This window comes from Variovorax stachyos (assembly GCF_051400855.1).
In the GTDB taxonomy this organism is placed as follows: domain Bacteria; phylum Pseudomonadota; class Gammaproteobacteria; order Burkholderiales; family Burkholderiaceae_C; genus Variovorax.
Genome location: NZ_JBLFFN010000012.1, coordinates 1 through 54,915 on the forward strand (window position 1 = coordinate 1; position 54,915 = coordinate 54,915).

The 54,915-nt window shown below is 68.2% G+C and carries 51 protein-coding genes and 1 pseudogene (1 of these 52 only partly in view); 16 read left to right on the top strand and 36 right to left on the bottom strand.

The annotated features are described in order from the left end of the window. Positions 1 to 220 precede the first annotated feature (220 nt). From ACMGEZ_RS20275 to ACMGEZ_RS20385, 23 genes are all read right to left on the bottom strand, one after another. Positions 221 to 1,411, bottom strand: a complete 1,191-nt coding sequence (locus tag ACMGEZ_RS20275) for a trans-sulfuration enzyme family protein (RefSeq protein WP_436824077.1) — start codon at positions 1,409 to 1,411, stop codon at positions 221 to 223. Continuing rightward, on the bottom strand, positions 1,408 to 2,781 hold the full coding sequence (locus ACMGEZ_RS20280) for a pyridoxal-phosphate dependent enzyme (protein WP_436824078.1): 1,374 nt from the start codon (positions 2,779 to 2,781) through the stop codon (positions 1,408 to 1,410). The genes ACMGEZ_RS20275 and ACMGEZ_RS20280 overlap by 4 nt, the downstream gene beginning before the upstream one ends. A gap of 36 nt (positions 2,782 to 2,817) precedes the next feature. Continuing rightward, entirely contained in the window at positions 2,818 to 5,337 is a 2,520-nt protein-coding gene (locus tag ACMGEZ_RS20285; RefSeq protein ID WP_436824079.1) for an ABC transporter permease, read from the bottom strand. Between the two features lie 130 nt (positions 5,338 to 5,467). Then, the gene (locus tag ACMGEZ_RS20290) at positions 5,468 to 5,980 is read right to left on the bottom strand and encodes a hypothetical protein (protein ID WP_436824080.1); all 513 of its coding nucleotides are present in this window, start codon (positions 5,978 to 5,980) and stop codon (positions 5,468 to 5,470) included. 58 nt (positions 5,981 to 6,038) lie between these two features. After that, a complete protein-coding gene (locus tag ACMGEZ_RS20295; RefSeq protein ID WP_436824081.1) occupies positions 6,039 to 6,896 on the bottom strand; it encodes a formate dehydrogenase accessory sulfurtransferase FdhD in 858 nt (285 codons plus the stop codon). Beyond that, on the bottom strand, positions 6,893 to 7,282 hold the full coding sequence (locus tag ACMGEZ_RS20300; RefSeq protein ID WP_436824082.1) for a hypothetical protein: 390 nt from the start codon (positions 7,280 to 7,282) through the stop codon (positions 6,893 to 6,895). Before ACMGEZ_RS20300 ends, ACMGEZ_RS20295 begins: the two co-directional genes overlap by 4 nt. Next, positions 7,279 to 8,517 (bottom strand): formate dehydrogenase subunit gamma, encoded by a 1,239-nt coding sequence (locus tag ACMGEZ_RS20305; RefSeq protein ID WP_436824083.1) that lies wholly within the window; start codon positions 8,515 to 8,517, stop codon positions 7,279 to 7,281. The genes ACMGEZ_RS20300 and ACMGEZ_RS20305 overlap by 4 nt, the downstream gene beginning before the upstream one ends. 22 nt (positions 8,518 to 8,539) lie before the next feature. Then, a complete protein-coding gene (locus ACMGEZ_RS20310) occupies positions 8,540 to 8,812 on the bottom strand; it encodes a hypothetical protein (RefSeq protein WP_436824084.1) in 273 nt (90 codons plus the stop codon). Then, positions 8,809 to 9,429, bottom strand: a complete 621-nt coding sequence (fdh3B, locus tag ACMGEZ_RS20315) for a formate dehydrogenase FDH3 subunit beta (RefSeq protein ID WP_436824085.1) — start codon at positions 9,427 to 9,429, stop codon at positions 8,809 to 8,811. The genes ACMGEZ_RS20310 and fdh3B overlap by 4 nt, the downstream gene beginning before the upstream one ends. Before the next feature lie 9 nt (positions 9,430 to 9,438). After that, positions 9,439 to 12,432: a formate dehydrogenase subunit alpha gene (locus ACMGEZ_RS20320; protein ID WP_436824086.1), complete on the bottom strand. Its 2,994-nt coding sequence runs from the start codon at positions 12,430 to 12,432 to the stop codon at positions 9,439 to 9,441. A 13-nt stretch (positions 12,433 to 12,445) separates the two neighbouring features. Continuing rightward, positions 12,446 to 12,670 (bottom strand): formate dehydrogenase, encoded by a 225-nt coding sequence (locus ACMGEZ_RS20325; protein ID WP_436824087.1) that lies wholly within the window; start codon positions 12,668 to 12,670, stop codon positions 12,446 to 12,448. Between the two features lie 115 nt (positions 12,671 to 12,785). Beyond that, complete coding sequence (locus ACMGEZ_RS20330; RefSeq protein WP_436824088.1) at positions 12,786 to 13,403, bottom strand: TorD/DmsD family molecular chaperone; 618 nt, start codon at positions 13,401 to 13,403, stop codon at positions 12,786 to 12,788. 115 nt (positions 13,404 to 13,518) lie between these two features. Next, positions 13,519 to 15,597, bottom strand: coding sequence for a 4Fe-4S dicluster domain-containing protein (locus ACMGEZ_RS20335; RefSeq protein WP_436824236.1), 2,079 nt, complete (start codon positions 15,595 to 15,597; stop codon positions 13,519 to 13,521). After that, a complete protein-coding gene (locus tag ACMGEZ_RS20340) occupies positions 15,557 to 16,171 on the bottom strand; it encodes a DUF3306 domain-containing protein (protein ID WP_436824089.1) in 615 nt (204 codons plus the stop codon). Before ACMGEZ_RS20340 ends, ACMGEZ_RS20335 begins: the two co-directional genes overlap by 41 nt. Beyond that, complete coding sequence (locus ACMGEZ_RS20345; protein ID WP_436824090.1) at positions 16,164 to 16,751, bottom strand: DUF3305 domain-containing protein; 588 nt, start codon at positions 16,749 to 16,751, stop codon at positions 16,164 to 16,166. Before ACMGEZ_RS20345 ends, ACMGEZ_RS20340 begins: the two co-directional genes overlap by 8 nt. A 59-nt stretch (positions 16,752 to 16,810) precedes the next feature. Next, positions 16,811 to 19,078 (bottom strand): LamG-like jellyroll fold domain-containing protein, encoded by a 2,268-nt coding sequence (locus ACMGEZ_RS20350; RefSeq protein ID WP_436824091.1) that lies wholly within the window; start codon positions 19,076 to 19,078, stop codon positions 16,811 to 16,813. Positions 19,079 to 19,289: 211 nt separating this feature from the next. After that, a complete protein-coding gene (fdhF, locus tag ACMGEZ_RS20355) occupies positions 19,290 to 22,184 on the bottom strand; it encodes a formate dehydrogenase subunit alpha (protein ID WP_436824092.1) in 2,895 nt (964 codons plus the stop codon). Next, positions 22,181 to 23,989 carry an NADH-ubiquinone oxidoreductase-F iron-sulfur binding region domain-containing protein gene (locus ACMGEZ_RS20360; protein WP_436824093.1) on the bottom strand — a complete coding sequence of 603 codons (1,809 nt, stop codon included), beginning with the start codon at positions 23,987 to 23,989 and terminating at the stop codon, positions 22,181 to 22,183. The genes fdhF and ACMGEZ_RS20360 overlap by 4 nt, the downstream gene beginning before the upstream one ends. 225 nt (positions 23,990 to 24,214) lie before the next feature. Further along, positions 24,215 to 25,180, bottom strand: coding sequence for a hypothetical protein (locus ACMGEZ_RS20365; protein WP_436824094.1), 966 nt, complete (start codon positions 25,178 to 25,180; stop codon positions 24,215 to 24,217). A 117-nt stretch (positions 25,181 to 25,297) separates the two neighbouring features. Next, on the bottom strand, positions 25,298 to 26,266 hold the full coding sequence (locus ACMGEZ_RS20370) for a LysR family transcriptional regulator (protein WP_436824095.1): 969 nt from the start codon (positions 26,264 to 26,266) through the stop codon (positions 25,298 to 25,300). A gap of 25 nt (positions 26,267 to 26,291) precedes the next feature. Continuing rightward, entirely contained in the window at positions 26,292 to 27,383 is a 1,092-nt protein-coding gene (gene apbC / locus ACMGEZ_RS20375; protein ID WP_436824096.1) for an iron-sulfur cluster carrier protein ApbC, read from the bottom strand. 66 nt (positions 27,384 to 27,449) lie between these two features. Then, a complete protein-coding gene (locus tag ACMGEZ_RS20380; RefSeq protein ID WP_436824097.1) occupies positions 27,450 to 27,938 on the bottom strand; it encodes an RES family NAD+ phosphorylase in 489 nt (162 codons plus the stop codon). Then, positions 27,935 to 28,510, bottom strand: coding sequence for an Xre family toxin-antitoxin system antitoxin (locus ACMGEZ_RS20385; protein WP_436824098.1), 576 nt, complete (start codon positions 28,508 to 28,510; stop codon positions 27,935 to 27,937). Before ACMGEZ_RS20385 ends, ACMGEZ_RS20380 begins: the two co-directional genes overlap by 4 nt. A 143-nt stretch (positions 28,511 to 28,653) precedes the next feature. On the opposite strand from ACMGEZ_RS20385, the pseudogene ACMGEZ_RS20390 reads away from it, so the two are divergent. Together ACMGEZ_RS20390 and ACMGEZ_RS20395 are read left to right on the top strand one after the other, a co-directional pair. Further along, positions 28,654 to 29,266 (top strand): annotated as a pseudogene (locus tag ACMGEZ_RS20390) (LysR substrate-binding domain-containing protein); the annotation flags it as partial. A 135-nt stretch (positions 29,267 to 29,401) separates the two neighbouring features. Beyond that, positions 29,402 to 30,613 carry a patatin-like phospholipase family protein gene (locus ACMGEZ_RS20395; RefSeq protein ID WP_436824099.1) on the top strand — a complete coding sequence of 404 codons (1,212 nt, stop codon included), beginning with the start codon at positions 29,402 to 29,404 and terminating at the stop codon, positions 30,611 to 30,613. A gap of 9 nt (positions 30,614 to 30,622) precedes the next feature. Here the strand turns inward: ACMGEZ_RS20395 and ACMGEZ_RS20400 are convergent, their stop codons facing one another. Next, entirely contained in the window at positions 30,623 to 31,162 is a 540-nt protein-coding gene (locus ACMGEZ_RS20400; RefSeq protein ID WP_436824100.1) for a DUF1697 domain-containing protein, read from the bottom strand. A 10-nt stretch (positions 31,163 to 31,172) separates the two neighbouring features. After that, positions 31,173 to 31,847 carry a YceH family protein gene (locus tag ACMGEZ_RS20405; protein ID WP_436824101.1) on the bottom strand — a complete coding sequence of 225 codons (675 nt, stop codon included), beginning with the start codon at positions 31,845 to 31,847 and terminating at the stop codon, positions 31,173 to 31,175. A gap of 115 nt (positions 31,848 to 31,962) precedes the next feature. Between ACMGEZ_RS20405 and metG the strand changes: the two genes are divergently transcribed. Genes metG through ACMGEZ_RS20420 form a run of 3 tightly spaced genes read left to right on the top strand, consistent with a single transcriptional unit; the run spans position 31,963 to position 35,989 of the window. Continuing rightward, on the top strand, positions 31,963 to 34,041 hold the full coding sequence (gene metG, locus ACMGEZ_RS20410) for a methionine--tRNA ligase (RefSeq protein WP_436824102.1): 2,079 nt from the start codon (positions 31,963 to 31,965) through the stop codon (positions 34,039 to 34,041). Positions 34,042 to 34,068: 27 nt separating this feature from the next. Then, positions 34,069 to 34,281 carry a hypothetical protein gene (locus ACMGEZ_RS20415; RefSeq protein ID WP_436824103.1) on the top strand — a complete coding sequence of 71 codons (213 nt, stop codon included), beginning with the start codon at positions 34,069 to 34,071 and terminating at the stop codon, positions 34,279 to 34,281. Positions 34,282 to 34,315: 34 nt separating this feature from the next. After that, positions 34,316 to 35,989, top strand: coding sequence for a SulP family inorganic anion transporter (locus tag ACMGEZ_RS20420; protein WP_436824104.1), 1,674 nt, complete (start codon positions 34,316 to 34,318; stop codon positions 35,987 to 35,989). Here the strand turns inward: ACMGEZ_RS20420 and ACMGEZ_RS20425 are convergent. Together ACMGEZ_RS20425 and ACMGEZ_RS20430 are read right to left on the bottom strand one after the other, a co-directional pair. Further along, on the bottom strand, positions 35,986 to 36,495 hold the full coding sequence (locus ACMGEZ_RS20425; protein ID WP_436824105.1) for an outer membrane protein assembly factor BamE: 510 nt from the start codon (positions 36,493 to 36,495) through the stop codon (positions 35,986 to 35,988). The two genes, ACMGEZ_RS20420 and ACMGEZ_RS20425, sit on opposite strands and share 4 nt — an antisense overlap. A 49-nt stretch (positions 36,496 to 36,544) precedes the next feature. Further along, on the bottom strand, positions 36,545 to 37,216 hold the full coding sequence (locus tag ACMGEZ_RS20430; RefSeq protein WP_436824106.1) for a hypothetical protein: 672 nt from the start codon (positions 37,214 to 37,216) through the stop codon (positions 36,545 to 36,547). A 130-nt stretch (positions 37,217 to 37,346) separates the two neighbouring features. On the opposite strand from ACMGEZ_RS20430, the gene ACMGEZ_RS20435 reads away from it, so the two are divergent. The 6 genes from ACMGEZ_RS20435 (at position 37,347) to panC (ending at position 42,519) form a co-directional block, all read left to right on the top strand. Next, entirely contained in the window at positions 37,347 to 37,553 is a 207-nt protein-coding gene (locus tag ACMGEZ_RS20435; RefSeq protein ID WP_436824107.1) for a DUF3460 family protein, read from the top strand. A gap of 111 nt (positions 37,554 to 37,664) precedes the next feature. Beyond that, positions 37,665 to 38,462: a segregation and condensation protein A gene (locus tag ACMGEZ_RS20440; protein WP_436824237.1), complete on the top strand. Its 798-nt coding sequence runs from the start codon at positions 37,665 to 37,667 to the stop codon at positions 38,460 to 38,462. A gap of 144 nt (positions 38,463 to 38,606) precedes the next feature. Continuing rightward, complete coding sequence (gene nadB, locus ACMGEZ_RS20445; protein WP_436824108.1) at positions 38,607 to 40,187, top strand: L-aspartate oxidase; 1,581 nt, start codon at positions 38,607 to 38,609, stop codon at positions 40,185 to 40,187. A 134-nt stretch (positions 40,188 to 40,321) separates the two neighbouring features. Further along, positions 40,322 to 40,723 carry an aspartate 1-decarboxylase gene (gene panD / locus ACMGEZ_RS20450; protein ID WP_436824109.1) on the top strand — a complete coding sequence of 134 codons (402 nt, stop codon included), beginning with the start codon at positions 40,322 to 40,324 and terminating at the stop codon, positions 40,721 to 40,723. Positions 40,724 to 40,794: 71 nt separating this feature from the next. Beyond that, positions 40,795 to 41,679 carry a 3-methyl-2-oxobutanoate hydroxymethyltransferase gene (gene panB / locus ACMGEZ_RS20455; RefSeq protein ID WP_436824110.1) on the top strand — a complete coding sequence of 295 codons (885 nt, stop codon included), beginning with the start codon at positions 40,795 to 40,797 and terminating at the stop codon, positions 41,677 to 41,679. A 9-nt stretch (positions 41,680 to 41,688) separates the two neighbouring features. Continuing rightward, complete coding sequence (gene panC / locus ACMGEZ_RS20460; RefSeq protein WP_436824111.1) at positions 41,689 to 42,519, top strand: pantoate--beta-alanine ligase; 831 nt, start codon at positions 41,689 to 41,691, stop codon at positions 42,517 to 42,519. A gap of 43 nt (positions 42,520 to 42,562) precedes the next feature. Here panC and nadA read toward each other — a convergent pair whose 3' ends face one another. The 6 genes from nadA to ACMGEZ_RS20490 all read right to left on the bottom strand — a co-directional run bounded on the left by nadA (position 42,563) and on the right by ACMGEZ_RS20490 (position 46,887). Beyond that, positions 42,563 to 43,675 carry a quinolinate synthase NadA gene (gene nadA / locus ACMGEZ_RS20465; RefSeq protein ID WP_436824112.1) on the bottom strand — a complete coding sequence of 371 codons (1,113 nt, stop codon included), beginning with the start codon at positions 43,673 to 43,675 and terminating at the stop codon, positions 42,563 to 42,565. A 3-nt stretch (positions 43,676 to 43,678) separates the two neighbouring features. After that, on the bottom strand, positions 43,679 to 44,557 hold the full coding sequence (gene nadC / locus ACMGEZ_RS20470) for a carboxylating nicotinate-nucleotide diphosphorylase (protein WP_436824113.1): 879 nt from the start codon (positions 44,555 to 44,557) through the stop codon (positions 43,679 to 43,681). A gap of 40 nt (positions 44,558 to 44,597) precedes the next feature. Further along, positions 44,598 to 45,593 (bottom strand): NAD(P)H-dependent glycerol-3-phosphate dehydrogenase, encoded by a 996-nt coding sequence (locus tag ACMGEZ_RS20475; RefSeq protein WP_436824114.1) that lies wholly within the window; start codon positions 45,591 to 45,593, stop codon positions 44,598 to 44,600. Between the two features lie 28 nt (positions 45,594 to 45,621). Continuing rightward, entirely contained in the window at positions 45,622 to 46,086 is a 465-nt protein-coding gene (gene secB / locus ACMGEZ_RS20480; protein WP_436824115.1) for a protein-export chaperone SecB, read from the bottom strand. Positions 46,087 to 46,195: 109 nt separating this feature from the next. Further along, positions 46,196 to 46,456, bottom strand: a complete 261-nt coding sequence (gene grxC, locus ACMGEZ_RS20485; protein WP_436824116.1) for a glutaredoxin 3 — start codon at positions 46,454 to 46,456, stop codon at positions 46,196 to 46,198. 23 nt (positions 46,457 to 46,479) lie between these two features. Further along, positions 46,480 to 46,887: a rhodanese-like domain-containing protein gene (locus ACMGEZ_RS20490; RefSeq protein ID WP_436824117.1), complete on the bottom strand. Its 408-nt coding sequence runs from the start codon at positions 46,885 to 46,887 to the stop codon at positions 46,480 to 46,482. 73 nt (positions 46,888 to 46,960) lie between these two features. Here ACMGEZ_RS20490 and gpmA point away from each other — a divergent pair, with 73 nt between their 5' ends. The 3 genes from gpmA (at position 46,961) to ACMGEZ_RS20505 (ending at position 50,061) form a co-directional block, all read left to right on the top strand. Next, positions 46,961 to 47,704 (top strand): 2,3-diphosphoglycerate-dependent phosphoglycerate mutase, encoded by a 744-nt coding sequence (gene gpmA, locus ACMGEZ_RS20495; RefSeq protein WP_436824118.1) that lies wholly within the window; start codon positions 46,961 to 46,963, stop codon positions 47,702 to 47,704. 100 nt (positions 47,705 to 47,804) lie between these two features. Beyond that, positions 47,805 to 49,247: a S41 family peptidase gene (locus tag ACMGEZ_RS20500; protein ID WP_436824119.1), complete on the top strand. Its 1,443-nt coding sequence runs from the start codon at positions 47,805 to 47,807 to the stop codon at positions 49,245 to 49,247. Between the two features lie 52 nt (positions 49,248 to 49,299). Beyond that, positions 49,300 to 50,061, top strand: a complete 762-nt coding sequence (locus ACMGEZ_RS20505) for a HesA/MoeB/ThiF family protein (protein ID WP_436824120.1) — start codon at positions 49,300 to 49,302, stop codon at positions 50,059 to 50,061. A 30-nt stretch (positions 50,062 to 50,091) separates the two neighbouring features. On the opposite strand, the gene ACMGEZ_RS20510 is transcribed toward ACMGEZ_RS20505, so the two are convergent. Then, positions 50,092 to 52,068 carry an AsmA family protein gene (locus ACMGEZ_RS20510; RefSeq protein ID WP_436824238.1) on the bottom strand — a complete coding sequence of 659 codons (1,977 nt, stop codon included), beginning with the start codon at positions 52,066 to 52,068 and terminating at the stop codon, positions 50,092 to 50,094. Positions 52,069 to 52,106: 38 nt separating this feature from the next. Then, positions 52,107 to 52,313 carry a hypothetical protein gene (locus tag ACMGEZ_RS20515; RefSeq protein WP_436824121.1) on the bottom strand — a complete coding sequence of 69 codons (207 nt, stop codon included), beginning with the start codon at positions 52,311 to 52,313 and terminating at the stop codon, positions 52,107 to 52,109. A gap of 293 nt (positions 52,314 to 52,606) precedes the next feature. Here ACMGEZ_RS20515 and ACMGEZ_RS20520 point away from each other — a divergent pair, with 293 nt between their 5' ends. Continuing rightward, the gene (locus ACMGEZ_RS20520; protein ID WP_436824122.1) at positions 52,607 to 53,011 is read left to right on the top strand and encodes a response regulator; all 405 of its coding nucleotides are present in this window, start codon (positions 52,607 to 52,609) and stop codon (positions 53,009 to 53,011) included. A gap of 74 nt (positions 53,012 to 53,085) precedes the next feature. Here the strand turns inward: ACMGEZ_RS20520 and ACMGEZ_RS20525 are convergent, their stop codons facing one another. Then, on the bottom strand, positions 53,086 to 53,718 hold the full coding sequence (locus tag ACMGEZ_RS20525; RefSeq protein WP_068680104.1) for a response regulator: 633 nt from the start codon (positions 53,716 to 53,718) through the stop codon (positions 53,086 to 53,088). Between the two features lie 107 nt (positions 53,719 to 53,825). Between ACMGEZ_RS20525 and ACMGEZ_RS20530 the strand changes: the two genes are divergently transcribed. Then, a protein-coding gene (locus tag ACMGEZ_RS20530) for a CHASE3 domain-containing protein (protein WP_436824123.1) crosses the window boundary here: on the top strand, positions 53,826 to 54,915 show its 5' portion. 281 nt of this gene lie beyond the right edge of the window; 1,090 of the gene's 1,371 nt are visible here — the first part of the coding sequence; the start codon lies at positions 53,826 to 53,828; its stop codon lies off the right edge, out of view.

Genomic DNA, 54,915 nt, shown 5'->3' on the forward strand with positions numbered 1-54,915 from the left:
TGCTTCGTGAACTGACTTGCCGCGGCTGTTTGAGCAGAGTGAACGAAGTGAACGTCGCGAGTTCCGCGGCAGGCCGGCTGCGCGAGCATCGCAGGGGAGTCGGCGCAAAGCGCCGACCGCCACAGTGGCACGCCGCACCGCACACCCGCAGGCGCCTTTGCAGCGCGCGACGCTTCCCCAGCCCCGGGGCCCACCCACCCTGCAAAACCGAGACCTGGTGTCAGATCGCAGCCAGCGCCTGCCCCAAATCCGCACGCAGATCTTCCAGGTCCTCTACTCCCACCGACAGCCGCACCAACCCATCGCCAATACCCAGCCGCGCCCGCGTCTCGGCCGGAATGGTGGCGTGCGTCATGATGGCCGGGTGCTCGATCAGGCTCTCCACGCCGCCCAGGCTCTCGGCCAGCGAGAAGATGCGCACCGCCTCCAGGAAGCGCCGCGTACCGGCGAGATCGGTCTTCAAATCGATCGAGATCATCCCGCCGAAGCCTTGCGGCATCTGCTGCTTCGCCAACTCGTGCTGCGGGTGCGAAGCCAGTCCCGGGTAGTGCACGCGCGCCACTTGCGGTTGCGCCTCGAGCCATTGCGCGAGCGCCAGCGCGCTGCTGCAATGCCGCTCCATGCGCAGCGCCAGGGTCTTCACGCCGCGCAGCGTGAGGAAGCTGTCGAAAGGCCCGGCGATCGCACCCACCGAGTTCTGCAGGAAGCCCAGGCGCTCCCGCAGGGGCGCATGTCGCGCCTCGCTGCCGACCACGGCCACGCCGCCGATCACGTCCGAATGGCCGTTGAGGTACTTGGTGGTCGAGTGCACCACGATGTCGAAGCCGAGTTCCAGCGGCCGCTGCACCCAGGGGCTGGCGAAGGTGTTGTCGGCCACGCAGAGGATGTCGCGCTCGCGGCAGATCGCGGCGATGGCGCGCAGGTCGGCCAGCCGCAGCAGGGGATTGGTGGGCGTTTCGACCCACACCATGCGCGTCTCGGGCGTCAGCGCCTCCAGCAGCCGCGCCGGATCGGTCAGGTCGACGAAGCTGAAGCGGTGGCCCGCGCTGCGCGCGCGCACGCGCTCGAACAGGCGGAAGGTGCCGCCATAGACGTCGTCGCCCGAGACCACGTGGGCATTGGCATCCAGCAGCTCCAGCGTGGTCGAGATCGCGGCGAGGCCGGAGGCGAATGCAAAAGCTGCCGAGCCGCCTTCGAGGTCTGCCACGCAGCGCTCCAGCGCCCAGCGCGTGGGGTTGTGCGAGCGGCCGTAGTCCAGGCCCTTGTGCACACCGGGGCTCTGCTGCACATAGGTGGAGGTGGCGTAGATGGGCGGCATGATCGCGCCGGTGGAAGGGTCGGGCGACTGGCCGGCGTGGATCACGCGGGTGGCGAATGCGAGGCCGTCGTGGGAGTTCTCGTCTTGGCTCACTTCAGCTTTCTCCGCAGATGGTTGAGCAGGTCGGTACGGGTGATGAGGCCGTGGAAGCCGGCCTCGTCCGCGATCATCGCGACCAGGCCGCGGTCGAGCACGGCTTCGAGCTCGGCCAGGCTGGCGCTGGCAGGCAAGGTCTCGGGCAGGTCGGTCATCGCGCTCTTCACGCTCGAGCGGAAGCGGTCGGCGTCCGTGTGCACGCTCATCAGCAGGTCGGACTCGTCGATCACGCCGACGAGCTGCGTGCCCTCCAGCACCGGCAGCTGCGACACGTCGGCCAGGCGCATGCGCTGGAAGGCGGTGAGCAGCGTGTCGTCTGGGCCGACGCTGATCACGCTACCCTCTTCGAAGCGGCGCGACACCACGTCGCGCAGGTCGCCGAAGCGCTCGCGCGCGAGCAGGCCCTGGTCGAGCATCCACTGGTCGTTGTAGACCTTGGAGAGGTAGCGGGTGCCCGTGTCGCACACGAAGCTCACCACCCGCAGCGGCTTCGTCTGCTCGCGGCAGAAGCGCAGCGCCGCCGCCAGCAACGTGCCGGTGGAGGAGCCGCCGAGAATGCCTTCGGTCCGCAGCAGCTCGCGCGCGGAGCCGAAGCTCTCCTCGTCGCTGATCGAATAGGCCTTCTTCACGCCGGAGAGATCGGCGATGCCCGGGATGAAGTCCTCGCCGATGCCTTCCACTGCCCACGACCCGGCCTCGCCCACGGTGCCGCTGCGCGTGTACTCGGCGACCACCGATCCTTCCGGGTCGGCCAGCACGAAGAAGAGCGCTGGCTGCACTTCGCGGAAGTAACGCGTGAGCCCGGTGACGGTGCCGCCCGAGCCGACGCCGACGACGATGGCGTCCACGTCGTGTCCGCACTGCTGCCAGATCTCGGGGCCGGTGCTGGCGGCATGCGCGAGCGGGTTGTCGGGGTTGTTGAACTGGTCGGCGAAAAAGGCGCCGGGAATTTCCCGGGCGAGGCGCGCCGCGTAGTCCTGGTAGTACTCGGGATGGCCCTTGCCCACGTCCGAGCGCGTGGTGTGGACCTCCGCGCCCAGCGCCTTGAGATGCAGGACCTTTTCGGTCGACATCTTGTCGGGCACCACCAGCACCACGCGGTAGCCCTTGGCACGCGCCACCAGCGCCAGGCCCAGGCCGGTGTTGCCGGCCGTGGCCTCGACCACCGTGCCGCCGGGTCGCAGGCGCCCGTCGCGCTCGGCGCCATCGATCATCGCGACGCCCACGCGGTCCTTGATCGAGCCGCCAGGGTTCTGCGACTCGAGCTTGAGGAACAGGGTGCAGGGCCCGGTGTCCAGGCGCGTGACGCGCACCAGGGGCGTGTTGCCGATCAGGTCCAGGACAGCGGGGCGGGTCTCGGTCGTCATGCGGTCACCTCTCGCACGATCGTAGCCGCGCCGCGCCTATTCCGCTGCGCGCCTGAGCGTCTCCACCACCGGCCTGCGCAGCACCTCGCGCAGGCCCCACCAGCCGGCTGCCAGCGCCAGCACGGCGCCGGCCAGCGAGCCGGCGATCGGCACCAGCGGCGAGGCGGTCCAGCTGAAGTCGAACACGTAGCGTGCCAGGCCCCAGCCGATGAGCGAAGCCACGATGCTCGCCAGAAAGCCCGCCAGCAGGCCCACGCCCACGAGCTCCGCACGCTGCACCTGCCGCAGCAGGCTGCCGCGCGCGCCCACCGCGCGCATCACCGCGAACTCGCGGGCCCGCTCCTCGCGCGTGGCGGTGACCGCCGCGAACAGCACCACCAGGCCCGCCGCGAGGGTGAAGCTGAACAGGAACTCGACCGCGCGGATCACCTGGTCGAGCACGCGCTGCACCTGGCCGATGGTGGCGCTCATGTCCACGTTGGTGACATTGGGGAAGGTGCGCACCAGGGCGTTGTCGAAGCCCGGGCGGTCGGGCGCGCGGAAGGCGCTCATGTAGGTGACGGGGACATCGCCGCCGAGCGAGCTCACGGTGTACATCACGAAGAAGTTGGCGTGCATCGAGCCCCAGTCGACCTTTCGCACGGAGGTGATGCGGGCCTCGTTCTGCTGGCCACCGATGTCGAAGCGCAGCCGGTCGCCGAGCTTGAGGCCCAGCGTCTCCATCAGGCCCTGCTCCACGCTGACCTCGCCCTGCTTCCCGGGTTCCCAGGTGCCGGCCACCACCTCGTTGTGCGGCGGGCGCTCGGCCGCGTTGCTGAGGTTGAACTCGCGGTCGACCAGGCGCTTGGCGCGGTCGTCCGCATAGTCGTCGGGCGAGACCGGCTTGTCGTTGATGGCGACCAGCCGGCCGCGGATCATCGGATACCAGTCGTACTTCTGGACGCCGCCGGCCTGGAGCGTCTGGCGGAAGGCCTCGCTCTGGTCGGGCATCACGTTGATCACGAAGCGGTTGGGCGCATCGGGCGGCGAGGCGCGGCGCCAGCTCGCGACGAGGTCGGTACGCAGCAGCACCAGCAGCACCAGCGCGAGCAGGCCCACGGCCAAGGCACTGACCTGCACCACCGTGTAGGCGGGGCGGGCCGAGATCTGGCGCGTGGCCAGCACCAGCCAGCGCGGCGCGGTGGTCTCGTTGACGCTGCGGCGCAGCAGCAGCACCGCCAGCCAGCTCAGCAGGGCGAAGACCGCTACCGCAGCCGCGAAGCCGCCCACGGCGATCAGGCCCAGTTTGAGATCACTGCTGGCCGCCACCAGGAGCGCCGCGAAGCCGGCCACGCCGAGCCCGAGTACGGCAATGGAGGCCGGCTTGAGGTTGCCCACGTCTCGGCGGATCACGCGCAGCGGCGGCACCTGGGCAAGCTGCAGTACCGGCGGCAGGCCGAAGGCGAAGAGCAGCGTCAGCCCCATGCCGAGCCCGAACGCCACCGGCCACGGACCGGGCGCGGGCAGCGAGGTCTCGACCAGGCCGGCGAGCAGCACCACGAAGACGTAGTGCACGGCGAAGCCGATCGCGACGCCGAGTGCGCTGGCCGCGAGGCCGATGGCGGCGAACTCGAAGGCATAGGCCTGCGCGATGGTGCGCTGGCTCTGGCCCAGCACACGCAGCATGGCGCAGTCGTCGAGATGGTTGGCCGCGAAGCCGCGCGCCGCCAGCGCCACCGCAACTGCCGACAACAGGGCCGCGAGCAGCGCGACCAGGTTGAGGAATTTCTCGGCGCGGTCCAGTGTCTGGCGCATTTCGGGCCGGCCGCTCTCGAAGGAGTCGAGGCGGATGCCGCGCACCTCGCCCTTCTTGAGGGTCGCGTCGGCCCAGTCGCTGAATCGCTTGACCGCGAGGGTGTCCCCGGCGACCGCGAAGCGATAGCTGACACGGCTGGCCGGCTGCACGAGCCCGGTGCGCGGCACATCGGCCTTGTTGAGCATCACGCGCGGCGCGAAGCTCATGAAGCCGGCGCCGCGGTCGGGCTCCAGCGTGATCACGCGTGCGATGCGCAGGCCGGCGTCGCCCAGCAGCAGCGTGTCGCCCATCTTGAGGCCCAGCGCCTCCAGCAGCGAGGCATCGACCCAGACTTCGCCGGGCGCGGGCACCTCGCGCGTGGGCTGCCCCGGCGCGCCGGGCGCGGTGCTGACCTGCAGGCTGCCGCGCAGCGGATAGCCGCCTTCCACTGCCTTCAGGGCCACCAGCTTGGCCGCGCCGCCCTGCTCTTCGCTGGCGCGCGCCATGGTCGGGAAGCCGAAGGTGCTGGCGGTCTGCAGGCCGAGCGAGCGAGCGCGCTCGATGAAGGGGGCGGGCGTGGGGTTGTCGCTCGCCAGCACGGCGTCGCCGCCGATCAGCTGGCGCGCATCGCGCTGCAGGCCGCCCTTGAGCCGGTCGGCGAAGAAACCTACCGCCGTCAGCGCCGCGACGGCGAGCAGCACGGCGACGATGAGAAGGCGCAGCTCACCGGCACGCAGATCGCGCCAGAGCGTGCGCCAGCCGAGACGAATGGAGGCATTCATGGGCTGCACGATAGCCGATGCAGCCGCGCCATCATGCTGCGGGCCCATCCCGCAAGGGGATTCGTGTGCGAGCGGCGCCGAGCGTGGAGCGGATCACCACGTCACAACCCGGCCGGCCGCGCGCGGCAATTCACGGGGCCTTGGGCGGTTCCCGGGGAGCCTGCTGCTGCGATTCCGCGGGCGGCTGGCGCGATTCCTCGGGCCCTTTCTGGGGCACCTGCACCCAGTCCCGCCTGCAATCGCGGACCTCGGGGAAATAGCCCTCGGGATCCTGGCAATAGAGCCTCATGACAGGCGATGGGGCGACGGGCGCCACGTGGTAGACCGGAGGCGCGTAGTAGGCCGGGTAGTACACGGGCCCGTAGTGCACGGGGTAGTGGTAGCGCGGATAGTAATAGGCCGGGAAACCGATCCCGGCGCCGATGAAAACGGCGGAACGGCGATGGTGGTGGTGCCTGGGGAAGAACCCGCGGTGAACCGGAAATGCGGCAACGCCGCGAAACTGCGCCGGATGCGCGTGGCGATGACCGTGGAAAGCCCCACCATGGAAACCACGGCCGCCCAGGCCGCCCTTGTGCGCGAAAGTGGGCATGGCGGCGCCCGCCGCGGCGGCGAACAGGGCGGCCAGGACAAGCTTGTTCATGGCGACCTCCTCGAAAGAAGATCGTTGGACCACCGGACCGGAACCGAGTTCGCGCGTTTTACCGAAGCGCGAGTGCGGGCTGCAGTTCCAGCCGGTCGGCGCCCGCATAGCAAACGAAGCGCCTGTTCGTCGCGCGGCCGATCGCGCAGAGACCGACCCGGGTTGCGACCTCGTGGCCCATCTGCGTGATGCCGCTGCGCGAGACCACGATGGCCACGCCCATCTGGGCCGACTTGATCACCATCTCGCTGGTGAGGCGCCCGGTGGTGTAGAACACGCGCCCGCCTTCGAGCCGCCCGGGCGGCTGCATCGCGATCCAGCCTGCGATGGTGTCGATGGCGTTGTGGCGGCCCACGTCCTCGACGAAGCACTGCATGTGCGCATCGTCGTCGCCATCGCCGAGCGTGAACAGCGCGCAGCCGTGCACCGAGCCGGCCGACTTGTAGGTGCTCTCCTGGAGCCGGATCGCGTTGACCAGCGCGTAGAGCTGCGACTGGCGCATGCGCGTCGCAGGCAGCTCCAGGCGATCGATGCCGGCCATCAGCTCGCCGAACACGCTGCCCTGGCCGCAGCCGGTGGTGACTACCTTCCTGGCAGTGCGCTCTTCGATGCGATCGATGCCGGCGTGGGTCTTCACGGCCGCGGCGCCCACTTCCCAGTCGACCGTGATCGATTCGACGTCCGCCGCGGACTCGATGAGCCGCTGGTTCAGCAGATAGCCGAGCACCAGCAGCTCCGGCTGGGCGCCGAGTGTCATCAGGGTCACGAGCTCGCGCCGGTCGACGTAGACCGTCAGGTCGCGTTCGGCCGGAATCGAGACCCGGCCGCGCTCGCCATGCTCGTCGACGACTTCCACTTCGCGCGTGAGCTCGGCGCGGGCCGAGGTCAGGCGCGGAAGCGGCGGGGCATGCGTCACTGTTTCGGCGTGGGATTGGCGGCCGCGGCGGGCTGGTTGGTGCTCGGCGGGGAGGAGGCGTTGCCGGGCGGCGAGTGGGCGCCCGCTGCCTCGATCGGTTTCTGCTCAGGAGGCGTGAACGCGAAGGGCCCGGGGTCGGCGCAGGCCGGCAGGGGAATCGGCGGCGGCAGCTGCTTGCCGGCCGCTGCCGCATCCGCGCGGTACTTGGCCGCCACCTTGTCCTGCGACATGCACAACTGGTAAGCGTCGACCTTTGCGGTCCATGCGGTCCTGGCGGCGGTCTCGGCGGCCTTGGCCTTGGCTTCGGGCGTGTCGGGCGGTGGGGGCAGCTTGGCGAATGCGGTGCCGGCGAGCGCCAGGCCGCAGGCGATCACGATCTTCTTCATGAGGGGTTTCCTTCGACGCGGGCGGTGTTCACCGGCATGGCCGGGGCAGGCTCGGCGCTGCGCTTTGCCGGGATCTTGCCGGCGGCGATGTCGTCGTACCAGTACTCGTGGTGCTCGCGCGCCCAGGTCTCGTCCACGTAGCCGTGGCGCATGGCAGCGTAGGCGCCCGTCATGCCCAGCGTGCCGATGAAGATGTGGCCGAGGATCATCGCCATCATCAGCATCGTCGCGACCCCATGGATCATGTGCGCCACCTGCATCTCGCCGCGCGTGTAGACGAAGCCGGGCAGCAGCTTGTCGAGGAACAGGCCCGATCCGGCGACGATGGTGCCCAGCACCAGCACGCCGCCCCAGAAGACGAGCTTCTCGCCGGCATTGAAGCGGTGCGATGGCACCTCCTTGCCGCCGAACAGGCCCCCGAACTTGGCCAGCCATTTCAGGTCGGCCATGCGCGGCACGTTGTCTCGCACGAAGGTAATGAACATCAGCACCAGCGTGACCACGAACAGCGGCCCGACGAAGTTGTGGATGGTCTTGAGCGCGTAGGTCAAGCCGCCGAAGAGCGTCGCGCCGATGATCGGCAGCAGGAAGAACTGGCCGAAAGCCATCACCAGCCCAGAGACGGCCAGCACCACGAAGGCGATCGCGTTGGACCAGTGGGTGGCGCGCTCGAAGGGCGTGAAGCGCTCGATCTTGCGACCCGTCGGCGCACCGTGCAGACGGATCGGTCCGTGGGTGAAGTAGTAGATGGCGAGTGCCAGCACGACCACGAAGAGCAGCGCCGCACCGTAGGGAATGATCCAGTCGTTGCGCACCTGGCGCCAGGCCTCGCCTGCGTTGGTCAGGCGCGACCCGGGGTACTTCACGAAAGGCTGGATCAGGTTGCCGGCCTCGGGCGCCTGCGAAGCGGGCAGGCTGCTGTAGCCGGTCACGCCCTGCCCCACCTGCCGCCACATCGGCGCGTTGTTGCCGGGCTGCACCTTCATGCGCTCGGCGTTGCTCTGTTGAAAGTAGTTCGGATCGGCGCTGGCTTCCGGCTTGACCTCGAAGATGTTCTGGCTGCGGATGCCACCGGGCTGCTGCGCCGCGGGTGCTTCGACAGAAGGCGCCTGTGGCGCGGGTGCGCCGCCGACCGCACCGCCTGCAGCGGGGTTCGGCGTCTGCGCCACGGCCAGGCCACAGGCCAGCGCGGCGGTGAGCGCCAGGGCGTTCAACAGCTTGTTGATGCAACTCATGCAGCAGCCTCCTTGCGCTTCTTCAGTTGTCGCGGGTGTAGTCGTTCTGGCCGTTCTGCGTGCGGACCTTGAGCTGCTGCTGCCAGGCGTTCTTGTCGCCCACTGTCCAGCCCGAGGCGGTGAACGCGGTGCCGGCGTTCGCCTGCGTGCCGGAGTTCGTGCCGGTGCTGGTGCCGGTCCAGGGCGCGGTGTCGTACTTCACGCCCTGGGCGTTGGTCTGCGGCTTCTCGCCGCAGGCCGCGAGCAGCGAGACGGCCGCAATCGCCGCAACCGCGATGAGGCCCGCGCGGCTCATTTCGTGCTCCCGTTGTTCGGCGTGCCGGCCTGCTGCGAGCCGTAGGCCGTGCCCCAGCCCCAGACCTCGGCGCCTTTGCCGCGATGCAGGACGCGGGTGCGGAAGATGTCGGCCACCACGTCACCGTCGCCGGCCAGCAGCGCCTTGGTCGAGCACATCTCGGCGCAGGCCGGCAACTTGCCCTCGGCCAGGCGGTTGCGCCCGTACTTCTCGAACTCGGCTTGCGAGCCGTTGGCCTCGGGGCCGCCGGCGCAGAAGGTGCACTTGTCCATCTTGCCGCGCGCGCCGAAGGTGCCCTGGGCCGGAAACTGCGGGGCGCCGAAGGGGCAGGCGTAGGAACAGTAGCCGCAGCCGATGCACACGTCCTTGTCGTGCAGCACCACGCCTTCTTCCGTGCGGTAGAAGCATTGCACCGGGCACACCGCCATGCAGGGCGCGTCGGAGCAATGCATGCAGGCCACCGAGATCGACTTCTCGCCCGGCACCCCGTCGTTGAGCGTGACGACCCGGCGGCGGTTCACGCCCCAGGGCACCTCGTTCTCGTTCTTGCAGGCAGTGACGCAGCCGTTGCATTCGATGCAGCGCTCGGCGTCGCAGACAAACTTCATTCGTGCCATTGCGCTTCCTTAGGCTTTCTCGATGTTGCAGATGGTGGTCTTGGTCTCTTGCATCATGGTCACGCTGTCGTAGCCATAGGTGGTCGAGGTGTTGATCGCCTCGCCGCGCACCACCGGCGCCGCGCCGGCCGGGTAGTACGCCAGCATGTCCGCCCCCTGCCAGCGGCCAGAGAAGTGGAAGGGCATGAACACGGTGTCGGGCGCCACACGCTCGGTGACCAGCGCCTGCACGTTGAGCCTGGCGCCGGTGGGCGTGTGGACCCAGGCGCGTTCGCCGTTGCGGATGTTCTTCTCGGCCGCGACCTTGGGGTTGATCTCCACGAACATCTCCTGCTGCAGCTCGGCGAGCCAGGGGTTGGAGCGGGTTTCCTCGCCGCCGCCCTCGTACTCGACCAGGCGGCCGGAGGTCATGATGTAGGGGAACTTCTCGGCCACCTTGTCCGCGATGTTCTTCTGCTGCACGCTCTTGTAGAGCGTGGGCAGCCGCCAGAAGGCCATCTTGTCGTCGTGCGTCGGGTACTTGGCCATCAGGTCCGGCCGGGTGCCGTAGAGCGGCTCGCGGTGCTGCGGGATCGCGTCGGGGAAGTTCCAGACCAGCGCGCGCGCCTTGGCATTGCCGAAGGGGTGGCAGCCGTGGTTCTTCATGGTCACGCGGATGATGCCGCCCGAGGAATCGGTCTTCCAGTTCTTGCCCTCGGCCTTGGCCTTCTCGGCGTCGGTGAGCTCGCCCCACCACCCGAGCTTCTTGAGCAGCAGGTGGTCGAATTCCGGATAACCGGTGGTGATCTCGGCGCCCACCGAATGCGAGCCGTCCTCGGCCAGCAGGTTCTTGCCGTTGCGCTCCACCCCGAAATTGGCGCGGAAGTTGCCGCCCCCGTCCATCACGTGACGGGTGGTGTCGTACAGATTGGCGCTGCCCGGGTGCTTGAGTTCGGGCGTGCCGTAGCAGGGCCAGGGCAGGCCGAAGTAGTCGCCCGTGAGGTCGTAGCCGTTGACCTTGTCCTTGCCGGTCTTGGCGCGCAGCGTGCGCACGTCGAAAGCGCCCATGTTGCGCATGTGCGCCTGCAGGCGCTCCGGACTCTGGCCGGTGTAGCCGATGGTCCAGCAGCTCTTGTTGATCTCGCGCAGGATGTCGTCGGGAATGGGCTCGTCCATGCCCTTGACCTTCTGCATGCGGTAGTTCTTGCTGAGCTCCTTGCCGAAGCCGAGCCGATCGGCGAACTGCTGCATGATCATGTGGTCGCTGCGGCTCTCCCACAGCGGCTCGATGACCTTCTCGCGCCATTGCAGCGATCGGTTCGAGGCGGTGACCGAGCCGCTGGTCTCGAACTGGGTGCAGGCCGGCAGCAGGTAGACCGCGCGCTTGGGGTTCTGGTCCTCGGGCCGGCCCGGCATGGCGGCCATGGCAGCGGTTGCCGAGGGGTACGGGTCGACCACCACCAGCAGATCGAGCTTGTCCATGGCCCGCTTCATCTCGAGGCCGCGGGTCTGCGAGTTGGGCGCGTGGCCCCAGTAGACGACGCCGCGCAGGTTGGAGTCCTGGTCGATCAGCTCGTTTTTCTCGAGCACGCCGTCGATCCACCGCGAGACCGTGATGCCCGGTTTGCTCATCATCGTGGGCGACGCGAACTGCTTCTTGATCCACTCGTAGTCCACGCCCCAGACCGCGGCGAAGTGCCTCCAGGCGCCCTCGGCGATACCGTAGTAGCCGGGCAGCGAGTCGGGGTTGGGGCCGACGTCGGTGGCGCCCTGCACGTTGTCGTGGCCACGGAAGATGTTGGTGCCGCCGCCCGACTTGCCCACGTTGCCCAGCGCCAGCTGCAGGATGCAGGAGGCGCGCACCATGGCGTTGCCGATGCTGTGCTGGGTCTGGCCCATGCACCAGACGATGGTGCCGGGGCGGTTCTCGTTGAGCCAGGTCGCGATCTTCACCATCTGCGCCTCTTTGACGCCGCAGGCCTCCTCGACCTTGTCCGGTGTCCACTTGGCCATCACGTCGGCGCGCACCTCTTCCATGCCGAAGACGCGGTCGTTGATGTACTTCTTGTCTTCCCAGCCGTTCTTGAAGATGTGGTGCAGCAGGCCGAACAGGAAGGGGATGTCGGAGCCGGAGCGGATGCGCACGTACTCGTCGGCCTTCGCGGCGGTGCGGGTGAATCGCGGGTCGACCACGATCATCTTGCAGCCGTTTTCCTTGGCATGCAGCATGTGCAGCATGCTCACCGGGTGCGCCTCGGCGGCGTTCGAGCCGATGTACAGCGCCACCTTGGAATTGCGCATGTCGTTGTACGAATTCGTCATGGCGCCGTAGCCCCATGTATTCGCGACGCCCGCGACGGTGGTCGAGTGGCAGATGCGCGCCTGGTGGTCGCAGTTGTTGCTGCCGAAGAAGCTCACGAACTTGCGCATCAGGTACGCCTGCTCGTTGTTGTGCTTGCTGGAGCCGATCCAGTAGACCGAGTCGGGCCCGCTGGCCTGGCGCAGTTCCTTGAGCTTGGCGGTGATCTCGTCGAGCGCCTGGTCCCAGCCGATGCGCTGGTACTTGCCGTCGACCAGTTTCATCGGGTAGCGCAGCCGGTACTCGCCGTGGCCGTGCTCGCGCAGAGCGGCACCCTTGGCGCAGTGGGCACCGAGGTTGAGCGGCGAGTCGAACACCGGCTCCTGCCGGACCCAGACGCCGTTCTCGACGATGGCGTCGGACGCGCAGCCGACCGAGCAGTGGGAGCAGACGGTGCGCCGGACCTCGATCTTGCCGGCGCCGACGGCTGCCGGCTTGCCCTCGGCCGCCTGCGCCTTGCGCATCAGCGTGAGCTGGCCGGCGGCCAGGCCGACACCGACCCCGAGGCCCGAGCGCCGCAGGAAGGCGCGCCGGTCCATGGTCGGCAAGGCGTTGGAGAGGCCGCGCCGCAGGCTGTGGACGAAGGGCGAGGCGGACGAAGACGAAGAGGCGTGAATCGATGCGCCGTCACGCGAGGTGACGGTCGACTTGCGGGTCAGCAGCATGGTGTGTCGTTCCTCAGGCCGAAGTGGACTGGTAGTAGCGCTTGACGTGTTCGCTCAGGCTGTAGCCGCCGCCCTTCTCGGGTGCCGGCTTGGGGGCGGGAGTGGCGGCGGAGGCTGGCGCCTCTACGACCTTGGGCAGCACCGTGACGGCTGCTGCGGCTGCGCCGACCGAGGCGGCGCCCAGAAAAAAACTCCGGCGGGACGCCGGCTTGGTGCCGGCGGCTTGGCTGTCCTGCATATCTTCTCCAGGAGTGGCTCGTCAAAACTGGATATGAAACCAGTTACATATGTTTGGATACTAGTCGAGACCCTAATACTTCGGCAATGGAAAGCTTCTCGCCGTTGCGTTGGCCTCACTCCAGCATGTCGAAGCCCTGCGCCTCGACCTCGGCAAAGGCCCGCGTCAACACCGCCAGCGCGGCGTAGAAATGCGCCTTCGGATGTTGCGCCACCGCATCGCACATGGCGGGCATCCAGGGCTGCACATGGGTGGCGAAGAAGGCCTGCTGCTGCGTCAGGTTGGCCACGGCGACGTCCTCGCCCGCGATCAGGTAGCGCATCACCTCGAACAGGCAGGCCACGTGGTCCTCGGTCTCGGACACCGTCTGCTCGCGCGCCAGGCCAAGCCGGCCCAGGTCGCCGCGCAGGCGCGCGAGCGGCTTGTCGTTGAGGAAGCCGCTCAGGTAGTGCGAGCCGAACAGGTAGACCTCGGGCTTGCCGATGCCCCCGAAGAGCGCGTCGTACTCGTCGCTTACCGCCGCCGCATCGAGGCCGCGCGCCACGCCCACCAGCTGGCGCCAGGGCTCCTCGAGGAAAGCGCCGGCGGCCGGCGCCTCGGTCGGCGCAACCTGGAAGGCGGCCAGCAGCTCGGCGTCGGGAGCCGCATACCAGAGCCGCGCGAGCAGCCCGTAGAGCTCGGCGCGCGCGAGCTCCTCGTCGAGCGCGGAAGTGGCGGGGAAGCTCTCGCTCATCAAAAAACCTCCGCGCAAAGCGCTGCGGTATTCGCCTTGGGAACGGCCCTGCGGCTCATTGGAGTACCTTCGCCTGCGGCTGCGGTGCCATTCGCCTTCGGAGCGGCCGTGCGGCTCATAGCTGCGTGATCTTGAGTTCGTTGGAGGCGCTGTACAGGTCGATCACCCGACAGTCGCTGCACATCTTGAGGCGCTCCAGCGCCTCGCCCTGGAACATCGCGTGGCCGGCCAGCTTGCCGAGCATGGCCTCGATGGCCTTCTGCGTGCCGAAGGGCTTCTCGCAACGGATGCAGCGCCAGGGCTTCGCTTCGTTGAGGACCACCGGCTGGCTGCGCTCGGGCGCCACGAGCAGCCGCGGCACGAGCGAAATCGCATCCTCGGGGCAGGTGCTCGCGCACAGGCCGCACTGCACGCAGTTCTTCTCGACGAAGCGCAACTGCGGCGCGTTGGGGTTGTCCTGCAGGGCGCTCGCCGGGCAGGCGCTCACGCAGGCCAGGCACATCGTGCATTTGTTCTTGTCGACGTCGATGGCGCCGTAGGGCGAGGCCGCCGGCAGCGCGATGGCAAGCGGCACGTCGCGGCCGGTCTTCATGGCCGGCGCGGCATCGACGAGGTGGTCGAGCGCGAGTTCGAGGGTGCTGCGCTTCTCGGCGCCGACCGCGAAGCGCGCCGACGCGGCGGGGCGTTGCGGATGCGCCTCGCACAGTTGCGCCAGCGCCTGGTCCAGCGCCGCCGGCCGGCTCGCCTCGATCAGCCGGAAATGCGTGCCGGCGTAGCCCAGGCCCGCGAGCACGGCCTGCGCGATGTTCATCTGCGCGCGCAGCGCATCGATGTACGCAGGCGCCTCCTCGCCGGTCGTCAGCACCGCCACCTGCGAGGCGCCGAAGGCAATGGCGCTCAGCCACAGGTCGATGCCGGTGCTCGCCGCATGCCAGAGGCCGATCGGGATGACCTGCGCCGGGACGCCCTGCGCGCGGCCGAGCCGCGCCTCGCGGCCCAGTTGCTCGATCAGGGCCTGGCCGGCTTCGCGGCCGTGCAGCAGCAGCACCGCATCGCGTCCGCCCGCCACCGCATAGGTGGAAAGCAGCGTGCGCAGCCGGGTCCCCTGGTCGGGCGCATGCGGATAGGCGTAGGCCAGCGCGCCGGTCGGGCACACGGTGGTGCAGGCGCCGCAGCCGACGCAGAGGTTCGGGTTGACGACGATGCGCTGGCGCCCCTTGTCGCTGCTCACCGCATGGGCCGAGCACACCTCGATGCAGGCGTTGCAGCCCACCTGCTCGTTGCGGCTGTGGGCACAGAGCTTCTGGCGGTAGTCGAAGAACTTGGGCTTCTCGAACTCGCCCACCATCTCGCGCAGCTGCAGCAGGGTCGAAGGGGCGTGCGCGTTCGCCAGGCCGCCGCGCAGGTGGAAGTAGCCCTGCGGCGGCGCGTGCCAGTCGATGAGCGGCGCATCGCCCAGGTCGAGCACCAGGTCGAAGCCGGCTTCGAGGGCCTCGGCCGGGCGGCCGAAGTCGATGGCGCCGGCCACGGTGCAGGCGCGCTCGCAGTCGCGGTGCGACCGGCACTTGGCGTTGTCGATCTGGTAGTCCAGCCCGATCGCCTGCTCGGGGCAGGCCACCAGGCAGGCATTGCAGCGGGTGCAGAGGTCGAGGTCGATGGCGTTGTCGCGCGTCCAGCGCAGCTGGAAGGCGCCGAGCCAGCCGGCGAGCGCGTCGATGCGGCCGGCGATCACGGGCCAGCGGCGCTCCTGTGCACCGCCTGCGCTGCCGGGGCCGCGCGAGAAGATCGTGACCTCCAGCGTGTCGGCCAGCAGCGCGGCCACGCGCTCTGCTTCGTCGAGCTCGCCGACCACCAGCACCCGGCCCTGGCTCTTGTAGCTGACGACGCCGACCGGCTCCGGCTCCGGCAGCCGGGCCTGCGCGAGCAGCGCCGCGATCTTGGGGCTGGCGCCCGCCGCATCGCGGCTCCAGCCGCCGGTCTCGCGGATGTTGACGAAGCGGATCGGCGACTCGGCCCCGGGCGTCTGCTGCGCGAGCTCGCCGAACAGGCGCTTCTCCTGCGTACAGGCCACCACCACCTCGTCGCCCGACTGGATCGCGCGCTGGAAGGCCGGCGCCTCGCGGCGGCACAGCGCGGAATGGAGGGGCAGTGTTTCAGCCAGCGCCGCGCCGAGGGTCTTCGGCTCGAGCGGCATCGTCTTGTTGCAGTCGCAGATCAGCGTGGTGGTCATCGGCTTCTTGGCGTGTCGGCTGCGCATCGGCGGCAACCGGCTGGCTGGGAACGGGCTCCGTGGGGCTCGACTGTGCCACGTCCGGCATTGCGTCGCCCTCAGGGTTTTTGTCGGGCTGTTCCTCGAACAGCTTCATGAACTTCGCGCTGGCCATCTGGCGCAGGACGCTCTCGGGTATGGGGGTCGAAACGGAATAGTCGTCGATGTAAGTGTCGAGGCCATCCATGACATTGAAGTGTGGATCGGCGAAGAGCTTCTTGAGTGCGGCGTTCTTGACCTCGGGCGCCACGTTGCTGGCGAGGAAGGGCTTGAAGTCGGATTCGGAGGTCAGCGCCTCGGTGTCGGCAATCGTCGGTGCAGGAGGTATTTCCCCTTCCCCCGCCGGGGGAAGGCTGGGATGGGGGCGCGCAGCCTCCGCAACAGGCGCAGCCTCCACAACCGGCGCCGGCTTGGGAGGCACGACCACCTCCTCCGGCACCTCCCCTTCCCTCACCTGCTGCTTGCGCCGCGACCAGCGCTCGAAAAATCCCTCAGACATCGCCCGCTCCCCGCCCGCGCTTCTTCTCGGTCGACACGCTGGCCGCATTGCCGAACCGGTCCACCAGCGGCCTGAAGCTCTGCGGCCGCTGGCGGCGCCTGGGTTCGGCCGTGTGGTGTTCGTCGACCCAGGTGCGCAGCCATTCCACGACGTCGGGCGGCGCCGGCACCTGCTCGACGTTCTCCTGCGCATCCAGCCAGCGGCCGGCCTCGTTGTAGCTCAGGGTCACGACCACCGGACGCGCGATCGGCTCGGGCGCCACCGTGGCCTCTTCCTCGAGGCGCCACAGCACGAACCAGCCGGGCGCCGGCGTCGTTGCGTTCAGGTGGTAACCCTCGGTGTCGTCCCGAAACAGCTCGACCCTGAAGCCGGGGTGGAGCCAGCGCTGCACCTCGTCGTCCTGCTGCAGCAACCGCGGCGCACTGCCGAAGCCCGGCTCGTCGGGCAGCACGCCCTCGAGCGTCCAGCGCCAGGGCTGCCAATGGCTCGACGGCCCGTGCAGCCGCTCGCGCCGCATCACGACCGCGACCTCGAGCGAGGGGCGCGCGCCGTGCTCTGTGGGATCGGAGGGCGGGTTCATGCGTCCGAAGATAGCCGAAGCGGCATGTGGAGGCGCCGACGCGGATATTGGCGGCGAGGTCAGGCAGCGAGCGCCGCGACCTCGGCGGCACTCAACGCGCCGCTGTAGATGCGAAGGTCCTGCATGCGCCCGTTGAAGTAGGGATCGGCCGCATATTGGGAGCGGCCGAGCCAGTTCTGCGTGGTGTCGCCGAGCTGCCAGGGCGCAAGCGCAATCGCGTTGCTGCTGCCGGCGACCACGCCGTCGACATACAGCGTGCCGGTGGTGCCGGAAAGAGTCACCGCGAGATGCACCCAGCGGGCGGTCGGCAAGGCGCTGGCCACGATGTTCTGCTCGCCGAACCAGGTGGTGCCGGTAACGGTGAAACGCATCGAGCCGCCGCTGTCGCGCGGCAGCAGTGCGAGGTAGGCGATGTCGCTGGAGCCGAAGTCGAACACGCGCGCGTTCGTCACCGCGGCGTTCCAGTACACCCAGAGCGCGATCGTGAAGTCGCCCAGGCTGGAGAGCACGCCGGCGGGCAGCGCCAGGTGGCCGCTGCTGCCGTCGAGCGCCAGTGCGCCGCCAGTGCTGCGGGCCTGGCCCCAGCTCGCGCCCCCCTGGAGGGTGCCGTGCCGGGCGTTGCCGCTGGCATCGGCGGCCGTGGTTCCGCTGGCGCCATCCAGCGGCAACTGCACGCGCAGCTCGGTGGGAAGGGCCACGCGCGCCACGTTCGAAACGCTGCTCTCGCCGCTGGCGCTCACCGCGGTGACGACGTAGTACCAGACCCCGGTACCAGGCGTGTCGGTGTAGGTGCGGGGATCGGTCACGCTGGCGACGGTGGCGAAAGGCCCGCTCGCCGAACTGCCGCGCTTGACCTTGTAGCTCGTCGCGCCCGCGCTGCCCCACCAGGACATGAGCACCTGGCCGGCGGTGACATGGGCGGTGAGGCCACTCGGCGGCGTGCCTGCCGCTGCGGGATCGCGGCTGTAGGTCAGCGTGCCGAAGCTCGGCTGGTCGCCGCCCCACTCGCTGCGCTCCGGACGGATCTGTGCGGCGATGGTGGCCACCCAGGGCGCGGCGAGTCCCTTGCGATTGACGTAATGGTTGTAGATCGACTCCCAGGCCGGGCGCAGGTTGGGCTGCCCGCCGGTCGAAACGACGGTGGAAGTGCCCTGCCGGTTGACGTAGGTCGAGAACGGCGGCGAGTAGTACTGGCCGTTGCCGTCCTGCAGGTTCGACTTGGCGACGTACTCGGCACCGGCCAGGAAGCGGTTGTTCCAGTACCCGTACAGGTCCTCGCCCTGGTTCCAGGCCATCTCGCACAGCAGTCCGGTGAGGGCCATGCCGAGCGTGGCGTGGCCCTGGTCCCGGCCGCTTTCCTGCCACTGGCCCAGGTAGCCCGGGTGGAGCATGTAGACGTTGTGCGCCGCCGCCCCGTTGCCGCGGCCGGTATTGTAGTAGGCGATAGCCTCGTCGTAGAGATCGGTGCGGTCGCAGAAGACGCCGATGGCCAGGATGCCGCAGACGTTGCAGAGATCCCAGTTGGCCCAGTAGTTGGTGATGTTCGCGCCGTTATGGTTGAGCAGGAAGCTGTGGCATAGGGGATAGAACACGTCCAGCAGCAGCTTCTGGAAGCGGGCCACGCCTTCGGCCGACCAGCCTGCGTAGCTGCGCATCATCTCGGCCGCGTTGGCCCACTGGTAGCCGTAGATGCCGGCAGCGAGGAAGCGATCGGCATTGCCGGTGAGCGTGTTCATCGTCGACGACCAGGCGTCCAGGTACTGCACGGCCAGGTCCGCATAAGCGGTGTTGCCGGACACCTTCCAGCGCAGCGCGAACTGGTAGGTGCGCTCCATGTCCTCGACCATGGTGCGGTGGTTCTCGCCGTCGCCGCCGCGCACCACCGTGACCAGCGGCACGGGCGCGCGGCCCAGCTGGGCGCGGCTGCTGGCGGTGAGCGCGTTCCAGCCGTCGCGCCACGGCTGGGCGCCGGCCGCCACCTTGGTTCGCATGCGCTCGAAGTCCGCGTCGGTGTGCAGCAGGCCGGGATGCGTGAACTTCCGCGGCTGCGCGGTCGATGTCGAGCCGGGCTCGGACGCAGCTGGGGCGGTTGTGGCGGGCGCAACGTTCTCGGAGGCCACGTCGGCCGTGGTGGCCGCGGTGGTCGTGGTTGTCGTCGTCGACGCCGTGGCGCCGGTCGCGCCGGCGTTCAGGCCGCCAAAGCCTCCTCCGCCGTCTCCGCAGCCTGCGGTCCCCAGTGCCAGGAGGCTGGCCGCGCCCGCGCAGAAAAGGCGGCGATCCAGTGAAATCTCGTTGTCGTTGTCGTTGTCGTTCTGGTGATCCGGCATGTGCTGTGTTCGATCGGCCTTGTGGCCCAAAAGAAACGATCAGCAACATACATGCCAGTTGGCCACGATGAGGCAGCCGCCGGCACTCGCATGGGAGACCAGGCGCACATGCCGCGAAATGTCAATCGCCCCTCGCAAAGGGGCGACATTCAGCGTGACATAAGTCGCACCTGCGACCGGAAAGGTCACACCTTTGGTTGGCGCGCCGGCTTCAATGCGCGGCCGCGCTCACCGCCCCTGTCCCGTACCCGGCGGCCGCCATCGGCATGCCGCCCGGCAGCACCTGCACCGCGCAGTACTTGAACTCGGGGATCTTGCCCAGTGGATCGAGCGCCGCGTTGGTCATCAGGTTGGCCGCGGCCTCGTAGTAGGCGAAGGGCACGAAGACCGCGCCGTTCGGCGTGCCGTCGTCCCGCCGCACATGGATCGCGACCTCGCCGCGACGCGAGCGGATGGTGATCACGTCGCCGGCCTGCAGGCCCAGCGCATCGAGGTCGCCCTGGTTCATCGAGGCGGTGGCCATGGGCTCGAGCGCATCGAGCACCGTCGCGCGGCGGGTCATGCTGCCGGTGTGCCAGTGCTCCAGCTGGCGGCCGGTGATCAGCACGAAGGGGTACTGCGCATCGGGCCGCTCGTCGGCGGGGATGATGTCGGCCGGCACCAGCTTCACGCGGCCATCCGCGGTCGGGAAGCTGTCGATGAAGACGGTCGGCTGACCGGGGTCGTCGGCGCTCAGGCAGGGGTAGGTCACGCTCGACTCGCGTTGCAGCCGGTCCCAGCTGATGCCGCTGATGGCGGCGTGCATGGCCTGGCGCATTTCATCGTAGACCGCGGCCACGCCGCATTCCTCGCCCTCGTAGTTCCACGACAGGCCCATGCGCTGGGCAATCTGCTGGATGATCCACAAGTCGGGCTTCGCGTCGCCCGGCGGATTCAGCGCTCGCTTGCCCAGCTGCACCATGCGATCGGTGTTGCTCACCGTGCCGGTCTTCTCGGGCCAGGCACTGGCAGGCAGCACCACGTCGGCCAGCCAGGCGGTTTCGGTCATGAAGATGTCCTGCACCACCAGGTGCTCCAGGCTCGCCAGCGCATGGCGCGCGTGGTTGAGGTCCGGGTCGCTCATCGCAGGGTTCTCGCCCATGATGTACATGCCGCGGATCTTGTGCGGATCGTCCTCGGGCGCCAACGCCTTGTGCATGATCTCGACCACCGTGTAGCCGGGCTTCTCGTCCAGCGGCACGCCCCAGAAGTTCTCGAACCACGCATGCGCACCCGGCTCGTCGACACGCTGGTAGTTGGGGAACATCATCGGGATCAGCCCGGCGTCGCTCGCGCCCTGCACGTTGTTCTGGCCGCGCAGCGGATGCAGGCCCGAGCCGGGTTTGCCGATCTGGCCGGTGACGGTAACCAGCGCGATCAGGCAGCGCGCGTTGTCGGTGCCGTGCACGTGCTGGCTGATGCCCATGCCCCACAGCACCATCGCGCCGCGAGCGGAAGCGAAGGCGCGCGCCACCTCGCGCAGCGTCTCGGCCGGGATGCCGCAGATCGGCGCCATGGCCTCGGGGCTGTAGCCCTTGACGTTCTCGCGCAGCGCCTCGAAGTTGCTGGCGCGATCGCGCACGAAGGCCTCGTCGACCAGGCCCTCGTCGATGACGGCGTGGATCAATGCATTGAGCATGGCCACGTCGGTGTCGGCCTTGAACTGAAGGGTGCGCCAGGCGTGCCGGCCGATGTCGGTGATGCGCGGGTCGGCCAGCACGATTTTCGCGCCGCGCTTGGCGGCGTTCTTCATCCAGGTCGCAGCCACCGGATGGTTGGCCGTCGGGTTGGAGCCGATGACGAAGATCAGGTCCGCATGCTCTACATCGTTGACCTGGTTGCTCACCGCGCCCGAGCCCACGCCTTCGAGCAGGGCCGCCACGCTGGAGGCATGGCACAGGCGCGTGCAGTGGTCGACGTTGTTGCTGCGGAAGCCGGTGCGCACCAGCTTCTGGAACAGGTAGGCCTCTTCGTTGCTGCCCTTGGCGGAGCCGAAGCCGGCCAAGGCCTTGTTGCCGTGCGTGTCGCGCAGGTCCTTGAGCTTGCCGGCCGCGAGTTCGAGCGCCTCTTCCCAGCTGGCCTCGCGGAAGGCGTCGTGCCAGTCGCCGGGGCGCGGCGCATCGCCGAAGCCCTTGGGCACGCCGGGCTTGCGGATCAGGGGCTTGGTGAGGCGCTGCGGATGGTGCGCGTAGTCGAAGCCGAAGCGGCCCTTGACGCAGAGCCGGCCATGGTTGGCCGGGCCGTCGCGGCCGTCGACGCTGACGATCTTCTCGTCCTTGACGTTGTAGGTGATCAGGCAGCCCACGCCGCAGAAGGGACAGACCGAGTCGACCTTGCGGTCGACCTGCTGCGAGCCGATGTGGCTCTTGGGCATCAGGGCACCGGTGGGGCAGGCCTGCACGCATTCGCCGCAGGCCACGCAGGTGCTGTCACCCATCGGGTCGTCGAGGTCGAAGACGATCTTCGAGCCGGCGCCGCGCAGCGCGTAGCCGATGACGTCGTTGACCTGCTCCTCGCGGCAGGCGCGCACGCAGCGGTTGCACTGGATGCAGGCGTCGAGATTGACGGCCATGGCGGGGTGGGAGATGTCCGCGGCCGGCTGTTCGCGGCGCAGGGCCTTGAGCGCCGGGCGGACGTCTACTTCGAGACGCTCGGCCCATTCGCTGAGTTCGCCATGCTGGCCGACCGCCTTGCCGACGGCCGCCTCTCCAGGACCTTCATCGTTCCACTTGTAGCCCGCATCGGGCATGTCGGACAGCAGCATCTCGACCACCATTCGCTGGCTCTTGCGCGCCCGCTCGCTCGTCGCCTGCACCTCCATCCCGGCGGTCACGTTGCGGCAGCAGCTCGGCGCCAACACGCGCTCTCCCTTCAGCTCCACCACGCAGGACCGGCAGTTGCCATCGGGCCGCAGCCCTTCCTTGTAGCAAAGCCGGGGAATCTCCACCCCGTGCCGCTGCGCGGCCTGCAGGATGCTCTCGCCCTCGAAGGCCTGGACGGCCTGCCCGTCGAGCGTGAACTCGATGGTCTGGGGCATGAGTTCGTTCAGCTTGGCGGGCGCGTTCATTCGATCTCCTGCGGAAAGTACTTCTGGATGCAGCGGATCGGATTGGGCGCCGCCTGGCCGAGCCCGCAGATCGATGCATCGCCCATGACCTGCGCCAGGTCCTCCAGCGTGGCCTGGTCCCACACCGGCGCCTCCATCAGCGCAGCGGCCTTGGCCGTGCCGACGCGGCAGGGCGTGCACTGGCCGCAGCTCTCGTGCTCGAAGAAGCGCATGACGTTGCGCGCCGCATCGCGCGCCTTGTCGTGCTGGCTCAGCACCATCACGGCAGCCGAGCCGATGAAGCAGCCGTGGGGCTGCAGGGTGTCGAAGTCCAGCGGGATGTCGTTCATGCGCGCCGGCAGGATGCCGCCCGAGGCGCCGCCGGGCAGGTAGGCGTAGAGCTGGTGGCCGTCCAGCATGCCGCCGCAGTACTCGTCGATGAGTTCCTGCACCGTGATGCCCGCGGGCGCGAGTTTGACGCCGGGCTGCTTCACCCGCCCGCTCACGCTGAAGCTGCGCAGCCCCTTGCGCCCGTGGCGGCCGAAGCCGCTGAACCACTGGGGGCCCCGCTGGACGATGTCGCGCACCCAGTAGAGCGTCTCGAAGTTGTGCTCCAGCGTGGGCCGGCCGAACAGGCCGACCTGCGCGATATAGGGCGGGCGCATGCGGGGCTCGCCGCGCTTGCCCTCGATGCTTTCGATCATCGCGGACTCCTCGCCGCAGATGTAGGCGCCGGCGCCGCGCCTGAGCTCGATGCGCGGCAGCTCGCAGGGCGGATCGGCCTGGAGCCTGGCCAGCTCGGCTTCGAGCAGTGCGCGGCAGTCGTGGTACTCGTCCCGCAGGTAGACGTAGCAGGCCTCGGTGCCCACCACCTGCGCAGCGATCAGCAGGCCTTCGAGGAAGCGGTGCGGATCGCGCTCGAGGTAGGCGCGGTCCTTGAAGGTGCCGGGCTCGCCCTCGTCGATGTTGACGGCCATCAGCCGCGGCGCCGGCTGCTCGCGCACGATGCGCCACTTGCGCCCTGCCGGAAAGCCCGCGCCGCCGAGGCCGCGCAGGCCGGAGTCTTCCATGGCCTGGATCACGGCCTCCGGGTCCTGCTCGCCGTTGACCAGCGCCGCCGCCAAGGCATAGCCGCCATTGGCGCGGTAGGTGGCGTAGTCGGTGAAGGGCGGCACCGCCTGCATCGCATCGAGCGGCGGCGTCACGCTTTTTTCGGCAAAGGCCGAGGGCACGAAATGCCCGGTCTCGCGCGACGGCGGCTCGGATTCGAGCGCCTGAAGGATCTTGTCAGGGCTCGCCATCGGCACGGCGCGCTGGTGAACAGCCACAGCGGGCGCCTGCTCGCAACGGCCGATGCAGGGCGCGGAGATCACGCGCACGTCCTCGCGGCCCGCCGCGCCCAGCAGCGCGGGCAGCCGCGCCAGCAGGTCCTGTGCACCCGCCAACTCGCAGGCCAGCCCGTCGCACACGCGAATCGTGAGGCCGGGTGCCTGCTCGTCACCGCGCAGGATCTCGAAGTGGTGGTAGAAGGTCGCGACCTCGTAGACCTCGGCCATCGGGATGTTCGTGATCGAGGCCAGCGCCACCAGGTGCCTGTCGTGCAGGCCGAGGCAAGCATCGTTGAGCCGGTGCAAGTGCTCGATGAGAAGGTCGCGGGGCCAGCCGCCTTCGGGCTTCGGGCCGATGAGCTCGCGCACTTCTCGCAGCGCCTCGGCCTCGGGCTGGCGCCCCTTGAGCTTGCTCTTGCGCCGGATGCGCTCACGCAACTGGTCGGGGGTGGCGAGGGGAATCGCCTGGATCTCGTTCTGGGTGCCTGGGTGGTTCATTGCCTCGGCCGTCGACGGCGGGATGCCGCGGCTGCACTTTGGAGCGCGCCGCGGCGCTTGGCAAATTGAATCCTCACATGGAGTGATTCAATTTGGAAATGAAAGCGGCGGGCCAGCGTCCGAGCTTGGCACTACGCCGCACCGAGAGACTGGGGCAGTTCCGTCCGCAGAGGCCATCACTCTAGTACTGCATCAAGAACAATTACTTGGATCGGCAATGAGGGGCTATTTTCTCAGCGACGCCAACTCGGCTATGTAGTGCCACTGCATCTTGTCGATTTCAGCTTCGTTCTTTTCGCCCACAGGGAGGCTACTCAGCAGGAAGGCCGCGAATGCCACGGCATCAATCACGGGAAGTTCATTGTTGAACCTGGAGAAAGAGCTATCGCCTTGAAAGCTGATGATTGCACGCGCCATCGCCGTGTACAGTCTGCCCCTTGAAGGATGCGTTGCCATCCAATCCAAAGTTCTCTTTGTCAGCGCCTTGTCGCTGACCACAGCCCGCATGAAATTACGCAGATCGACAGCGGACAACAGGAGCTGACCGCCCGGCAAGCGCATCTTCAGCATTTCGTCCAAGGTCGGGTAGATGAAATCCTTCAGCGAAGACTCATTTAGCCCCTCTTTCATTCCACCCAGCTCCGCGTCCGAAGCGGCGGCATCGATGGCTTTGGCTCCAATCATCCAGTTTTTGTCATCGAGGTCTTTGAAATCCTGGATGATGACGAACAGCAGCTTCCACCCACGGCCCCATCCACGCAACTGTTGCGTGCAATCCCTCAGATCTTCTTCCTTGAGCTCGACCTTCGCGAGCGCTTTTGACAGCTTCCTGAGACTATCCATCGCCAACATTCTTCCATACGGCGTGTCTAGGTTCTTCGGTGAGGGAAAGGCAGTGCCAAGATCAACACGATGCGCAAGTTTGAATACCGAAATTACCTTGCGAGCGCTCACCGAAGGGTCATTGGAAAGACTGTCGACCACTGCCTGCGCAATAAATATTTGGCCTTGCCTTGTTTGGAGAATTTTATCGAGTCCGACGGAATTCGCTTCTGCACACAGTGTCGGCAGCGAATCAACCATTTGATCGCGCAGGCTTTTCGCGTATCCGAATCCATCCGTCAGCACAAGAATTGTTTGAGCAAGCATGGCGTCGTCCTGCCCTCCTGTCATGGCTAGATCGATAGCCATCTTCTGCAGAACGGATAATTTTTGTATGGCCGCCGGCTGCGCCCTTTGGCGCGATTCGGGTGCAAAAAGGGCTGCAGCCGACTATGCGAGGTCGCTGATCTAGGCTCCAGCCGGGCTTCAGGCGCCCTGGGCCGCCTGAGAAGAGGCCCCCAGCGAGCCGCTGTGCGCCGCCACCTCGGCGCGCCAGGCCGGCTCCTGCAGCATCGCCAGCGCGGCATCGAGCGCGCGGGAGGGCCGCACGGCCGTCTGGGTCATGAAGCCGATGGGCGTGCGGACCTCCGGCGCCACCAGCGGCAGCGCCTCGAGGGCGCCCTGCCCTCGCACCGCATCCACCATGGCGCCGGGCAGCACCGCGCAGACCTCGCCCGACATCACGCTGAGCGCGAGCGTCAGCACCGAATTGGTCTCGATGGCCGGTACGACCTTGGCGTCCGCTGCCGCGAAGGCCTGGTCGACGATGGCGCGGTTGTGCATTTCCGGCGTGAGCAGGCACAGCGGCAGGCGCGCCGCCTCGGCCCAGCCGATCGGGGCGCCGATGCGCAGGGCCGCTGCCTCGGCTTCCTTGCCACGGCGCAGCAGGAAGTAGTGCTCGATGCTCTGCGGCCAGGCCGTGAGCTTGACGTCGCGCAGGTGCATGCGCTCGGTGTAGCCGAGCGCGATGTCCAGCGACAGGTTCTCCAGCCCGGTCTCGAGCTCCAGCGAGCTCATCGACAGCACGGTCGGCGCGATGCCCGGATACCGCGCCTGCAGCCGTGCCGCAAAGCGCGCGAGCATGGGGATGGCGGTCGGCACGGCGGCCATGCGCAGGGCGCCGCGCGGATGCGCCTCCTCGCTCTTGAGCAGTTGTTGCAGCACCTCGTTCTCGTGCAGCATGCGGTGCGCCGCGGCCAGCACCGCCTCTCCCTCGTGCGTGAGGCCTGCGTAGGTACGCCCGCGCTTGACGATCACCACGCCGAACTCGGATTCGAGTGCGCGCAGCGCGTTCGACAGCGCGGGCTGCGTGATGTAGCAGGCCTGCGCGGCGCGACCGAAATGGCGGTGCTCGCTCAGTGCGACCAGGTAGCGCAACGAGGCGAGCAGGTTCATGCAGCGGGGCGGGGCCTGAAAGGCCTCAGGTGCTCTTGCTGACCGTGATGGTGGGGAACTTGGCCGAGAAGTCCTTGGCCTTCTCGGCGATGCCCACCGCGACACGGCGCGCGACCGCCTTGTAGATGCCCGCCACCTCGCCATCGGGATCGGCTACCACCGTCGGCTTGCCGCTGTCGGCCTGCAGCCGGATGTTGATGTCCAGCGGCAGCGCGCCCAGGTAGGCCATGTCGTATTGCTCGGCCATCTTCTTGCCGCCCTCGGCCCCGAAGATGTGCTCGACATGGCCGCAGTTGGAGCACACGTGCACCGCCATGTTCTCCACGATGCCGAGGATGGGCACGCCCACCTTCTCGAACATCTTGATGCCCTTCTTCGCGTCGAGCAGCGCAATGTCCTGCGGCGTGGTGACGATCACCGCGCCGGTCATCGGCACGCGCTGGGACAGCGTGAGCTGGATGTCGCCGGTGCCGGGCGGCATGTCGACGATCAGGTAGTCGAGGTCCTTCCAGTTGGTCTGGCGCAGGAGCTGCTCCAGCGCCTGCGTGGCCATGGGGCCGCGCCAGATCATGGCCTCGTCCTGGTCGACCAGGAAACCGATGGACATCACCTGCACGCCGTGGTTTTCCAGCGGCTCCATGGTCTTGCCGTCCTCGCTTTCGGGCCGGCGCGAGATGCCCAGCATCATCGGCTGGCTGGGGCCGTAGATGTCGGCATCGAGCAGGCCGACGCTGGCCCCCTCGGCCGCCAGCGCGAGCGCGAGATTGGCGGCGGTGGTGCTCTTGCCCACCCCGCCCTTGCCCGAGGCCACGGCGATGATGTTCTTGACGTTGGGCATCAGCTGCACGCCGCGCTGCACCGCATGGCTGATCACCTTGGTCGCGATGTTGGCCGAGACGTTCTCGACACCCGGCACGGTCTTCGCCGCGGCGACCAGCGCCTTGCGCATCGCCGGGACCTGGCTCTTGGCCGGGTAGCCGAGCTCGACGTCGAAGGAGACGTCGCCCTCGTTGATCTGGAGGTTTTTCAGCGACTTGGTGCTGACGAAGTCCTTGCCCGTGTTGGGGTCGAGGACGGTCTTGAGCGCTTCGGCGAGCGCCTGGGGTGTAACGGTCATGGGGGCTCCTGGTGGCGGGTAGTCTAGTGCGGCGCCGAGGCGGCGCCCGCCGGCCGCGGGTTCACCCTACAGGGCAGCGCGGGCACCCAGGCGCTGGTCGAAGAGCCAGGGCCGGAGCTTGGTCGCCGTGAGCGTGCCGGCGTCGGGGTGCCTGGGATTCACGAGGATGCTGAACTCCTCGGGAACGACGACCGACGGCACCAGCAGCAGCGCCGATGCGAGCCCGGACAGCCACGTGTGCCCCGCCTCCACGGACACCCTGCCTTCGGGGATGGCGCTCCAGCCCACGGGCAAGGCCTCGGGCGGCAAGGCCTGGCGCCTGGCCCAGACTTCGTCGGGCACCTCGATCCTCACAAGAAAGCGATTCAAGGGAAAGCCGGACAGGTTCAGATGCACCACGGTTTCCAGGCACGCCAGCGCCACCGAGCCGGCAGCGTAGACCACCGGACTCCCGGGCCGGTTCCAGCGGCCGCCGGTCTTCTCGGCGCCCTTGCCGCTCATGTCGTCGGCGGTGTATTCCCGGGTGTCGGCCGCGATGCGCCAGACAGGCGTCACGAATACGCACCCGAGACGGCGCGGTCCAGCAGGTTCGACACGATGGCCTGCCCCTCGGCGGTGTCCATGAGCTCGCCCGGCGTGCGGCCCCCCAGCGCGCCCACGGGCTGGCCGAGCCACTGCCCGACCCATTCGGCCGCATTGAAGCCGGCCGGCTCACCCGACTCCTCGATGATGGCCTGCGCCTGCCCCACCAGGCGGGCAATCCCGAGGACGCGCGAGGACTCGTCGCGGGACAGGACCTTTCCGTCCCTGAGCTTGCGATCGATCGTGGCCCGGGGCAGGCCGAGAGTCTGGTAGAGGCTGTCCTTGCTGATGCCCATGGCCTTGGCCACGGTGACGGCCATCTCGGCCGGCACGCCGGCCTTGACGAGTTCGACACGCTCCAGCGGGTCGTAGCGAAACACCGCCTCGAAATACTTGCGGCCCCCGCTGCTCCTCACGGCAAGGGCGGGGGCTTGCCTCTCCTTGGCGCGCAGCACCGTGGGCTTGGGAGCGCCGCTGTAGCGGAGCGCACCTTGCCGGGCCGATTTCGCCTTGCCGGCGGGGGGCATCGATGGGGTCGAGGTCATGGTCGCTCCTTTGAGCGGAAATTATGACTCAAACGATCACCAACGAAGCGCCAAGATGAGTTGATTATTTGGAATCAACAATTCGGTCGTTCCTCGAACCGACGCCGATGCGAACAATGGGGCGCCGCTCCCGTTCCAGCCTCATGAATTTCCAGCAACTGCGCTCGGTGCGCGAAGCCGTGCGCCGCAACTTCAACCTCACCGAGGTCGCCCACACGCTGCACACCTCCCAGCCCGGCGTGAGCAGGCAGATCCGCGAGCTCGAGGAAGAACTCGGCATCGAGCTCTTCGTACGCGCCGGCAAACGCCTCACCGGGCTCACCGAACCCGGCGGCCATGTGTTGCCGATCATCGAGCGCATGCTGCAGGAGAGCAGCAACCTGCGCCATGCGGGGCAGGAGTTCGTGGCCCGCCAGAGCGGCCGACTTTCGATCGCCGCCACGCACACGCAGGCACGCTATGCGCTGCCGATGGCGGTGCAGGAGTTCCGCGGCCACTTTCCCGACGTCCGCCTGCACCTGCACCAGGGCTCGCCCAGGCAGGTCGCGCAGATGCTGCTGGACGGCGAGGCCGATGTCGGCATCGCGACCGAGGCGCTGGCCGACTACCCCCAGCTGCTGGCCCTGCCCTGCTACCGCTGGACGCATTCGGTGATCGTGCCGCCGGGGCACGCGCTGCTCGACGGTTCGCTCACGCTGGATGCGCTCGCGCGCCATCCGCTGATCAACCTACGACAACGGCTTCCCCGGTCGTTCGCGCCGACGCTGACGCGCAAAGTCGTCGAGCAGGCGCTCGCCACGGAGTCCGGCGTGCCCGGCGACGCTTGAGAGGCCAGCGAAGCCGGGGGCACTGCACGAGGAGCGCCGGACGGTTAGGCTTGGGCGCCCTTCCATGCCGCCGCCCACGCCGACCGCTGCCACGCCACCGCCCACCACCGGCCTGCTGCTGACCGGCGGCGGCGCACGGGCGGCCTACCAGGTCGGCGTGCTCGAAACGCTGGCCGAGCTGCGCCGCGAGGCCGGCGCGCAGCCGCAGGGCAACCCCTTCCCCATCATCACCGGCACGTCGGCAGGCGCGATCAATTCCGCGGCGCTGGCCTGCGGCGCCGATGACTTCGACGCGGCGGTGCAAGGAATGGCGCGGGTGTGGCGCGAATTCCGCGCCGAGCAGGTGTACCGTGCCGATTCGCTGGCAATGCTGGATGCCGCCGCGCGCTGGCGCCTGCTGCTGGGCGTGGGCCAGTTGATCGCCAGGTGGCTGCGCATCCGCCCGCGCTCGCTGCTGGACAACTCGCCGCTGGCCGAGCTGCTGGCGCGCATGGTGCCGCTGGAGCGCCTGCCCGCACTGATGGGCGCGGGTCACCTGCAGGCGCTGGCGGTCACGGCCTCGAGCTACAGCTCCGGCGAGCATGTCACCTTCTTCGAAGCCGCGGTGCCGATGGAGCCGTGGGTGCGCTCGCAGCGCCTGGCCGTGAAGGGCCGCATCACGCGCGAGCACCTGCTGGCCTCGTCTGCCATCCCCTTCATCTTTCCGGCGGCTGCGCTGCCGATGGGGGAACATGTCGAGTACTTCGGCGACGGCTCGATGCGACAGTCGGCGCCCATCGCCGCCGCGATCCACCTGGGTGCGCAGCGCATCCTCGCGATCGGCGCCGGGCGCATGCAGGAGCCGCGGGAAGAGCCGGCCCCCAACACGCTGACCGGGCATCCCACCATGGCGCAGATCGCGGGCCATGCGCTGTCGAGCATCTTCCTGGACTCGCTCGCGGTGGACATCGAGCGGCTGCGGCGCATCAACCATACGCTGGCGCTGATCCCGGCCGAGGCACGGCATGCCAGCACGCTGCGGCCGCTGGAGCTGCTGGTGATCTCGCCCTCGGAGCGCATCGACGCAATCGCGGCGCGCCATGTGCATGCGCTGCCCGGCGCGGTGCGGCGGCTGTTCGGCGGATTGGCGGCGAGCCCGGCGGTCAACGTGAAGGGCGCGGCCTTTGCGAGCTATCTGCTCTTCGAGTCGAGCTTCACGCAGGAGCTGATGGCGCTGGGGCGCAAGGACACGCTGCGGCAGCGCCAGGAGGTGTTGCGCTTCTTCGGGTGGGGTTGAACGCCAGTTTCATCCGTGCCTGCCGACCAGCCGCACCACCGTGTTCCACGCCCGCGTGCTCGCGGGTGTTCCCAGCAGTTTTTCCAGGAAGGCGTTGGGGCTGCCCGGCGTGTTGCCGACCACGCGGCTGATGCTGAAGACTTCCCCCTCGGTAGCGCTGAGCAATTCGACGTCCTCCCGCTTCGATACCAGCGGCAGCGCGGGCAGTGCCGGATGCTTCGCGTCCAGAAAGGTGACGCAGACCTCGTAGACGTTCTCGCGATCCACGCGCGCGAAGGGGTCGAGGGCGACCAGCTGAGCCAGGTGATCCACGCTGCGCAGGAAACCCGGCTCGCGCAAGCCGCATTCCGCCGCCATCGTCTGCGAGGCCTTGCCGAGGACCTTGCGCGCCAGGGTCTTGTTGCGCGCCTCGAAGACCAGCGTGCCGTTGGTCAGGAAGGAGGCGGCCGACTCGGCGCCTGCGGCCAGGAAGGCGGCTTCGAACTGCGCCCGGGTGGGGCAGTGGGGCCGGCCCAGGTTGAGGTTGCGGAAGAAGACCGCGTACTTCATGCGCCCGGTTTCAGGCCGTGTCCGCGATGCCCAGTTCCGAACAGATGCGCGCGGTCAGCGCCTTGAGGGCCGCGACCTCGGCCTCAAGCCGGGCGACATTGAGTTTCAGGGCCGCCACCTCCCCGAGCGACGCATCGCCGCGGCCGGCCGGCGCTCCCGCCGTCTCCAGCATCTGTTCGGACGGCGGCCCGGCCAGCAGGTGCATCCAGCGGTTCTCCCGCGCGCCCGGGAGTCGCGGGAGCTTCACGACCAGCGCGCCGGCTGGCCGCTCGGACAGCTCGTCCAGGAAGGCCTCGACCGAGGAGATGTCGGCGAAGTTGTGCATGCGCTCGCTGGCGATGCGCAGCTCGCCGGCCGTCTGCGGGCCGCGCAGCATCAGCACCGTCAGCAGGATGGTGGACTGGGACGGCACCCGCAGCACGCGCTCGATGTTGTGCTCGTAGCGCGCCACGCGCCCGCCGCTGGACTCCATGACGAGGCTGTAGCCCTTGAGGCTGTCCAGCGCGGCCTGTATCTCGGTCTCGGACAGCTCCATCAGCGGGTTGCGGCTGGTCTTCTGGTTGCAGCCGGCCACCAGGGTGTTGAGCGTCAGCGGGTAGCTGTCGGGCACGGTGCGCTGTTTTTCGGCCAGCACGCCCAGGACGCGGGTTTCGACGGCGGACAGGATCGGCAGGGCAGAGGTCATGGCAGCGGCTCGAAAGGGGGCCAAAGTGTAAGCGCCGCACGCCGCCCTAAAATGCCCCTCCCGCCGGCCGCACGGCCGCCGGCTCCCGTCCGTCTCCCCCAGAAAGCGCCCCTCGATGCCTCAGCGCAAGCTCTTCGTCACCACCGCCCTGCCGTATGCCAACGGCAAGTTCCACGTCGGCCACATCATGGAATACATCCAGGCCGACATCTGGGTGCGGTTCCAGCGCATGCAGGGGCACATGGTGCACTTCGTGGGCGCCGACGATGCGCACGGCGCGCCGATCATGATCGCGGCCGAGAAGGCGGGCAAGACGCCACAGGAATTCGTGGGCGAGATTGCGGCCGGCCGCAAGGAATACCTCGACGGCTTCCACATCCGCTTCGACAACTGGCACTCCACCGACAGCCCCGAGAACACCGAACTGGCCCAGGGCATCTACAGGAAGCTCAAGGCGGCGGGCATGATCGCCACCCGTACCATCGAGCAGTTCTACGACCCGGTCAAGGGCATGTTCCTGCCCGACCGCTACATCAAGGGCGAGTGCCCGGTGTGCCACGCCAAGGACCAGTATGGCGACTCCTGCGAGGTGTGCAGCAGCGTGTACGCACCCACCGAGCTGATCAACCCGTATTCGACGCTCACCGGCGCGGCCCCCGAGCTGCGCAGCTCCGAGCACTTCTTCTTCAAGCTCTCCGACCCGCAGGTGGTCGACTTCCTCAAGCGCTGGACGCAGGACGGCAAGCTGCAGCCCGAGATGGCGAAGAAGGCCAGCGAGTGGTTCGAGGCCGGCATGGCCGACTGGGACATCTCGCGCGAGGCGCCCTATTTCGGCATCGAGATCCCGGATGCACCCGGCAAGTATTTCTACGTGTGGCTGGACGCACCCATCGGCTACCTGGCCAGCCTGAAGAACCATTTCGACAAGGGCCAGGCGGCGGCCCACTGGCACGAGCCCTCGCGAACCACGCAGGGCTTCGACGACTTCATGGCCGACCCGGCAGTGGAGCAGGTTCACTTCATCGGCAAGGACATCGTCTACTTCCACACGCTGTTCTGGCCCGCGATGCTGCAGTTCAGCGGCCGCAAGACGCCCAGCCAGGTGAACGTGCATGGCTTCATCACCGTCTCGGGCGAGAAGATGAGCAAGAGCCGCGGCACCGGCATCGACCCGCTCAAGTATCTTTCGATCGGCATGAACCCCGAGTGGCTGCGCTACTACATCGCAGCCAAGCTCAACGCCAAGGTGGAGGACGTCGACTTCAACCCCGACGACTTCATCGCCCGCGTCAACGCCGACCTGATCGGCAAGTACATCAACATCGCGAGCCGCGCGGCCGGCTTCATTGCCAAGCGCTTCGGCGGCAAGCTGGGCATCGTGAGCACCGATGGCGCAGCGCTGCTGGCGACGCTGCAGGAAGCCGCCCGGCCGCTCGCCGCGCTGTACGACGGGCGCGACTTCGCGCGCGCGCTGCGCGAGATCATGGCGCTGGCCGACAAGGTCAACGAGTACGTGGACCAGAACAAGCCCTGGGAGCTGGCCAAGCAGGCCGGCATGGAGGCGCGGCTGCACGACGTGTGCACCACCTGCATCGAGGCCTTCCGCCTGATGACCATCTACCTGAAGCCGGTCCTGCCGGCACTCGCGGCGCAGGTCGAGGGCTTTCTGCGCAGCGAGCCGCTGGTGTTCGCCGATGCGGCGCACCTGCTCGGCGAAGGCCATGCCATCGCCGAGTACAGGCACCTGATGCAGCGCGTGGACGCCAAGCAGATCGACCAGTTGTTCGATGCGCCCGAGCCGGCGGCAGAAGCCGCCGCGGCCACTGCCCTTCCAGGCGGCGAAGGCATCGCGCCGACCATCACCATCGACGACTTCGCGAAGATCGACCTGCGCATCGCGAAGATCGTGGCCTGCCAGAAGGTCGAGGGCTCCACCAAGCTGCTGCACCTGACGCTCGACGCCGGCGAAGGCCGCACGCGCAACGTGTTCTCCGGCATCGCCTCGGCCTACCAGCCCGAGCAGCTGGTCGGCAAGCTCACGGTGCTGGTCGCCAACCTGGCCCCGCGCAAGATGAAGTTCGGCATTTCCGAAGGCATGGTGCTGGCCGCCAGCCATGCCGACGAGAAGGCCGAGCCCGGGATCTACGTGCTCGAGCCCACCGCTGGCGCCCAGCCGGGGATGCGGGTACGCTGACGCGCCGCGGCTGCATCGGATGCATCCATGAAACGCACTACCCTGATCGCCTTCGTCCTCGCCCTGACCCTGCCGCTGGGCGGCTGCGCCGTGGTCACGGTCGCCGGCACCGCGGTGAGCGTCACTGCCGGCGCCGTGGGCCTGGCGGCCGATGCGGCCATCGGCACCGCGCGCATCACCGGCAAGGCCGTGGGCGCCGCGGCCGACGCGGTGCTGCCGGACGACGACGAATCCCGTTGACTTGGCTTGTGGAAGGCGCGGCCACAATAGCCACATGAGTTCGCCTCTGCCGCTCGCACGCTTCCGCCCCCGACTGATCGACGCGCTGGCAGGCTACGACCGGCAGCGTTTTCTCAAGGACCTCGGCGCCGGCGTCACGGTGGGCATCGTGGCGCTGCCGCTGGCGATGGCCTTCGCGATCGCCTCCGGGCTCAAGCCCGAGGCCGGCATCTGGACCGCGATCATCGCCGGCTTCCTGATCGCGGCCCTCGGCGGCTCCGCGGTCCAGATCGGCGGGCCGGCCGGCGCCTTCATCGTGATCGTCTACGGCATCGTCGAGCGCTACGGCGTGGCCAACCTGCTGATCGCCACCGCCTGCGCCGGCGTGCTGCTGTTCCTGATGGGGCTGTTCCGCCTCGGCACCCTGGTGCGCTACGTGCCGGTGTCGATCGTGATCGGCTTCACCAACGGCATCGCGACGCTGATCCTGATCTCGCAGCTCAAGGACTGGCTGGGGTTGACGGTCCCGAAGATGCCGGCCGACATGTTCTCGCAGCTGAACACGCTGGCGACCCACCTCGACACCTTCAATCCCTATGCCTTCGGGCTCGGCCTGGCCTGCCTGGCCGGCCTGTTCTTATGGCCCACGCTGCTGCACGACAAGACGCGCTTCGGCCACGCGGTGCACCTCGTGCTGGGCCGCGTGACCGAGCTGCGCGCGGTGCGCGCCGGTTCGCGCGTGCCGGGCCCGATCGTCGCGCTGGTCACGCTCACGCTGGTGTCCTGGGGCTTCGGCCTGCCGGTGGAGACCATCGGCACGCGCTTCGGCGGCATTCCCGAAGGCATGGCGCGCTTTGCCCTGCCCGAGTTCTCGTGGGAAACCGTCAAACAGTTGGTAACGCCCACGCTCACCATCGCGCTGCTCGGCGCGATCGAGTCGCTGCTGTGCGCGCGCGTCGCCGACCAGGCCAGCGGGCTGCCACGCCATGATCCGAACCAGGAGCTGATGGCACAGGGCGTGGCGAACTTCGTCACGCCCTTCTTCGGCGGCATGCCGGCCACCGGCACCATCGCCCGCACCGTGACCAATGTGCGCGCTGGGGCCAACTCGCCCGTTGCGGGCATGGTGCATGCGCTCACGCTGCTGGTGGTGGTGCTGGTCGCCGCGCCGCTCGCGCAGCACGTGCCGCTGTCGGTACTGGCCGGCATCCTGCTCTTCGTGGGCTGGAACATGGGCGAATGGCGCGAGTTCTCGCCGTACATGCTGCGCCGCTCCAGCCGCGACTACCGGGTGCTGATGCTGGGCACCTTCTTCCTTACCGTGGTGTTCGACCTCACGGTGGCGGTGCAGGCCGGTATCGTGCTGGCCTGTGCGCTGTTCGTGCGCCGCATGAGCACGCTGTTCAGCGTCGAGATGGTCTCGCTGCAGCCGCCGGTGCTGACCTTCAAGCTCTACGGCAACCTCTTCTTCGGCGCCGCGGCCAAGCTGGATCCGACGGTTCAGGCCATCGAACGGGCGCCGCGCGGCATGACGGTGGTGCTCGATGCCATGCACCTGATCTCGCTCGACACGACCGGGCTCGACGCGCTGCGCCAGGTGCACAAGGCGGTGCTGGCACGCGGCGGCGTGCTTCGCATCGACTCGGTGCAGGCGCAGCCGCTCGAGGTGATGGAGCGCTCGGGCTTCGCGGACGAGTTGCGGACCGGCATGCCCGCAACGGCGCACTAGTTGGCGTTCGCCTCCGTGCTGCGATCCGGCGAAGAGCCCGCGCTCACCACCCGCTGGTCGTCGTTCAGCGTGGCGGTGAAGACCATCGGCGAGTTCGGCGGCTGCACCCAGCGCCACTCCCACTCGGTCTGTCTCTTGAGCGGATAGGGCGTGCGCCGGGCCGGCTTGCCCAGCAGCTTGCGCAGGTCCTCCATCGCCATCCCCGGCTGAACCCTGGCGAAGTTCTCGGGCGTGAGCACCTGGCGCAGCGCGGCCATCTTGCCGTCGGGGCCGATGGTGATCATGTAGTTTTTCTGGCCCTGCGGCTGGCGGTTGTATTCGAACACCCGGCCGGCCGGCGAGTCCCAGACGTTTTCGGGCTCGCCGAAGCGCGCGCGCACGTCGGCTTCGGTCGAAACGCCCTCTTCCAGCTCGCTGATGCGCTTCGGGTCGCAGCCCGCGAGCCAGCACGCGGCGGCCAGCACCGCAGCCACCGCGCGCCTGCGCCCCATTCGTCCTTGCACCATTCGACCCCTTCAGTTGAGCAGTGGTCGAGTCTAGTGGCTCACCAGGCGCTCAGTTCTGGGCAAAGCAGTACAGAAGGCCCCCACCGCCGGTGCTCTTGAGCGCATCCATGCTGCAGCCCCGCGTGGGATGCGAGGCGTTCCAGGACTTCATCGGCGGGCTGTCGTTGAGGCCGATGCGATCATGGTGGCCCACGATGGCCGAGCCCTCGCCGCTCTTGGTCCAGTTGCCGCAGGTGTTGTCCTTGCCGTCGTTGATCGCGCGGCCGTCGGCCGTGGAGCCGGTGAGGATGTCGTGCAGGTTCACCGGGTCGCCGCGCCCGCTGACGACCGTGCCCTTCTCCGTCAGCGCGGTCTGCTTGGTGAGCTTGTTGTTGGGACCGTGCAGGTCCTCGACGCTGCTGGCGATCTGCTCGCCCTTGGCGTTGAACCACGGACCCTTGCCGATGCGGTCGCGAGCGTCCACGGCGGGGCTTCCGGCCATGGCGCTGTTGCTGAGGTAGGCGCGCCAGGTGCGAGCACCCGCCCCCGCGCTCGCGGCCAGGCTCTGGCAATAGCGATCGGCGCCTGCCAGCCCGCCGAAGTCGGCGCCCTTGCCGGGATTGGCACTGGTCACGAAGAAGCTCATCTTGTTTTGCGGCGGGCTGCTCGTCATGCCGCTGCAGGCCGCCAGCGCGAGGGCCGCCGTGGTCGTCGAAACGAGGTACACCATTTTCCGGCGCATGGGCAAACTCCTTGGAATAGTTGGAGCAGCGACGCTACCCCATGGCAGCGGCCCCAACAAGAAGGAATCCACCGGTGCCGGGCGCCAGGAACTGGGCCCCGGTAAACTTCGCTCCCAAAGGCCCAACCCCATGTCCATCTTCGCCCGCCCCCACTACACCTCCGAGATCACGAACTTCATCGAGGAGATGAAGCAGAAGAAGCCCACGCTCGAAGCCGAGCAGCGCGCCGGCCGCAGCCTGCTGTGGGACAAGCACCTGGACCGCTCGTTGCTGGAGGAGTACCAGCAGGCCGCGGTGCCGCAGCAGCCCTACGTCTACCAGAATCGAGTGAAGTAAGCAGTGCCCATCCGGCCCGTAGCGAGCCACCGGGACGCGAGTGCGGGCGAGCAGGCGCGCACCGAAGGCCCCGAGACCGTGGTGGACGACGACGCGCCGCCGATCGCCGCCATGCCCGAGGTGATCGACCAGGTCGCGCTGGCCCGGCTCTATGGCGAGCCGCTGTTCGCGCTGCCGAACGACCTCTACATCCCGCCCGAGGCGCTGCAGGTCTTCCTCGAGGCCTTCGAGGGGCCGCTGGACCTGCTGCTCTACCTGATCCGCAAGCAGAACTTCAACATCCTCGACATCCCGATGGCGGCGCTGACGCGCCAGTACCTGAGCTATGTCGACGAGATCCGCCAGACCAACCTCGAGCTCGCGGCGGAGTACCTGCTGATGGCGGCGATGCTGATCGAGATCAAGTCGCGCATGCTGCTGCCGCCCAAGAAGACGGCCGAGGGCGAGGAGGTCGAGGACCCGCGGGCCGAACTGGTGCGCCGCCTGCTCGAATACGAGCAGGCCAAGCTGCAGGCTGCCGCGCTCAGCGCGATGCCGCAGGCGGGCCGCGACTTCTGGAAGGCGCAGGTCTACATCGAGCAATCGCTCAAGCCGCGCTTTCCGGACGTGAACGTGGTCGACCTGCGCGACGCCTGGGCCGATATCCTGCGCCGGGCCAAGCTCGTGCAGCACCACAAGATCTCGCGCGAGGAGCTCAGCGTGCGCGAGCACATGAGCATCGTGCTGCGCCATCTGCAGGGCCGGCAGTTCGTCGAGTTCGAGAAGCTGTTCGACGTCAACCGCGGCACCCCCGTGTTGATCGTCACCTTCATCGCCATGCTGGAGCTGGCAAAGGAGACGCTGATCGACATCACCCAGGCCGAGGCCTTCGCACCGATCTACGTGCGGCTGGCCTATTCGCCGGCCTGACTTTGACAACACCGATTCGAGGCCGGCGAAGCCAGGCCCGTTCGGGAGACACCGCGGAACCGGCTTTGCCGGGCCGCTGGTGTCGCCCCCGGTGAGGGGGTGGGCGGCTACACGAAGTGAGCCAACCTGGGGGAGAGCCAATACATGCACGACTTCGACGTTCTCATCGTCGGCAGCGGGCTCGCCGGCCTCAGCGCCGCGCTGCACCTCGCGCCCACGCACCGCGTGGCGGTGATCACCAAGCGGGCACTGGCCGATGGCGCCAGCCAGTGGGCGCAGGGCGGGATCGCCGCGGTGCTGGGCGAGGACGACAGCCTGCAGTCCCATGTGGACGACACGCTGGTCGCCGGCGCCGGCCTCTGCGACATGGCGGCCACCCGCTTCGTGGTGGAGCACGCGCCCGAAGCCATCGCCTGGCTGCGCGGACTCGGCGTGCCCTTCTCGCTCGAGAACGGCGAGCTGCACCTGACGCGCGAAGGCGGGCACAGCCAGCGCCGCATCGTCCACGCCACCGATGCCACCGGCGCCGCGGTGCAGCGCACGCTGATCGACACCGTGCGCCGCACGCCGAACGTGACGCTGTTCGAGCAGCACACGCTGGTGGACCTGATCACCGGCCGCAAGCTGGGCTTGAAGGATGCCGCCTGCCTGGGCCTCTATGCACTGGACGAGGCCACCGACGAGGTGCTCACCTTCCGCGCGCCCCATACCGTCCTGGCGACCGGCGGCGCGGGCAAGGTCTACCTCTACACCACCAATCCCGACACGGCCACCGGCGACGGCATCGCCGCGGCCTGGCGCGCGGGCTGCCGGGTGGCGAACATGGAGTTCATCCAGTTCCACCCGACCTGCCTGTACCACCCGCATGCCAAGTCCTTCCTGATCAGCGAGGCCGTGCGGGGCGAAGGTGGGCTGCTGAAGCTGCCTGAAACAGCAGGGGGCACCCGCTTCATGCCTGCGCACGACGCGCGCGCCGAGCTCGCGCCGCGCGACGTGGTGGCGCGCGCCATCGACTTCGAGATGAAGAAGCACGGGCTCGATTGCGTGCACCTGGACATCTCGCATCAGAGCCCGGCCTTCCTGCGCGAACATTTCCCCAACATCCTGGCGCGCTGCGCCGAGCTGGGCATCGACATCACGCGCGAGCCGATCCCGGTGGTGCCGGCAGCGCACTACACCTGCGGCGGGGTGCTCACCGACCTCGCGGGCCGCACCGACGTGCCCGGCCTGCACGCCATCGGCGAGACCGCCTGCACAGGGCTGCACGGCGCCAACCGGCTGGCCAGCAACTCGCTGCTCGAATGCATGGTGTTCGCTCGCGCCGCGGCGCAGGCGATTGCCGAGACGCCGGCCCGTGCCGCCATCACGCTGCCGGCCTGGGACGAGAGCCGCGTCACCGACGCCGACGAGACCGTGGTCATCTCGCACAACTGGGACGAGCTGCGCCGCTTCATGTGGGACTACGTGGGCATCGTGCGCACCAACAAGCGGCTGGAGCGCGCGGCTCATCGGATCGCGCTGCTGGATCGCGAGATCCAGGAGTTCTATGCCCATTTCCACGTCACGCGCGACCTGCTCGAGCTGCGCAACCTGGTGCAGGTGGCCGAGCTCATCGTGCGCTCGGCGCAAGGCCGGCGCGAGAGCCGCGGGCTGCACTTCAGCCGCGACTACCCGTCGCTCGCGGCACCCGCGGCGCCGACCATCCTGGTGCCGCCGGCCACCTGAACCGGTGGCCATCCAAAGTTCCTGAGCGGAATTTTTCTTTGAATGGTTCTCCACTAGCATTCGACGCCTCGCTCCCCGCGGCCCCGCCTTCTGGCCATCGGCGGGATTCCCCACTCACACTTCGCCTCGATCCCATGTTCCGTACTCTGCTCAAGTCCAAGATCCATCGCGCGACCGTCACCGACTGCGAGCTGCACTACGAGGGCTCCTGCGCCATCGACGAAGACCTGCTGGAGGCTGCCAACCTGGCGGAGAACGAACAGGTCCACGTCTGGAACATCAACAACGGCGAGCGCTTCGTGACCTACGCGATCCGCGGCCAGCGCGGCAGCGGCATCATCTCGCTCAACGGCTCGGCCGCGCGCCGGGCCTCGCTGGGCGACCTTGTCATCATCGCCGCCTTCGGCATGGTGCCCGAGGACCAGGTGCGCAGCCACCGGCCGAAGCTGGTGTTCGTGGACGGCGCCAACCGCATCAAGGAAGAGCGCGCGCATATCCCGGTGCAGCCCGCAGCGGGCGAAGCGGTCCCCGCCTGAGTGCAGTTCCAGGGCGCCTTGCCGCGCCCACCCCGACCCGGCCTGGAGCCGATCCCGGAGACATCCCGACCATGACATCCACGCCTGCCGCCAGCGCGGCCACGCCCTACGGCACCCTGCCGCCTGCCTCGGCGCCCGCGCAGCGCAAGCCGCTGAGCCTGCCGCGCCTGGCCGACATGCACGCGCGCGGCGAGAAGATCGTCATGCTGACCGCCTACGACGCCACCTTCGCGGCCATCGCCGATGCGGCCGGCGTCGAATGCATCCTGGTCGGCGACTCGCTGGGCATGGTCTGCCAGGGCCTGCACAGCACGGCGGGCGTCACGCTGGAGACCATGCGCTACCACACCGAGAGCGTGTTTCGCGGACTGCACCGCGTGCAGGGCACGGCCTGGCTGATCGCCGACCTTCCCTTCGGCAGCTACCACGAGTCGCGCGAGCAGGCGCTGCGCAGCGCCGCGGTGCTGATGCAGGCCGGCGCCCACATGGTCAAGCTCGAAGGCGGCGGCTGGACCAGCGAGACCGTGCGCTTCCTGGTCGAGCGCGGCATCCCCGTCTGCGCCCACCTCGGCCTCACGCCGCAGACCGTGCACGCGCTGGGCGGCTACCGCGTGCAGGGCAAGGGCGACGAAGCCGCGGCCCGGCTCAAGCGCGAAGCCCATGCGCTGCAGGACGCGGGCGCGGCGATGCTGGTGCTGGAGATGGTGCCCGCGGCGCTGGCCGCAGAGCTGACGGGTGAGCTGAAGCACTGCGCCACGATCGGCATCGGTGCCGGCCGCGGCACCGCCGGGCAGGTGCTGGTGCTGCACGACATGCTGGGCATGAACCTCGGAAAGATGGCGAAGTTCGTGCGCAACTTCATGCAGGACGCCGAGGGCATCGCGCCGGCCATCGAGGCTTATGTGCGCGCCGTAAAGGACGGCAGCTTTCCCGACGACCGGCTTCACGCCTGGTAGGAGCACCCCATGCAGATTGCACGCACCCTTCCCGAACTGCGCGAATTCCTGGCCCGCTACCAGCGCCCGGCCTTCGTCGCCACCATGGGCAACCTGCACGAGGGGCACCTGGCGCTGGTGCGCGAGGCCAGGCCGCTGGGCGACGTCACGGTGGCCAGCATCTTCGTCAATCGGCTGCAGTTCCTGCCGCACGAGGACTTCGACAGCTATCCGCGCACCTGGGACAGCGACTGCGAGAAGCTGCGCTCGGTCGGCTGCGACCTGCTGTTCGCACCCGACGAAAAGACGCTCTATCCCGAGCCCCAGACCTGCAAGGTGCATCCCGACCCGGTGCTGGCGGACATCCTCGAAGGACATTTCCGGCCCGGCTTCTTCGTCGGCGTCTGCACAGTCGTGATGAAGCTCTTCGCCTGCGTGCAGCCGCGCTTCGCGGTGTTCGGCAAGAAGGACTACCAGCAGCTGATGATGATCCGCCACATGGTGCGGCAGTTCGCGTTGCCCATCGAGATCGTGGGCAGCGAGACGCGGCGCGCCGAGGACGGACTGGCGCTGTCTTCGCGCAACGGCTACCTGAGCAAAGCCGAGCGGGCCGAGGCGGCGCAGTTGTCGAAGGCCTTGCGCGCGATGGCCGATGCGGTGCGCTCGGGCGAGCGCGATCTTGCGGCGATCGAGGCGCGCGCGATGGGTTGGCTGCAAGCGCGGGGCTGGAAGCCGGACTACCTGGTGCTGCGCCGCCGGGCCGATCTGCAGGCGCCGTCCGCCGGCGAGCCGCTGGTGGCGCTCGCGGCAGCCCGACTCGGCACGACCAGGCTGATCGACAACCTGGAAATCGATCCCTGAGTTCTTGACGAGCTACAGCGTCCCGGTTCGGAGACCGGGCGCTTCAGGCCGCGCCGATGCCGGCCACCAGCCCACCCGCCGGCTGGCCCTTCTTGAGCCCTGCGGTAAAGGCCAGCATGCGGTCGATCGGCACGCGTGCACGCAGGCCCAACGCCGGGTCTACATGCACCTCGCCATCGCCCGTCTCCAGCACGCGTGCCAGGTCGGCCAGGCCGTTCATCGCCATCCAGGGGCAATGTGCGCAGCTCTTGCAGGTGGCGCCGTTGCCGGCGGTGGGTGCCTCGATGAAGGTCTTGCCGGGGTTGAGCGTGCGCAGCTTGTGCAGGAGGCCGGTGTCGGTGGCGACGATGAATTCGCGCGCATCCATGCGCTGCGCGGCCGCGAGGATGCCCGAGGTGGAGCCCACGGCGTCGGCCAGCGCGATCACCGGCGCCGGCGACTCGGGATGCACCAGCACCTTGGCGCCGGGATGGGCCTCGATCAGCAGTTCGAGCTCGAGCGCCTTGAACTCGTCATGCACGATGCAGGCGCCGTCCCAGCTCAGCATGTCGGCGCCGGTCTCTCGCCGGATGTAGTCGCCCAGGTGCCGGTCGGGTGCCCACAGGATCTTGCGGCCTTGCGCATGCAAGGCGCTCACCACGTCCAGTGCACAGCTGGAAGTGACCAGCCAGTCGGCACGCGCCTTCACGGCAGCGCTGGTGTTGGCGTAGACGACCACGGTACGGTCGGGGTGCTCGTCGCAGAAGGCGCTGAAGGCATCGGCCGGACAGCCCAGGTCCAGCGAGCAGGTGGCGTCCAGGTCGGGCATCAGGACGCGCTTCTCGGGCGAGAGGATCTTGGCGGTCTCGCCCATGAAGCGCACGCCGGAGACGACCAGGGTCCGGGCCGGATGGTCGCGGCCGAAGCGCGCCATCTCGAGCGAGTCGCTGACGATTCCCCCGGTCTCCTCGGCGAGGTCCTGCAGGTCGGGATGCACGTAGTAGTGCGAGACCATCACCGCATTGCGCTCGCGCAGCAGACGGCGGATGCGTGACTTGAGCGCCTCGCGCTCCTCCGGCGAGGGCTCGGCCGGCACGCGCGCCCAGGCATGGCGCGTGTCGCAGGCGGCACCGGAAACCGGCTGCTCGTAGTCGACGCTGATGACTGCTGAGGTCATGGATCAGCCTTCCTGGAAACGCATCGAGAAATCGATCGCCTTGATGTCCTTGGTCAGGGCGCCGATGGAGATGCGGTCGACGCCCGTCTCGGCCAAGCCACGCACGCTGTCGATCGTGACGCCGCCCGAGATCTCCAGCACGGCGCGATTGCTTGCAGCCGCATCGTTGCGGCGCACGGCCTCGCGCAAGGTCGGCAGGTCCATGTTGTCCAGCAGGATCATGCGGGCGCCCTGGGCCAGCGCCTCGTCGAGCTGCTCCAGGGTCTCGACCTCAATCTCGACGAACCTGGCGCGCCGCCCTGCTTCACCGGCGGCCCGCAACGCGGCGCTGATGCCGCCGGCAGCGGCGATGTGGTTTTCCTTGATGAGGATGGCGTCGTAGAGGCCGATGCGGTGGTTGGTGCCGCCGCCGGTACGCACGGCGTACTTCTGCGCCAGGCGCAGGCCTGGCAGGGTCTTGCGGGTGTCGACGATGACGGCGCGCGTGCCGCGTACCGCCTCCACGTAGTCGGCCGTGCGGGTCGCGACCGCGCTGAGCAGCTGCAGGAAGTTGAGCGCGGTGCGCTCGGCGGTCAGCAGGGCGCGGGCGTCGCCCTCGATCTCCAGCACGACCTGGTCGGCCGCGCAGCGAGCGCCTTCCGCGCCACGCCACGCGATCCGTGCCTGCGGATCGAGTTGCTGCACGACGGCCTCCACCCAAGGCGCGCCGCACAGCACGGCGGGCTCGCGCAGCAGCACGCGGGCCGTGGCGCGGCTTCCGGCGGGCACCAGTGCGGCGGTGAGGTCGCCGTCTCCGACATCCTCGCGCAGGGCGCGCGCGCCATCGGCGGCGGCCAGTTCGGCAATCCGGGCCGGGGAGAAGTCGAAGAAGTTGTCGTCCATATCGATTGTTCTGTCTGTCTTCGAGCGCCGGACCGGGGCTTCACGGCGCTTCGACGCCTGGTTCGCGGCTCATCAGCTCCGTTACCGCCTCCGCGGGCCGCACGCGGCCGTCGAGCAGGGCCACCACGCTCTCCGCGATGGGCATCTCGACGCCCAGGTGGCGCGCCCGCTGCACCACGGTGCGCGCGCAGTAGACGCCCTCGGCCACATGGCCGAGCGAGTCCACGGCCTGCGCCAGCGTGTGCCCCTCGGCCAGGAGCAGGCCGACCTTGCGGTTGCGCGAGAGATCGCCGGTGGCGGTGAGCACCAGGTCCCCCAGTCCCGACAGCCCCATGAAGGTGTCGGGCCGCGCACCCAGGGCCAGCCCCAGGCGCGTCATCTCGGCGAGGCCGCGGGTGATCAGGGCGGCGCGTGCATTGAGGCCGAGCGCCAGGCCGTCGGCCAGGCCGGTTGCGATCGCCAGCACGTTCTTCACGGCGCCGCCGACCTCGACGCCGACGATGTCCTCGTTCGCGTAGACGCGCAGGCTCGGCCCGTGGAAGGCATCGACCAGCGCCTCGCGCAGAGCGGGATGGGCACTGGCCGCGACCAGCGCGGTCGGCCGGCCCTGCGCGACCTCCTGGGCGAAGCTGGGACCGCTGAGCACGCCGGCAACCAGGCCGGGCGCCACCTGGGCCTGGATTTCGTGGGCCAGCAGGCCATCGGCACCCGCCAGGGCGGGCTCGACGCCCTTGCACAGCCAGGCCACGGGGCAGGCCGCATCGCGCAGCAGCAGAAGCTGCTCGCGCAGGGCGGCCATGGGCGTGGCGATGATCGCCAGTTCCGCACCTGCGACCGCGGCCAGCGCGGTGCCGCCGCGCAAAGCAAGCGAGGGGGGAAGTGGAATGCCGGGCAGGTAGCGCGCGTTCTCGCGCGCCGACGTCATGGCCTTCACCTGGGCCGCGTCGCGCGCCCAGAGGCTGACCGCGTGGCGGCCGGCCGCATTGACCGCCAGCGCCGTTCCCCAGGCGCCGGCGCCGAGCACGCAGATCTTCATCGGCGGCTGCGCAATGCGACGTGGCGTTTTACTGGGTAACGATCGGCGAGGCCTGGCCGGCTGCCTGGGCCTGCTGCTGCTCGAACATGGCCTGGAAGTTGATCTCGGCCAGGTGCACCGGCGGGAAGCCGCCGCGCTGGATCACGTCGGCCACGTTGCCGCGCAGGTAGGGGTAGACGATCTGCGGGCAGGCGATGCCGAGGATCGGGCCCATCTGCTCCTCGGGCAGGTTGCGGATCTCGAAGATGCCGGCCTGCTTGGCCTCGACCAGGAACACGGTGCGGTCGTTGATCTTGGTCTGCACGGTGGCCGAGACGGTGATCTCGAAGATGCCGTCCGTCACGGGCTGGGCATCGACGCCGAGCTGGATGTCGACGGTGGGCTGCTCCTGCTCCAGCAGGATGGCCGGCGAGTTCGGCTGCTCGAGCGACAGGTCTTTCAGGTAGACGCGCTGGATCTGGAAGACGGGGTCTAGGGCTTGCTGGTCGGCCATGGCAGAACTTTCGAAGGTCAAAACAACGCCCGCCGGGGAAGAGGTGTCCCGATGGCGGGCTGGCGTGTTTGGATGAGGTGGGAAAAGGGGCGATTATCGCCCCGCGGCGTCAGGCGCCCTGCAGCAGCGGCATCAGCCCGCCGCGGCTGTCGAGGGCGATCAGGTCATCGCAGCCGCCGACATGCGTGTCGCCGATGAAAATCTGGGGCACGGTGCGCCGCTGGGTGATGTTCATCATCGTGATCCGGGCTTGCGGATCGCCGTCGATGCGAATTTCCTCGATCTGCTCGACGCCCTTGGCTTTGAGAATCTGCTTCGCGCGAATGCAGTAGGGGCAGACGGCGGTGGTGTACATCTTGACGGCTTGCATCGTGCTTATGTCGGATTGGAAGTTCAGGCCTTTTCAACAGGCAGGTTAGCCTCTTTCCAGGATTTAAGCCCGCCGGCTACGGCTTGGGCTTGCTCGTAGCCGAGTTTCTTCGCGATGGCCACCGCACGCTGGGCCCGTGCCCCGGTGGCGCACACCAGCAGCAGCGGCACCGTCTTGTTCTTGACTGCTGCAGTGAGCTTTTCCTCGAGCTGGTTGAGCGGCACGTTCTTGGCGCCGGTCATGTGGCCGGAGGCGAATTCCTCCGGCTCGCGCACATCGACCACCACGGCGCGCTCGCGGTTGATCAGCTGCACCGCGCCCTGCGCCGTCAATGATCCGGAGGTGGCCCCACGCAGCAGCGGCCAGGCCAGCATGCCGCCGGAGCTGAGCGCAATCAGGATCAGCATCCAGTTGTCGACGATGAATTTCACGGTGTTCTCTTGAGTGGCAAACCGCGGATTTTAGAATGTCGGGTTTTGGCAAGCGTTCCCAAAGGCCTCCCACATGCACAAACTGGTACTGATCCGCCACGGCGAATCGACCTGGAATCTCGAAAACCGCTTCACCGGCTGGACCGATGTCGACCTCACCCCGCTCGGCATCGAGCAGGCCAAGCAGGCTGGCCGGCTGCTGAAGGCCGAGGGATACGACTTCGACGTGGCCTACACCAGCGTGCTCAAGCGCGCCACCCGCACGCTGTGGCACACGCTCGACGAGCTGGACCGCACCTGGCTGCCCGTGGTGCACTCGTGGCGCCTCAACGAGCGCCACTACGGGGCGCTTCAGGGCCTCAACAAGGCCGAGACGGCCAAGAAGTACGGCGACGACCAGGTGCTGATCTGGCGCCGCAGCTACAGCGTGCCGCCACCGGCGCTCGACCCCAGCGACCCGCGCTGCGAGCGCGGCGACCCGCGCTACGCCAAGCTGGCACCCGAACAGGTGCCGCTGACCGAATGCCTCAAGGACACGGTGGCGCGCGTGCTGCCCTTCTGGAACGAATCGATGGCTCCGGCGATCCGCGCCGGCCGGCGGCTGGTGGTGGCAGCGCACGGCAATTCGATCCGCGCGCTGGTCAAATACCTGGATGGCATCTCCGACGACGACATAGTCGGGCTCAACATTCCGAATGGAATTCCGCTGGTCTACGAGCTCGACGACGAGCTCAAGCCGCTGCGGCACTACTACCTCGGCGATGCGGCTGCCGCCGAGAAGGCGGCCGCCGCGATCGCCGCACAAGGCAAAGCCTGAACCTGAAATCTGCCGCGGCGCCCTCGGGTACGAGGAACCCCGGCAGACAACTTGCTTCCAAGCTGTGTATATTGGTTTGACAGGCGACAAGGACATTTAAATGGGGCAGAAACTCAAGATCACCGGCTGGGTCGCAGCCGGCGCCGTTGCTGGCGCGCTGACCACCGTCTCGTTGCAAACTGTTGCACGAGGTTCATTGGCCCCTCTCCCACTCGAAGAACTGCAGCAGCTCGCGGCCGTGTTCGGCATGGTGAAGAGCGATTACGTCGAGCCCGTAGACGAAAAGAAGCTGATCTCGGACGCGATCTCCGGCATGGTCGCCGGGCTCGATCCGCATTCGCAGTACTTCGACAAGAAGTCCTTCAAGGAATTTCGAGAGGGCACCACTGGCCGCTTCGTCGGCGTGGGCATCGAGATCTCGCAGGAAGACGGCCTGATCAAGGTGGTGTCGCCCATCGAGGGCTCGCCTGCATTCCGCGCAGGCCTCAAGCCCAACGACATGATCACCCGCATCGACGACACGGCGGTGCGCGGGCTCTCGCTCAACGAGGCAGTCAAGCGCATGCGCGGCGAGGCCAACACCAAGGTGCTGCTGACGATCTTCCGCAAGGATGAGAACCGCACCTTCCCGGTGACCATCACGCGCGAAGAGATCCGTACGCAGTCGGTGCGAGGCAAGGTGATGGAGCCGGGTTACGGCTGGATCCGCCTGTCGCAGTTCCAGGAGCGCACGGTCGACGACTTCGTCAAGAAGGTCGACGAAATCTACAAGCAGGAGCCCAACCTCAAGGGCCTGGTGCTGGACCTGCGCAACGACCCGGGCGGCCTGCTCGATGCGGCAGTGGCGATCTCGGCCGCATTCCTGCCCGAGAACGTCACGGTGGTGTCCACCGACGGCCAGCTGCCCGAGAGCAAGTCGGTCTACAAGGCCGCGCCCGAGTACTACCAGCGCCGCGCCGGCAGCGACCCGCTGCGCAATCTGCCGCCGTCACTCAAGACGGTGCCCCTGGTGGTGCTGGTGAACGAAGGTTCGGCTTCCGCCAGCGAGATCGTGGCCGGTGCGCTGCAGGACCACAAGCGCGCGATCGTCATGGGCAGCCAGACCTTCGGCAAGGGCTCGGTCCAGACGGTCCGCCCGCTCGGCCCGGACACCGGCCTCAAGATCACGACGGCACGCTACTACACGCCCAGCGGCACCTCGATCCAGGCCAAGGGCATCGTGCCCAACGTCCTGATCGACGAGAGCGCCGAGGGCAGCCCCTTCGCGGCGCTTCGCATGCGCGAGGCCGACCTCGAGAAGCATCTGGCGAGCGGCCAGGGCCCCGAGGCGAAGGATCCCGAGCGGGAGAAGGCCCGCGACGAGGCACGCAAGCGCCTCGAGGAGGAAGCCAAGAAGCCGCCGCAGGACCGCAAGGTGCCCGAGTTCGGCAACGAGAAGGACTTCCCGCTGATGCAGGCGCTGAACCGGCTCAAGGGACAGCCCGTGCTCGTGAGCAAGACGCAGGTGATCGTCGAGAACAAGGAAGAGAAGAAGGAAAACTGATCCGGCACGCCAGCTCCCGTCGGGGGAGCGCCGGCATCGGCCCGCGCGGCGCATGGAAGACCAGGACCTGCTGCGCTACTCGCGCCACATCCTCCTCGAGGAATTCGGCATCGACGGCCAGGGGCGCGTCAGCGCCGGCCATGCGCTGGTGATCGGTGCCGGCGGCCTGGGCTCGCCGGTGGCGCTGTACCTCGCGGCGGCCGGCGTCGGCCACATCACGCTGGTTGACGACGACGAGGTCGACCTCACCAATCTCCAGCGCCAGATCGCCCACAGCACCGCCCGTGTCGGCCAGGCCAAGGTCGAATCGGCGGCCACGGCGATGCGGGACATCAACCCGGAGATCCGCATCGAAACCCATGTGCAGCGGGCCGACGAGGCCCTGCTGCACCGGCTGGTGGCCACGGCCGACGTGGTGATCGACTGCAGCGACAACTTCGCCACCCGGCAGGCCGTGAACCGCGCCTGCGTGACCCACGCGACGCCGCTGGTGGCCGGCGCGGCCATCCGTTTCGACGGCCAGTTGAGCGTGTACGACACGCGCGATGCCGCCTCGCCGTGCTACGCCTGCCTGTTCCCCCCGGACGCGCATTTCGAGGAAACGCGCTGCGCGGTGCTCGGCGTGTTCGCGCCGGTGGTCGGCACGATCGGGATGCTGGAGGCCAACGAGGCGCTGAAGCTGCTCGCCGGCATCGGCCCCTCGCTCGCGGGCAGCCTGCTGATGTTCGACGGGCGCCGAACGGCCTTCGACACGTTGCGGGTGGCGCGCGATCCGGGCTGCAGCGTCTGCGGCCACCGCCCGGCGGCGAGCTGATCGCCACCGGCGCGGCTTCCGCTACGACGGCTACTGCTTCCTGGCCTTGGCTGCGCCGGCCGCCGCCTCGCCCGCGCTGGGCCGCTTGGCCTGGGCCAGTACCGCCTGGCAGTCTGCGTCCGCACCCGGCCCGGTCTCGACGGTAGCGGCAAGCGCGAGCAAGGGGTTGAGGGCCCCCAGCACCAAGGCCGCGGCGCCGCGCGTCGCCAGCGATCCGGCTTCCAAGCGAGCGGTAGGCGCCGCGAAAGTGCCGCCGATGACCAGCGGCGTGCGCAACGACAGGATGCTCCTGTCCTTGGGCTGGGGGCGCACCACGAAGTCCAGGGTTTCCTTCGACAGGCTGGCCTGACCGCTCGCGCTGAACAGGGTGTCCTCCGTATCCAGCACGACGCTGCGGCTCACCATGGTGCCCTTCTCGACGTCGAAAGCCATCGCGGCGCAGCGCAGCACCACGTTCTTGTCGCCGCGCAGAAGAAACTTGATGATCTCGCCGCCATCCAGCCCCATGAACTCCAGCAGCAGGTTGCTGAACTCCCCGCGGCCGGTGAGGGCGGCGACGTCGCCGGAAGCATGGCCGAGCCAGCTCGCCACCGAGTTGCCCCGTCCGGAGAGATTGATCCGTCCGTCGAGCTTGCCGAAGCTGGTGCGCATGGTTTCGATCTTGGGGATGAGCCGGCTGAGCTGCATCCCGCGCACGTCCAGCCTCGCGCGGATGTCGGCCGGGTTCTGCGCGCCGTCGATGCGCACGGCGCCAGCGAGCGACCCGCCGGCGACGCCCAGGTTGAGCGGATCGAGCGTCAGCACGCCGTCCCGCAGCTTCACTTGCACGCTGCCCTTGTCCAGCGGCAGCTCACGGACGTTCCTGATCCGGTCGGCCGTGTACTTCACGTCGGCATTCATGGCACGCAGCCGCTCGAAGTCCAGGGTGGCGGCGGGCAGCACTTTGCGGCCGGGGTCGCGCTGCGCACGCTTGACCTCGGAGATGCTCGGCGGCGGTGCCAGGCCCTCGATGGCCTTGGCGGAGCGGTCGGTGGGGGGTAGGCCGATCAGCGGCCCGAGGTCGTCCATGTCCATCACGCGCGAACGCAGGGTACCGGACAGGAAGGGGACCTTCTGCGACTGGTCGAACTTCATGTCGCCACCTATGTCGGAGAGGCCCAGCTTGCCCTGGAGACCCGCCGCTTCCCACAACTTGGCGCGCTTGCGCAAGTTGCCGCTCAACGCATACGGCGAGGTCTGGGGCAATGCGATTCCGAGCAGCCCATAGAGATCGCCCAGGTTCCGGCCCCTGAGGTCGAAATGGGCGTCAACGCCGTCCAGCCTCGCCAGCTCGGCCACGGTGCCCTTGGCCTTCAGCCTCGTGTGGCCAGCGGCCGCATCGATCTCGAGCGGAAACGGGGGCTGGCCGGCCGCGTTGAGCTGCAGCACGTTGCCGGTCCGACCCTGGGCGGACAGCGGCTGGCGTTGGTAACGGCCCTTGATGCGAAAGTCGAGCGGCAGTTCCCCGCGGCTGCTGTCATAGCTGAAGTCGGCGCGCAGATCGACGCCAAGGTGGGCTGCCAGAAAGTCGAGCGTGCCCTGGTCAACCTCCAGAAGACCGATGACCGGGACGGTGCCTTCGTCCGCGGTGTCCTTGCCCAGTGCCCAGGTGCGCCGGCCGTCCTCCTCCATCTGCAGGCCCAGCGTGGGCGAGGCCAGAAAGATGCGCGGAATGACGATCCGCTTCGACAACAGCGGCCACAAGCGGATGTCGAAGGTTGCGCGCTCGGCCCGGACCAGGTAGGGCTCGCGCGCCCATGAAGGGTTGGCAAACTCGATGCCGTCGAGCTTCACCGTGGCACCGCGCCATCCCAGATCGACATCCAGGCGGCGGGTGATCTCGAACTTGCGGCCCGTCTGTTCGCTGACATAGCGATTGATCGGCTCGCGCAGCGTGTCCCACGGAAACAGGGCCAGCAACAGCAGCAGCGCCGCGAACAGCCCCAGCACCACCGCGCCGATCCTCATCCAGATCGACAAGCGCGGCTTGCGGGCGGGCGACGCGATCACGGCACGGTGGTCTTTCGATCCGGCGTCGAGGTGATGGAGGCAGGCGAAGCGAGAAAGCACAGGGCAGTGGCGCCCACGGTCGCGGCGGCGGCGGCGGATTCCACCAGCTTCAACTCGGCGCTTGCGGGTTCCCCAAGAGCCACGACGGCGGCAGCGGCCAGGGTCAACAGGCTGATGGCCCCGTAGTTCCACATCATCTTCATCTTGGCACCTCGGTGAGGGAGCTCGAGGCTGCGGCGGGCGTGCTGCAACTCGATGCCTCGAAGCGTAGGCGGCGCCTGCCTGTGCGCGGGTCGGCGCCCGACCGCAGCGGCTGTGAGGCGACGCCTACGGGCAGTCAGACCACAATACTCGTAAGAACGCGCCTACAGCCGCACGGCGCGACAGGCGGCATGATCCCGTCCTAGTCATTCGTAGCAACATTTACAAACTAGCTTTCATCGCGGTCATCCGCTAAGGTCGCGAAGTTTCATTCCAGGCTGACGCGCGGTTCTCCATGGACCTCAGATTGAAAACCTACATCGTCGAAGACAACGTCACGATCCGCGAGAACCTCGTCGGCACTCTGGAAGAACTCACGTGCATTTCGGCCGTCGGCTTCGCCGAGACCGAAGCGGAGGCTGTCCGCTGGCTGGCGGAGAACCGCGAACAGTGGGAACTGGCCATCGTCGACCTGTTCCTCAAGCAGGGCAGCGGCCTGGGCGTGCTGCAGGCCGTGAGCACGCGGCGGCCCGATCAGAAGATCGTGGTGCTCAGCAACTACGCCACGCCCGATATCCGCAAACGTTGCGCCCAGTTCGGCGTGGACGCGGTCTTCGACAAGTCGAACGAGATCGATGCGCTCATCGACTTCTGCATCGAGCAAGCCTCCGCACTGCGGCAGACCTCGGGTTCGAGCTGAAGCCACACAACCCGATCGCGCTCATGGCCCAGCCCATGCGGCGCCCCCGCCCCTGCGAGGGCGCCTTCCTCGCCTCAATCGATCAGCTTGTTCTTCAGCGCGTAATACGTGAGGTCGCTGTTGGAGGACAGGTTCATCTTCTCCATGAGCCGCGTGCGGTAGGTGCTGACCGTCTTGACCGAGAGCGACAGGGTCTTGGCGATGTCCCCCGCCGTTTCGCCCTTGGCCAGCTTGAGAAACACCTGGAACTCGCGTTCCGAGAGCTGCTCGTGGGGAGCCGCGTCGTCCTTGCGGTCGAGCTGGCGGGCCAACAGCTCGGCCACGGCCGGCGTGATGTAGCGGCGGCCCAGCGAGATGGTGCGAATGGCGTTCACGATTTCCATCGGATCGCATTCCTTGTTGAGGTAGCCGCTCGCACCCTGCCGGATCAGGTTCATTGCATAGTGCTCCTCGGGGTATCCGCTGAGGATGAGGATGCCTACATCCGGAGCCTTGGCGCGGATCATCGCCAGTGCGTCGATGCCGCTTTGCCCGGGCATCGACAGGTCCATTACCAGCACGTCCAGCTCCGTGGTGCGCACGAGCTCGATCGCCTCGCGCCCGCTGGCCGCCTCGCCGACCACGCGCAGATCGACGTGCTCCGAGAAGAACTGGCGCAGGCCGGAGCGCACGATGGCATGGTCATCCACAATTCCGATCTTGATCATCTGATACCTTCTTTGTCGTGTCGCGGCCTTTTGCGTCGCAGCAAACTGCCCCCTGATTCACGTCGATTATTCCTGAATTTGAACTGCTCGCGTCCCGCGGAGACCCCATGCGCTGGTTAGCTTTCCCCAAGATGGCCGCCGGCCTCACGCTCGCGATGCTCGCGGCGCTTGCGCTCGTGGGCATCAACGAGGCTGGCTACCGGCAATCCACAAGGGCGCTGACGGAGGTCAGCGAGGCCCAGCGGATACGGCTCGCACTCAATCTTCTGCTCCAAAGCATCGTAGACGCCGAAACGGGTCAGCGAGGCTACTTGTTGACGGGGGAAGCGCGCTATCGCGAACCTTACGACAGCGCGGTCAAGAAGGTCGATGGCCAGCTGGCCGCGCTCCAGTCACTTTACGCCACCCGCCCTGCGGAGTCTGCGCGGCTGGCCGAGCTCGCCAAGCATGTCTCGCGCAAGCTCGCGGAGATCGACATGAGCGTACGGCTGCGGCGGGAGGGCAACGACGATGCCTGGAAATTCGTGATCACCACGGATGTCGGCCGCGAGGAAATGGAAGCCATCCGTCAGCAGGCGGGCGAGCTGATCGCGCTCAGCAACGAAGCCCTGATGCGAGGACAGGCGCAGATCGCAAGCTCGCTGCGCTTCGCTCGCATCGGCATCGGGCTGGTGGCGCTGGCGGGGCTCGCGGCCTTCTATCTGTACCTGCGCCAGACGCATGCGCTGCGCTCGGCCGGCGAGCGCCAGCAGGAAGCATTGCAGCGCGAGCGCAATGCGCTGGAGGACGAGGTGCGGGAGCGGACCGCGACGCTGGCCGAGCTCGCCACTCATCTGCAGGAGGTGCGGGAGACCGAGCGCGGCTTTCTCGCTCGCGAGCTGCACGACGAGCTGGGCTCTCTGCTGACCGCTGCCAAGCTCGACGTCGCACGGCTGAAATCCCGTCTGGTCGATTCGCCGGAAGCGATACAGCGGCTGCAGCACATGAACGAACTGCTCAACAGCGGCATCGCGCTCAAGCGCCGCATCATCGAGGACCTGAGGCCCTCCTCGCTCGCCAACCTCGGCCTCATCGCCTCGCTCGAGATCCTGGGGCGCGAGTTCGCCGAGCGCTCCGGCGTCGAGATCGAGATGGTGCTCGAGCCTGTGGTTCTCGACGAAGCCAACCAGCTCACCGTTTATCGGATGGTGCAGGAGG

Bases quoted from the DNA above. Each gene is read 5' to 3' on its own strand.
- ACMGEZ_RS20365 (WP_436824094.1), bottom strand. From the start codon at position 25,180: ATGGCTATCGATCTAGCCATGACAGGAGGGCAGGACGACGCCATGCTT.
- ACMGEZ_RS20305 (WP_436824083.1), bottom strand. From the start codon at position 8,517: ATGAGTTGCATCAACAAGCTGTTGAACGCCCTGGCGCTCACCGCCGCG.
- ACMGEZ_RS20505 (WP_436824120.1), top strand. From the start codon at position 49,300: ATGGAAGACCAGGACCTGCTGCGCTACTCGCGCCACATCCTCCTCGAG.
- ACMGEZ_RS20435 (WP_436824107.1), top strand. From the start codon at position 37,347: ATGTCCATCTTCGCCCGCCCCCACTACACCTCCGAGATCACGAACTTC.
- ACMGEZ_RS20405 (WP_436824101.1), bottom strand. From the start codon at position 31,847: ATGACCTCTGCCCTGCCGATCCTGTCCGCCGTCGAAACCCGCGTCCTG.
- ACMGEZ_RS20285 (WP_436824079.1), bottom strand. From the start codon at position 5,337: ATGAATGCCTCCATTCGTCTCGGCTGGCGCACGCTCTGGCGCGATCTG.
- fdh3B (WP_436824085.1), bottom strand. From the start codon at position 9,429: ATGGCACGAATGAAGTTTGTCTGCGACGCCGAGCGCTGCATCGAATGC.
- ACMGEZ_RS20510 (WP_436824238.1), bottom strand. From the start codon at position 52,068: ATGAGGATCGGCGCGGTGGTGCTGGGGCTGTTCGCGGCGCTGCTGCTG.
- ACMGEZ_RS20425 (WP_436824105.1), bottom strand. From the start codon at position 36,495: ATGGTGCAAGGACGAATGGGGCGCAGGCGCGCGGTGGCTGCGGTGCTG.
- ACMGEZ_RS20345 (WP_436824090.1), bottom strand. From the start codon at position 16,751: ATGAACCCGCCCTCCGATCCCACAGAGCACGGCGCGCGCCCCTCGCTC.
- ACMGEZ_RS20515 (WP_436824121.1), bottom strand. From the start codon at position 52,313: ATGAAGATGATGTGGAACTACGGGGCCATCAGCCTGTTGACCCTGGCC.
- ACMGEZ_RS20400 (WP_436824100.1), bottom strand. From the start codon at position 31,162: ATGAAGTACGCGGTCTTCTTCCGCAACCTCAACCTGGGCCGGCCCCAC.
- ACMGEZ_RS20290 (WP_436824080.1), bottom strand. From the start codon at position 5,980: ATGAACAAGCTTGTCCTGGCCGCCCTGTTCGCCGCCGCGGCGGGCGCC.
- ACMGEZ_RS20385 (WP_436824098.1), bottom strand. From the start codon at position 28,510: ATGACCTCGACCCCATCGATGCCCCCCGCCGGCAAGGCGAAATCGGCC.
- metG (WP_436824102.1), top strand. From the start codon at position 31,963: ATGCCTCAGCGCAAGCTCTTCGTCACCACCGCCCTGCCGTATGCCAAC.
- ACMGEZ_RS20335 (WP_436824236.1), bottom strand. From the start codon at position 15,597: ATGCCGCTCGAGCCGAAGACCCTCGGCGCGGCGCTGGCTGAAACACTG.
- ACMGEZ_RS20370 (WP_436824095.1), bottom strand. From the start codon at position 26,266: ATGAACCTGCTCGCCTCGTTGCGCTACCTGGTCGCACTGAGCGAGCAC.
- ACMGEZ_RS20310 (WP_436824084.1), bottom strand. From the start codon at position 8,812: ATGAGCCGCGCGGGCCTCATCGCGGTTGCGGCGATTGCGGCCGTCTCG.
- nadC (WP_436824113.1), bottom strand. From the start codon at position 44,557: ATGGACGACAACTTCTTCGACTTCTCCCCGGCCCGGATTGCCGAACTG.
- ACMGEZ_RS20500 (WP_436824119.1), top strand. From the start codon at position 47,805: ATGGGGCAGAAACTCAAGATCACCGGCTGGGTCGCAGCCGGCGCCGTT.
- nadB (WP_436824108.1), top strand. From the start codon at position 38,607: ATGCACGACTTCGACGTTCTCATCGTCGGCAGCGGGCTCGCCGGCCTC.
- ACMGEZ_RS20440 (WP_436824237.1), top strand. From the start codon at position 37,665: ATGCCCGAGGTGATCGACCAGGTCGCGCTGGCCCGGCTCTATGGCGAG.
- grxC (WP_436824116.1), bottom strand. From the start codon at position 46,456: ATGCAAGCCGTCAAGATGTACACCACCGCCGTCTGCCCCTACTGCATT.
- ACMGEZ_RS20280 (WP_436824078.1), bottom strand. From the start codon at position 2,781: ATGACGACCGAGACCCGCCCCGCTGTCCTGGACCTGATCGGCAACACG.
- ACMGEZ_RS20330 (WP_436824088.1), bottom strand. From the start codon at position 13,403: ATGAGCGAGAGCTTCCCCGCCACTTCCGCGCTCGACGAGGAGCTCGCG.
- ACMGEZ_RS20525 (WP_068680104.1), bottom strand. From the start codon at position 53,718: ATGATCAAGATCGGAATTGTGGATGACCATGCCATCGTGCGCTCCGGC.
- panC (WP_436824111.1), top strand. From the start codon at position 41,689: ATGCAGATTGCACGCACCCTTCCCGAACTGCGCGAATTCCTGGCCCGC.
- ACMGEZ_RS20350 (WP_436824091.1), bottom strand. From the start codon at position 19,078: ATGCCGGATCACCAGAACGACAACGACAACGACAACGAGATTTCACTG.
- ACMGEZ_RS20420 (WP_436824104.1), top strand. From the start codon at position 34,316: ATGAGTTCGCCTCTGCCGCTCGCACGCTTCCGCCCCCGACTGATCGAC.
- ACMGEZ_RS20415 (WP_436824103.1), top strand. From the start codon at position 34,069: ATGAAACGCACTACCCTGATCGCCTTCGTCCTCGCCCTGACCCTGCCG.
- ACMGEZ_RS20360 (WP_436824093.1), bottom strand. From the start codon at position 23,989: ATGAACCACCCAGGCACCCAGAACGAGATCCAGGCGATTCCCCTCGCC.
- ACMGEZ_RS20520 (WP_436824122.1), top strand. From the start codon at position 52,607: ATGGACCTCAGATTGAAAACCTACATCGTCGAAGACAACGTCACGATC.
- ACMGEZ_RS20430 (WP_436824106.1), bottom strand. From the start codon at position 37,216: ATGCGCCGGAAAATGGTGTACCTCGTTTCGACGACCACGGCGGCCCTC.
- fdhF (WP_436824092.1), bottom strand. From the start codon at position 22,184: ATGAACGCGCCCGCCAAGCTGAACGAACTCATGCCCCAGACCATCGAG.
- ACMGEZ_RS20320 (WP_436824086.1), bottom strand. From the start codon at position 12,432: ATGCTGCTGACCCGCAAGTCGACCGTCACCTCGCGTGACGGCGCATCG.
- panB (WP_436824110.1), top strand. From the start codon at position 40,795: ATGACATCCACGCCTGCCGCCAGCGCGGCCACGCCCTACGGCACCCTG.
- ACMGEZ_RS20340 (WP_436824089.1), bottom strand. From the start codon at position 16,171: ATGTCTGAGGGATTTTTCGAGCGCTGGTCGCGGCGCAAGCAGCAGGTG.
- ACMGEZ_RS20325 (WP_436824087.1), bottom strand. From the start codon at position 12,670: ATGCAGGACAGCCAAGCCGCCGGCACCAAGCCGGCGTCCCGCCGGAGT.
- nadA (WP_436824112.1), bottom strand. From the start codon at position 43,675: ATGACCTCAGCAGTCATCAGCGTCGACTACGAGCAGCCGGTTTCCGGT.
- gpmA (WP_436824118.1), top strand. From the start codon at position 46,961: ATGCACAAACTGGTACTGATCCGCCACGGCGAATCGACCTGGAATCTC.
- ACMGEZ_RS20300 (WP_436824082.1), bottom strand. From the start codon at position 7,282: ATGAAGAAGATCGTGATCGCCTGCGGCCTGGCGCTCGCCGGCACCGCA.
- ACMGEZ_RS20475 (WP_436824114.1), bottom strand. From the start codon at position 45,593: ATGAAGATCTGCGTGCTCGGCGCCGGCGCCTGGGGAACGGCGCTGGCG.
- apbC (WP_436824096.1), bottom strand. From the start codon at position 27,383: ATGACCGTTACACCCCAGGCGCTCGCCGAAGCGCTCAAGACCGTCCTC.
- secB (WP_436824115.1), bottom strand. From the start codon at position 46,086: ATGGCCGACCAGCAAGCCCTAGACCCCGTCTTCCAGATCCAGCGCGTC.
- panD (WP_436824109.1), top strand. From the start codon at position 40,322: ATGTTCCGTACTCTGCTCAAGTCCAAGATCCATCGCGCGACCGTCACC.
- ACMGEZ_RS20395 (WP_436824099.1), top strand. From the start codon at position 29,402: ATGCCGCCGCCCACGCCGACCGCTGCCACGCCACCGCCCACCACCGGC.